Consider the following 57,671-nt stretch of genomic DNA (forward strand, 5'->3'; position numbering starts at 1 on the left):
ATTATCTCAGTTTGTTAAAGATAAGATTACGTTTGTTGCTATGGAGGTGTCATCACATGGATTAAATCAATATCGCGTGGATGCTTTATATTTTAAAGCAGCTATATTTACTAATTTAAGCCATGATCACTTAGATTATCATGGTAACGTTATGCAATACTCTATGTCTAAGTGGCGGTTATTTGATGAATTATGTGTAGAAAAATATATAATTAATGCTGATGATCCCGTTGGTTGTAGATGGTTATATTATTTGCCTCAAGCGATCGCAGTGACAATAACAAGGAATTTACCATTTTTTTGGAAAGGTAAATGGATATGTGCGCTTAAGGTCAATTATCATATTCATGGCACGGATATAACTTTTGATTCAAGTTGGGGGCATGGAGTAATTCATAGTCAATTATTAGGAGAATTCAACGTTAGTAATTTGTTATTAGCTTTAGGTACGTTATTAATATTAGGATATCCTCTATCATTATTGGTACACACATCATCTCAATTACAACCGGTAGCTGGTAGAATGGAAGTATTTCGTTCTCATGGATATCCGACGGTTATAGTAGATTATGCACATACCCCGGATGCGTTAGAAAAAGTTCTAATTTCAATTAGACAATTTTATTATTGGGGTCAACTATGGTGTGTTTTTGGTTGCGGAGGAGATAGAGATCCAAGTAAACGTGCTTTAATGGGTTGTATTGTAAGCCGGTATGCTGATTATATAATTATTACCAATGATAATCCACGCACGGAAGAACCACAATCGATTATAAATGATATTACTCGTGGTATAACACACCGAAAAAAAATCATCAAAATTATTCAAAATCGTTGCTGTGCGATACAGACTGCTATTTTAAAGGCATCTTTAGAAGATGTGATATTAATTTCTGGAAAAGGTCATGAAAAATACCAAATTATCGGAAATAATCGCATATATCATTCTGATAAAGACATAGTAGAAAATTTTTTAAAGAACGATGTTATTTTATGATTCCATTTAGTTTGCATGAAATAGCGCCAGTTTTAAACGCTAAATACATTGGTATGGATTTGATTATTCATGAGATTACTATTAATTCAAATATTATTCATAAACAATGTATGTTTATAGCATTAATAGGTAAACGTTTTGATGGTCATGATTTTACAAGTCAAGCAATTGCTGCTGGAGCTCAGGCATTGCTAGTAAATCATCATATATTATTAGATGTTCCTCAATTAATAGTTCCTGATACTCGTTGTGCTTTAATAATGTTGGCACGTTGGGTGCGCCAAAAAGTCTCATCAAAAGTTATTGCTATAACTGGATCAAGCGGTAAAACATCAGTAAAAGAAATGACCACGTCTATATTAAAAGAGTGTGGACATACAATAGCCACACAAGGTAACTTTAATAATATGATTGGAGTGCCGATTACTTTATTACGTTTAACGAAAAAAAACAATTTTGCAATTATCGAATTAGGAACAAGTTCTCCTGGAGAACTTGTTCAATTAAGTAAGATAGTTGCTGCTAATGTAGCTTTAGTAAATAATGTTTACCCTGCACATCTATCAGGTTTTAAATCGTTATCTAAAATAGGAAAAGAAAAAGGGAAAATTTTTTCTGAATTAGATTTAAATGGAACAGGTATTATAAATGCTGATAGTCATGCTTTGTCTTTATGGCGTAAACCATTGAAGGGAAAATCTATGTGGTTTTTTTCTTTACGTACTAACGTAGGCATAGATTTTTTTGCAAGTAATATTATTTCTGAAAAAAATAGAATACGGTTTATTTTACATACTCCATATGGAACTTCTCCAGTGGTTTTATCAATGTTAGGCACGCATAATGTGGCTAATGCTTTAGCTGCTAGCGCGCTTGCATTTTCTGTAGGAGCAAATTTATCAGAAGTAGTTTATGGATTAGAAAATATAAAAACGTTACCTGGTAGATTATTTCCAATTATTTTAGGTGAAGGTAAATTATTATTAGATGATACTTATAATTCAAACGTTGGTTCTATGATATCTGCTATTCATGTACTAACTACAATGCCAGGTTATCGTATATTGGTGGTCAGTGATATGTTAGAATTAGGAAAATATAAATCAATCAAATATCATTGTTATATTGGGAAATTAATCGCAACGACAAATATCAATAAAATTCTTACCATAGGTAGTGTTAGTTGTTGCATTTCTAAAATATGTGGAAAAGGAAAACATTTTCGAAATAAAAATAAATTAATTATTTATATCAAGCAGATGTTATCTATCCATAATTCAATTAGTGTATTAGTAAAAGGATCACGAGGCTTTAAAATGGAGCAAATAATAAATGCTATTCGAGATGAATCAAAATGTTATTTTGGCTAACAGAGAATGTATTAGCACTATATTCATCCAGATTTAATATTGTTTGTCATTTAACTTTCAGAGCTATTATTAGTTTTTTATCAGCATTGTTTATTTCTTTAGGGATAGGTCATTGTGTAATTACATGGTTTCATAATTTGTGTTTTTTTCAAATAGTGCGTTGTGATGGACCAAAATCACATACTCAAAAGCAAAGTACACCTACTATGGGTGGAATTGTGCTGATTCTTTCTATTGTCATATCAGTAATGGTGTGCGCTGATTTATCAAATATATATGTATGGTATGTATTTTTCATACTAATAACATACGGAATATTGGGTTTAACTGACGACATTTTAAAAATTAAAAAGAAAAGTTCTAAGGGTTTGAGTGTGTTACATAAATACTTTTGGCAATCCTTAATTGCTTTAACATTAGTCATTATTATCTTTATGTCAGATCGCAGTCTTACATCTACACAATTAATAGTGCCATTTTTTAAAAATTTTATGCCTCAATTGGGTATTTGGTATATTTTTTTAGCATATTTCGTTGTTGTTGGGACAAGTAATGCCGTGAATTTATCTGATGGTTTAGATGGGTTAGCGATTATGCCTATAATGTTCGTTGCAGCTGGATTGGCTGTAGTTGCATGGATAAGCAATGATATTCACTTTGCTAGTCATCTAAATATTCCTTATATTTGCTTTTCTGGAGAATTAATAATTATATGTTCTGCTATTATTGGAGCTGGTCTTGGGTTTTTATGGTTTAACACTTATCCTGCTCAGATATTTATGGGCGATGTAGGTTCTTTATCACTTGGAGGTACACTTGGGATAATTGCAGTGTTGTTACATCAAGAATGTTTATTATTAATTATGGGCGGTATGTTTGTAATAGAAACTTTATCTGTGATCTTACAAGTAATTTATTTTAGATTATTTGGGCAACGGATATTTAAAATGGCACCAATTCATCATCATTTTGAACTAAAAGGTTGTCCAGAACCCCGTATTATAGTGCGATTTTGGATCATATCTTTAATGTTAGTTTTTGTAGGATTAATTACTTTAAAGATACGGCAATAAAAATATGCGTAATTACCGAGGATCAAAAGTTGTAATTATCGGTTTGGGGATTACGGGTTTATCTTGTGTTAATTTTTTTTTAGATCGTGGCGTAATACCGAAAGTAATAGATACTCGTATATATCCTCCCGGAATAAAAAAAATACCTCATGTTGTACAGTGTTATTTGGGGGCATTTAATGATATATGGTTGTTGAGTGCTACGCTGATTGTAGTTAGCCCTGGAGTACGGTTAGATCATCCAGTTTTAATTGAAGCTTTAAAATTAGGAATAGAAATTATTGGTGATATTGAATTATTTACTCGTGAAGCAACTGCACCGATAATAGCTATTACTGGATCTAATGGAAAAAGTACAGTAACCCAATTGGTCTCCAGAATGGCTAGGATCGCTGGATGGCATGTTGGTGTAGCAGGAAATATAGGTGTACCTGTGCTTTCTTTATTAAATAAATCGTATCAACTCTATATACTGGAGATTTCAAGTTTTCAGTTAGATACAACCTATAGTTTACGTGCAATAGCAGCTGCAATTTTAAATGTTAGTGAAGATCATATGGATCATTATCCTGGAGGATTAAAGCAATATTGGTTTTCTAAGCAAAGGATTTATAAAAATGCTAAAATTTGCGTGATGAACGCTTTAGATTTTTTAACGATACCTATATATCATGAATATGATTATTGTATAAGTTTTGGTGAAAACGAAGATTCTGCAGATTATTATCTGAAATATTATAAAGGACACACCTGGATAGTTGCATACAATGAATATGTGCTTAATTGTTCTGAAATGAGAATTAATAATCGTATTAACTATATAAATGCATTATCTGCTTTAGCATTATCGGATATCATCAAGATTCCTCGTTCTGTTTCTTTAAAAGTATTGTGCCAATTTTCTGGTTTAGCGCATCGTTGTCAATTGATTTATAAAAATCATGGAGTGAGTTGGATTAATGATTCCAAAGCTACTAATGTCAGCGCTACCAAAGAAGCGATCAACAATTTAAAGTTATGCGGTACGTTACATTTAATATTAGGAGGTGATGGTAAATTAGCTGATTTTTCTTCTTTAAAACATTTGATTAAACAACATGAGATACATCTTTATTGTTTTGGAAAAGATGGATTATTATTGACGACATTAGGATTTAGTGATGTTATTTTAACAAATACAATGATTCAAGCAATGCGTATTATTAATCGTCGTATAAAAGCGAAGGATATCGTTTTATTATCTCCGGCTTGTTCTAGTTTAGATCAATTTAAATCATTTGAAATGCGTGGACTGATATTTACTTGTTTTGCGCGAGAATTTAGATAATGAGGCTCTTTAAAACAAAAATTATTAATCGTCCATTAAAATTGGGTAAAAAAAAATCATCAAACATTCATGTATTATATGATCGTATATTTTTTTGGTTGCTGTTGGGATTAATTGGAATTGGGTTTGTTATTATTAGTTCCGGATCAATCCCTACTGGTATGCGATTAGCGAATGATCCATGTTATTTCATAAAACGTGTCATTGTTTATTACAGCGTGACATTTTTATTATCTGTAATTATTTTAAAGATACCCATAATAGTTTGGCAGAATTATAGTGCTATAATGTTGCTGTGTAGCTGTATCATGTTGATAACCGCATTAATCTTAAATAATTCTACTAATGGAGCATCGCGTTGGATAATGTGGGGTACATTGTGTATTCAGCCTGCGGAATTATCAAAATTATCTTTTATTTGCTATCTTGCTAACTATTTAGAACGTAAATCAAAAGAAGTATGTACCAAATTTTGGAGTATATGTAAACCTATAGTAATAATGATTATATTAGCTGTATTATTGCTAGCGCAACCTGATTTTGGTAGCATTATTATTCTTTTTATTACTACTCTGTCTATATTATTTCTTTTTGGCGCTAAGTTATGTCAATTAATATTGGTTTTTGTATTCAATATATTTTTAATTATACCTTTAATTGTGATTAAACCTTATCGCATACAACGTATACTTACTTTTTGGGACCCATGGAAAGATCCATTTGGCAATGGTTATCAATTAACTCAATCATTAATAGCTTTTGGTCGTGGAAAATGTTTTGGAGAGGGGCTAGGAAATTCTGTGCTGAAATTAGAATATTTACCTGAAGCTCATACTGATTTTATTTTTTCTATTCTTGCGGAAGAATTAGGATATTTTGGAGCGATTTTAGTGTTATTTATGTTATTTATAATTGTGCTTCGCGCTATGATTATTGGTCATCGTGCTTTGAATATTAATCACAGATTTTCTGGTATTTTAGCCTGTTCTATTAGCATGTGGTTTGGATTGCAAATTTTTATTAATGTGGGCACTGTTAGCGGAATATTACCTACAAAAGGATTAACATTGCCATTTATTAGTTATGGAGGGTCTAGTTTTTTGATTACAGTAATGGCAAGCATGCAGTTGCTACGAATAGATTTCGAGACACGTTTATCTAAAAATCAAGCTTTTTTGAAGTGCACAAAAATATGAATCAAAAAAAGAAAATTATGATTGTAGCGGGTGGTAGTGGGGGGCATGTGTTTCCAGGGTTGTCGGTGGCTCATTATTTAATTAATCATGGGTATCAAGTTGTTTGGCTAGGTACTGCAGATCGCATTGAATCGAAGTTAGTTCCTCAATATGGAATCGATATTAAATTTATTCGTATTAACGGATGGAATGGTGAAAAATTACATATTAAGTGTATTATGCCATTGTTTATTTGTTTAGCAATATATCAAGCACGAAAAATTATAAAATATTGGAAACCTGATATAGTATTAGGTATGGGTGGATATGTTTCCGGACCCGGTGGATTAGCAGCATGGACATGCGGTGTTCCATTGATAATACACGAACAAAATAGAATTATCGGTTTAACTAATCGGTATTTATCAATTTTTTCTAAAAAAGTATTGCAAGGATTTCCTGGTACTTTTCCTAATGCTAAAATGGTAGGAAACCCAATACGACGAGCAATATTAGCTGTTCCAAATCCATCTAGACGATGGAAAGGTCGTGTTGGTCCTATTCGTGTTTTAGTGATTGGAGGCAGTCAAGGCGCGCATATATTAAATAAAACTATCCCAAATATGGCTGAGAAATTGTCTGATAAATTGATCATATGGCACCAAGTTGGAGAACAAGATTTCAAAAAAGTAATATGGGCTTATCAAAAAATAAAACAAAGCTATCATAGAATTGTAAAATTTATTGATGATATAGCCCAAGCATATGCTTGGGCAGATATATTGATATCCCGTGCTGGAGCATTAACAGTAAGCGAAGTATCTATTGTAGGGTTACCAGCAATATTTGTACCTTTTATACATCATAAAGATCGTCAGCAATATTGGAATGCCGTGCCATTAGTGCAAGCAGGAGCAGCAAAAATTATTGAACAAAAAAATTTTACAAGTGATGTTGTTAGCGCAATGTTAGAATCTTGGGATCGAAAAACATTATGTAGTATGGCTCAACGTGCTAGAAGCATAGCTGCGCCTAATGCAACTCAACAAGTTTCCCAAGTAATCATTGAATACTTAAAAAAATAAATATATTAATAATGTCATCTTTATAAATAGAAAAATATTGAAAGTATATTGAATAGATATGTCAGGCATACTATTATCTAACCCGGTCAATGCTATACCATTGATGAATCGTATTAGGAAAATACATTTTGTTGGTATAGGCGGAACCGGAATGTGTGGAATTGCAGAAATATTGGCACATGAAGGTTATTGTATTACTGGGTCTGATATTGTATATAGTAGCACGACACGGCACTTATTTGAATTAGGGGTGAAAATCTTTATTGGACATAAATATAGTAATATAAACAACGCCAATGTTATTGTTGTATCCAGCGCTATTCACCCAAATAATCCTGAAATTTTAGCTGCTAAACAAGCTCGTATTCCCGTTATTAAGCGTGCGGAAATGTTATCCGAACTAATGAGATTTAGACATGGAATAGCTATTTCTGGAACGCATGGGAAAACTACTACTACTACAATGATAGTTAATATCTATACTGCAGCAGGATTAGATCCAACGTTTATAAACGGAGGCATAGTCAAATCAGAAGGTGTGCATGCTCGGCTTGGATATAGTCGTTATTTAATCGTAGAAGCAGATGAAAGTGATAATTCATTTTTGCATTTGCATCCTATGGTGGAGGTGATTACCAATATTGATACTGACCATATACATGAGTATCAAGGAAATTTTGAATATCTTAAAAAAGCATTTATTGATTTTTTACACAACCTACCATTTTATGGGTATGCTATAGTGTGTATTGATGATCCAGTAATTTGTGAGATTTTACCTAAAATTAAAAGGAAGATAATCACTTATGGTTTTAATAAAAATGCTAATTTGCATATTTTTAATTATCGTCAACATATAGAAAAAAGTAGTTTTACCGTATCGCGTTTCAATCAAACAAAACTACAGGTTACTTTAAATGCCCCTGGTTGTCATAATGCGTTGAATGCTACAGCTGCTATTGCAGTAGCAACTGAAGAAGGAATCAGTGATAAAATTATTCTCAAAACTATGTTGGATTTTCAAGGAACACATCGCCGTTTTGAAAATTTAGGTTATTATTCTTTAAATAAAATAAATGACCAAACAGGAGAAATTCTGTTGATAGATGATTATGGACATCATCCGGCTGAGTTACATGCTACTATTGTAGCGATCCGGACCGGATGGCCTGATAGACGGTTGGTTATGGTATTTCAACCTCATCGATATACGCGTATAAAAGAATTGTATTATGATTTTATTGATGTACTTTCTAATGTAGATATTCTTTTGATATTACATGTTTATTCCGCTGGGGAACCACCTATTTTAGGAGCAGATAGTCAATCCTTATGTCATGCAATTCGTGAATTTGGTAAGATTAATCCAACATTTATATCAAATACGAAAATGTTATCAGGAGCGTTATTCAGACTCTTAAGAAATAACGATTTGCTCTTAATTCAAGGAGCTGGTACAATAGGGGAGGTTGTGCGTAGATTAATTGTTAAAAACGATTAATCATAAATATATGATAATTATGATTCTTAATGATACGAAATGACAGAATGTAAAAACGAAACACAATAATAAATTTTTATGAAAATAAGAATACGCAAAGAGTGGGTTTACTAATACACCTCAATTAGGATTGAGGTGCATAACCGAGTGATAATTAAATATGTTTTAAAAAAAAGGTATAGATTGCAGCATCAATTATTAGATTGGATACTAATATTTGTTGCTACAATTAGTATTGTTTGGAGTTCTTATAAAATAAGAGAATGGATTCATAATGTTTGTTGTAACCCTGTATCTTACATGATAGTAACTGGGAAACGGCATTATACTACTGACACTGATATCCATCAGCTTATAGTAAAACTAGGAGTATTAGGTACATTTATAACACAGGATGTTAACATTATCCAAAAACAAATTGAAAGTTTGCCATGGATTCAGCAAGTTAGTGTTAGGAAACAATGGCCGGACACATTAAAAATTCATATAATAGAATATATTCCTTTAACATATTGGAATGATTTTCACATAATTAGTACAACAGGAATTATATTTAAAGTACCTAAAGAATATCAAGATAACGACAAAAAAGTGATGCCATCTTTGTATGGACCAGAAGGCAGCGAGCGGGCAGTATTGGCTAATTATTATGCGTTTAATGAGATATTAAAATCTATCAAATTTCAAATAAAATCAGTACAAATGGATACACGCTACTCATGGCAACTGATTTTGCAGGATAATATCCATCTAAAATTAGGTAGAAATAATATAATCGAACGATTATATTATTTCATTAGAATTTATCCTATTCTTTTTCAGAAAATTAACAACAATAATACATGTATTGATTATATAGATTTACGTTATCGTTCAGGATTTGCTGTAAGATGGAGCTCAAATTCGGTCACTCCTGTAACTTCGTGGTAAATAGAAGAAAAAATAAATAAAGGCAATCACAAATATGATCAAAGCTTCAGATAAAAAATTATTAGTAGGATTGGAAATTGGAACAGCTAAAGTTGCTACGATGATAGGTGAAATTTTGCCTGATGGAATAGTAAATGTTATTGGGTTAGGGTATTGCCCGTCACGAGGCATGGACAAGGGAGGAGTGAACAATTTAGAATCAGTAATAAAATGTGTACAATATTCTATTAATCAAGCAGAGCTAATGGCAGGTTGTCAAATTTCATCTGTTTACCTTTCTTTGTCTGGCAAACATATTAGTTGTAAAAATGAAATAGGTATGGTACCTATTTCAGAAGAGGAAGTGACACAATCAGATGTGGATAATGTAGTACACATAGCTAAATCAGTTAGAGTACGTGATGAACATCGAATATTACATGTCATTCCGCAGGATTATGCTATCGATTATCAAGAGGGCATTAAGAATCCAGTTGGATTATCTGGAGTTAGAATGCAAGCCAAAGTCCATTTAATTACTTGCCATAATGATATGGCTAAAAATATCGTCAAAGCAGTAGAGCGATGTGGATTACAAGTAGATCAATTGATATTTTCTGGATTAGCTTCAAGCCATGCTGTGTTAACAGAAGATGAACGTGAATTGGGTGTTTGTGTGGTAGATCTTGGTGGTGGTACCATGGATATAGCAATATATACTGCTGGAGCTTTACGTCATACCAAAGTTATTCCATATGCTGGAAATGTAGTCACTAGTGATATTGCCTATGCTTTTGGAACACCATTATCGGATGCAGAAATAATTAAAGTTCGTTATGGTTGTGCTTTAGAATCATTAATTAGTAAAGGAGAAAATATTGAAGTTCCAAGCGTCGGAGGCAGGCCTCCTCGTATTTTGCAACGTCATATGTTGGCAGAAATCATTGAACCTCGATATATTGAATTGATGATGTTGGTTAATAAAGAAATATTACAGTTACAATCACAACTTCGTCAACTTAATATTAAACATCATCTTGCAGCAGGAATTGTGTTAACAGGAGGTGCATCTCTTATAGATGGATTATCAGCTTGTGCACAAAAAGTGTTTCATACACAAGTTCGTATCGCATCTTCTATAAATACAAACGGGGTAACAGATGATATAAAAAGGCCTCATTATTCTACTGTTATTGGATTATTACATTATGGGAAAGAATCTCATTTGAATAATGAGGTAGATATAGAAAAAGGAATAACAATTAAAGGTTGGATAAGAAAAGTAAACAATTGGTTAAAAAAAGAATTTTAGTTGCTATGAGTACAAAATATGCTGAATCCGTTAAAATTAATTTTTTAAAATAACTGAAGTAATATGGAGAAAACTATGTTTGAACCAATGGAATTAACTAGTGATGCAGTAATTAAAGTTGTTGGTATTGGCGGAGGCGGTAGTAATGCAGTTGAACATATGTTACGTGAGCGTATCGAAGGTGTAGATTTTTTTGCTGTTAATACTGATGCCCAAGCTTTAAGAAAAATGACAGTAGGTCAAACTATTCAAATTGGTAGTTCTATTACTAAAGGATTAGGAGCGGGTGCTAATCCAGAAATTGGTCGTAATTCTGCAGAAGAAGATCGTGATGTATTAAGGGCTACTATAGAAGGTGCAGATATGGTATTTATTGCTGCAGGTATGGGTGGAGGCACTGGAACCGGTGCTGCCCCGATAATAGCAGAGGTGGCCAAAGATTTAGGTATTTTGACTGTGGCTGTAGTTACTAAACCTTTTAATTTTGAAGGAAAAAAACGTATGACATTTGCTGAACAAGGAATTTCTGAATTATCTAAATATGTAGATTCATTAATAACAATTCCAAATGATAAGTTATTAAAAGTTTTAGGGCGCGGGGTGTCATTACTAGATGCTTTTAGCGCTGCTAATGACGTGTTAAAAGGTGCCGTGCAAGGTATTGCGGAATTAATTACTCGACCGGGCTTAATGAATGTAGATTTTGCGGACGTACGCACAGTAATGTCAGAAATGGGATATGCTATGATGGGAGCTGGAGTAGGATGTGGTGATGATAGAGCAGAGGAAGCATCAGAGTTAGCTATCGCGAGCCCTTTATTAGAAGATATTGATTTATCTGGAGCTCGTGGTGTTTTGGTGAATATCACTTCTGGTTTAGATTTACGGTTAGATGAATTTGAAACTGTAGGCAATACTATACGTTCTTTTGCTTCTGATAACGCTACAGTAGTAATCGGGACTGCTTTAGATCCAGATATAAATAATGAACTACGTGTTACTGTAGTAGCAACAGGAATTGGTATCGATAAACGTTCGGATGTTATGTTATCTAATACTAAAGAAGAAAAAAAGGTAGTACGAGATAATCATTATCATAATCATTCCCCCCAAAGAGCATCTACATTTTTTAAAGAATCAAGACATGCATCATCTAATACGGTAGATCATCAAAGTACAACTCTTGATAAAGATGTAGATTATTTAGATATCCCTGCTTTTCTAAGAAAACAAGCAGACTAACTAGAGATAATAGTGTAAATGAGTAATTTGTATAACAAATGCAATATACATATAGTGATTTACTAATAAAGTAAATATTACAATAATTGCATGAGATGATATAATGATAAAACAACGAACATTGAAACGCGTTGTGCAAACTACTGGTGTAGGTTTACACACCGGTAAAAAAGTTACGTTAACTTTACGTCCTACTTCAGCAAATACTGGAATTATTTATCGTCGTACTGACTTATATCCTCCTGTAGATCTTCAAGTTAATGTGAAATCAGTAGGAAACACCGTGTTATGTACATGTTTGATTAATGAATATGGTGTTCAGATTTTTACTGTTGAACATTTAAGTGCTGCTCAAGCAGGATTGGGTATTGACAATATTATTATAGAACTCAATGCTCCTGAGGTTCCAATAATGGATGGTAGCGCTAGTCCTTTTGTGTGTTTGTTATTGGATGCTGGTATAGAAGAACTTAATAGTGCAAAAAAATTTCTTCGATTAAAACAAACAGTACGTGTTGAAGATGGAGAAAAATGGGCTGAATTAAGGCCGTTTAATGGTTTTACGCTTGATTTTACTATTGATTTCAATCATCCAGCTATCAATGTGGATACACAACATTGTTTTTTTAATTTTTCTTCAGCATCTTTTGTTCATAATATTAGTAGAGCACGTACTTTTGGTTTTATGCGCGATATTAAAGATTTACAATCTCGTGGATTTGCTTTAGGAGGAAGTTTTAATTCTGCTATAATAATTGATGATTATCGTGTACTTAATGAAGATGGTTTACGTTTTGATGATGAATTTGTCCGTCATAAAATGCTTGATGCTATTGGGGATTTATTTATGTGTGGACATAATCTTATTGGTTCTTTTATTGCTTTTAAATCGGGACATACCTTAAATAATAAATTATTAAAAACTGTTTTGTCATGCCAAGAAGCATGGGAACTTGCTACTTTTTCTAACGCATCTGACTTACCTTTAGTATTTTAAGATTTAATCGTATCTTTGAATATAGAATATAATAATAATCATTCTAAATTTTAGCATACAAATTTACCTAGATTTATTTATAGATATTATGTATTTTGATCGAGGTTCTTTTTTATATAAATATATGCAACTGTATGTTTATTTACATATTTTATCTATAGTTTTTTAGATTAAAAATATTAAAGATTACTTAGGTAAATGTATAATAAATACTGTAATAAAGAATTTAGATTATAATTTATTTTCAATTTTACTGAGTTTATTAATCGTTTAATACATCATATATTGTTACGATTATAATAAGTGTTACATGTATATAACATGTATTATACAAATTAGAAAACTAATATTTTTGATATTGTAATTTCCTTTATTTGTATTTATAGAAATTTTTGGTATCGTCAGATTAAGATATTTTTTGATACTCATCATATATCTTTATATATCTGTACAATACAATGACAATTGTAATAATTAATTAGTAATTGCTTTAAAATTTTTTAAATTTGTATAATATATTTCAGTCTTAGAATAATAGAACTATTCTAATCAACTATTAATAATAGTATCATGTTTGTAATATGTTTAAGAAAAGATATGCACATGGATTTTAAATAAATAAAAATTTATATTTATCATGTATTTTATTACAATTTATTAACATTTATTTTGATAAATTGTAAATTAGTATTATTTTACAATTTTTATTAAAATTTTCCTTGTAGTCGTATGTATTATGAACGGAAAATATGTAATTGTTGCACATTATTTAAATAATGTGCTGCCATTGTAATGAGATATAAATTGTCATGTTAACACCATTTAAATTATTTACTAAAATTTTTAAAAATAGAAATGATCGCGTGTTACTTCGTATGAAGAAAGTGGTGGATATGATAAATTATATGGAAAAAGATATACAAAAGTTAAATGATAGTCAACTTGCTTCTAAAACGAATGAGTTTCGCAAATCTATTGAATCAGGTGTAAAAAACCTCGAGAATTTATTACCACAAGCATTTGCTGTAGTACGAGAATCTATTAAGAGAATATTTAATATACGTCTTTTTGATGTCCAATTGTTGGGAGGAATAGTTCTTAACAGTCGATGTATTGCGGAAATGAAAACTGGAGAAGGAAAAACTTTAACTGCTACTTTACCTGCTTATTTGAATGCATTAAGTGGTCAAGGAGTACATATTGTTACAGTTAATAATTATTTAGCACATAGAGATGCAATAAATAATAAACCGTTATTTGAATTTTTAGGATTGACTGTTGGAATTAATTTACCGGGACTATCAGCATCTATGAAACGTGCAGCGTATACAGCAGATATTACCTACGGCACAAACAATGAATACGGTTTCGATTATTTACGCGATAATATGGTTTTTGTCCCAGAAGAACGGGTACAACGAGGATTGCATTATGCGTTAATAGATGAAGTAGATTCTATTTTGATTGATGAAGCTCGTACTCCATTAGTTATTTCTGGACCATCAGATGATACTTCTTTATTATATTCAAAAATCAATGAATTAGTCTTTAGCATAATTCAAAAAAATAAAAGAAATATAGATAATTTACAAAAAGAAGAATATTTCACAGTTGATGAAAAATCCAGACAAGTTATTCTGACTGAGAATGGATTAGTATTAATAGAGCAATTATTAATTAAATCTGGAATCATGAACCAAGGGGAATCGTTGTATTCATCAGATAATATTATATTGATGCATCATGTTAATGCAGCATTTCGTGCTCACATTTTATTTACGTGTGAAGTGGATTATCTTGTTAAAAATGGCGAAATACTTATTATTGATGAACACACAGGACGAGTTATGCCTGGTCGTCGATGGTCAGATGGATTGCACCAAGCAATCGAAGCGAAAGAACATGTAACTATTCAAAATGAAAATCAAACATTAGCTTCAATTACATTTCAAAATTATTTTCGTTTATATGAAAAATTATCTGGTATGACCGGCACCGCTAATACTGAAGCATTTGAATTTCAATCTATCTATAAATTAGATACTATCGTTATACCGACTAATCGTCCTATGATTCGTAATGATTTTCCAGATATAATTTATATGACGGAACATGAAAAGATTGAGGCTATCATTAATGATATCAAAGATTGTGTTAAGAGAAACCAGCCAGTGTTGGTGGGAACTATATCCATTGAAAAATCTGAAATTATTTCTCATGCTTTAAGTCAGATCGGAATTATGCATAAAGTTTTAAATGCGAAATTTCATGCTGCAGAAGCAGATATTATAGCACAAGCAGGATATCCTGGTGCAGTAACTATTGCTACGAATATGGCTGGGCGCGGCACTGACATTATATTAGGAGGAAATTGGCGGGCAGAAATTACTGCGTTGCATAAAGCAAATACATGTAAAATTTTAAAAATTAAATCTGATTGGAAAAAACGTCATCACGCAGTATTAAAATCTGGAGGGTTACATGTCATTGGTACTGAACGGCATGAATCTCGCCGTATTGATAATCAATTGCGTGGACGATCTGGACGACAAGGAGATATAGGTTCGTCTAGATTTTATTTATCCATGGAAGATTCATTAATACGTATTTTTGCTTCTAATAGATTAGTGAACATGATGAAAAAATTAGGAATGAAATCAGGAGAATCTATTGAACATCCATGGATTACTAAAGCTATTGCTCATGCTCAAAAAAAAGTAGAAAATCGTAATTTTGATATTAGAAAACAATTATTAGAATATGATGATGTAGCTAATGATCAACGTCGTGTTATTTATGAACAACGTGATAAATTATTAAATATATCAGATATCAGTGATATTATTAGAAATATTCGTTGTGATGTTGTTGAAAAATTATTTAATATTTATATTCCTTTAGAAATTATAGAGAACAAAAGGGATGTAATGAAATTAGAAGAATGTTTGGAAAAAGATTTTTGTTTAGAGTTACCTCTTCTAAAATGGATAGAGGTAGAGCCCAGATTATATGAAGAAAAAGAAATATTACGTCAACGTATATTAGAAAATATGACACAGAAATATGAACATACTAGAAAAATAATTGGAATAGATATTATGTGTTCTTTTGAAAAAGAAATTATGTTGAGAACGTTTGATGTACTGTGGAAAGAGCATTTAGCGTCAATGGATTATTTGCGTCAAGGAATTCATTTGAGAGGGTATGCACAAAAAGATCCGAAACAGGAATACAAAAGAGAATCATTCTCTATGTTTACTAAAATGTTAGATCATTTAAAATATGAAGTAATAAGCGAAGTGAGCAAGTTAGTAATAGAATTATTCAATAAAAAAGAATCTATTTTAAATTCAACTAATAAATATAATGATTTTCAATCTATAAATACGCAAGTAATGAATACTAAATTGTTATCGATAGATCATTTTTTAAATCAACATACATTAACTAAGAATAAAACAGTGAGTCGCAACGATGCTTGTCCTTGCGGATCTAATAAGAAATTTAAAGAATGTCATGGTAAAATCGTAAATAAACGTCATTGATATATACAAAATATTTTGATTTTAACATTATTGTAATCAGTTACATAGTAAATATAAGTTGATATTATTTTTTAAATCATCACATTTAAATTGAATCTATAAGTAGTAAATTTTTGTAAAATATAAATGTATATATACGTATGATTATGATGTTATAATTATAATTTATGTAAACGTTGTTGTGTTATTTATAACAAACAATTTCGTATGCTGTTTTTTTTGCTACAATATAAATATGGTATAATTTTACGTGTTATTTCATTTACTAAAAATAGTTTTTTTAGTAGTTGTTTTTTCTGCCTTAAGATAATCTCGATGGAGATTATGAATATGTTGTGTCATTCCGTCAATACTTTTGTTATTTTCAATAACATTATCAGCATAGTTTAATCTATGCTGACGGGATACTTGTGATAATAAAATATTTTCAGCATATTGTTTGTGTATTTTATCTCTACTGATAATTCGATTTAACTGAATATCAACGTGTACATCTATCATTAGTATGTGATCTGCATATTTTTGTAAATTATTTTCTATTAACAATGGAACAACCCATAAAATATAAGATGATCGATTGGATAAGATATTTATTGTTTTTTGCGTTTCTTTTCTAATAAGCGGATGCAACAATTGTTCAAGCCATTCTTTATCTTTAGGATTGAAAAAAATAATTTTTTTTAACATGGATCTATTTAATGATCCATTAGAAAATAAAATGTGGGGTCCAAAATGTTTTGTTATCATACGTAAAGCAATGCTGCCAGGTTGCGTGATGTTTTTAGAAATCACATCAGCATCTATTACGGATACTTTCTTTGATAAATTAGAAAATTTTTTAGCAACAACACTTTTTCCAGAACAAATACCACCGGTAAGCGCAACAATATAAGACATAATGTGATGTGTGTTATTAAATAAAAAATGTTTTTATGAAATTTTTTTATAAAAATTATAAAATTAAATTAATATTAAGAATATTTAGAACGATATCTGACAAATTTATATAATGACATCTTATTTTTATAGTAAAAAATAGTTTTTTATAAATATCCAAATAATACTGTTTATTTTTTGCAATATTTTAAGCCTCAATAAAATTTATTGATGATCTTATTACGCAATTAAAAAATTTTCTATAATTAATGATAATTCTTTATTAAATTCATTTGAATAACGTAAAAGTTGGTTATAAACCTGTACATAATATATATCAATAAATTATTACACATAAATAATGATATAACCAATACGGGTTAATTTGTGATCCTACATATATTTCATAAATATTTGTGGTAATAAACATTTATGACATATATATCTATTATATTAGATTTAAATATAATATAATTATCACTTTTTAATAAAAATTAAAATTCATCATGTGTTTAAAAATATTGGAGAAATTACATAAAAATAATGAAATTTTAAAGAAAATATTGATATGAATTGCTTTTAATATATATACAGGAGCAAATATATGTCAACAAAATCACCGAGCAGTCGTAGACGTTCTTCTTTGAATGTATTAATAATTGCTGGAGTTACACCATATCAACGAAAACCTAATGAAGAATATATGAGTTCTGATCAACTTTTACATTTTAAACGTATCCTTAAAACATGGAAAAATCAACTCAAAAAAGATTTAGGATATTTTGCGTTATGTGCGCAAGATCAGGTATCTATCAATTTTCCAGATCCAGTAGATAGAGCGGTGCAAGAAGAAGAATTCAATATTAAATTACGTAATCGAGATAGAGAATATAAACTTGTTAAAAAAATTGAAAAAACCTTAAAAAAAATAGATACAAATGAATTTGGATTTTGTGCTTCATGCGATGTAGAAATCGGCATCAGAAGATTAGAGGCTCGTCCAACAGCTGATTTATGTATTGATTGTAAAACTTTAGAAGAAATTAAAGAAAAACAAATGACCGGATAAATTGTTAATAAAACTAAATTTATATGTGCGTTATATGATATAATTCTGGAAAATTAGTTTTTGAATACCGTAGATATAATTTTATTATGACTATTGATTTAGTTTCTATTTTTTCTGATGTAATGTACATTACAGACATTGTTTATCTAAATATTTATGTGATGTTTTAATTTTGATATTATTTAAAGTTTTTTCATGAAAATGAAGGGGTCGGTAATTTGATAATTTATTGGAATATATAATAAAATGGAACGAGTTTGGGTCAGCATTGGTAGTAATCTGTTAAATCCAAAACAACAAGCGGATCGTGCTATCTGGTCTCTTTCTAAGCTTCCAATGACTAGACTTATAGATTTTTCTTCCTATTATCGTAGTCTGCCATTAGGAGATAAAAATCAGCCCGATTTTCTAAATGCGATAATAATTCTAGATACTAATTTATCTCCAAAAGGATTATTAAGTCATATGCAATATATCGAACGAAAACAAGGACGTGCACGACGATCACGGGATTCTCTTATATGGCAGCCACGTACTTTAGATTTAGATATCTTACTATTTGGAAAATACTTTACATATAGTACTGAATTGACAATACCGCATCATGGTTTGCTTAATCGAGAGTTCGTACTTTATCCATTGATGGCATTAGATAATAATTTCATTTTTCCTAATGGGAGCGTTATAACAGATATCGTTAAAACTGTACCTAAAAATGATTTAGATTTTTGGCAGGAATAATAAAAATGAAAATATATATATTATATATAGACTGTTGTATGTGTTGTTTTTAAAAATAAATTAGACGATATATATTCAACTAAAGATCTAATGATATTGACAGTATTGGTACCTGTGTGTCGTTCGTTTAATGCGGCAGATATATTGATATGATTGTTAAAAATTTAATCAAATAACACATTTTTTATTATTTTTTTACTGTAATTTATAAAAATTCATGTAGCTTTAGAAAAATTTTGTTATTTTTGCTTAAAGTAATTAATAAAAATTTTTATAATTAATAATATATATATATAAAAATTTTTTGATATAATGTTTATTATGCCTAATTTGTTATGTTTTATGTAATAAGTACGCTTTATATTTATACATAAGTGTTATATGTAGAAAACGTATTAAAATATTTTATTTTTAATTAGAATATATTTAACAAAAATTTTACGATTACAAAAAATATTTAATGTTTAGTTGTCATGTACTTAAGTACATAAATATTGTGAATATTACGATACATGAATGTATTGATAATAAAAATGTATACTTACCGATGTCGTTTGGTATATAGATAATTTATGATTTTCAAAATTAGTTAATATTTAGTTTATTATCCTAATAAATGTGGTGTTTTCATTATTTCTTGATGAATGCGAATAGCTGTTGATATATAGTCTATCAATAGTTGCATTGAAATATATCGGGCATTCGCAAATAGCCAAAAAGGATGTTGATCCTTATAGATTTAATATTATTAATTGATTTAATATTATTAATTAAAAAATTAAAATTTATTCAATCGTATTAATTACATAATATTACTATTGAATTTGAAAGTTATTTTGATTATATTCGGTAGTTTAAATGTTTGCTATATTTTCAAATTTGATAATTTTTCTATTTTAGATGCTAATAGCGAAAAATTCAATTTTAAGTATTTATAAAAATTTATTTTAAATATATCATGAATCTAGCATGGTTATATGATGTTTAGTAGTCAAAGTATCACTATTTAATTTATATAAGTTTTTTCGTTGATAAGATCTTATTAAGTAAGAGCAAAAAATATCATCAATGTCTTTTGTGAGTTGTAATAAAAGACCCTTATATACTTATAAGGGATGTGAAGATAAGAATTATCGATTATAGTTCATACAAGCAGCACTTACAATATTTTCTCTTTAAAACTAAAGAGAAAATATTGTATCTTATAATTATGAGATCATATACTTTCTGCATCCCAAATGAATATATGTAAAATATATTAATTATATATGTATATTTCATCCGTAGAAATCTAAAATCGTATACGTTACTTTTTCTGTTAATATGGCAATATTGGTTACTGTTTATCAAAAAATAAAGTTTTATCAATTTAAACCCCATGTATATTTTCATGCTGTTTAATTAAATCATAACAATATTCTTTTAACTTCACACATCAACACTTGACGACATTCTTTAAATTATGAATACTTTTATTGTTTGTTAACTGTATTACGTATTAATAATAGTAAAAAATTTTATGATTATGTATATATTTTGTAGATAAATACTTGTATCCCGAGCGTATAAATATATAGTTATAAGTAATGTATTTATTTATTCATTATTCATTGTATGTATTCATCATACCAATGAACTTCGTTATATACCTTATAAATTACCTTATGAATTGCAATAGACTATACAACGATAAAGTATTATTTGTAAGTTAATTTATTTATTTAAAATTTTAAAGAATCATGTGAAATTTATTGTGTTTGTTTTTTTATATTAGGCAAATCAGTAATTGATCCATTATGAATAGATGCTGCTAATGCTATTGATTCATATAAGGTTGGATGGGCATGAATGGTTAGAGTAATATCTTCTACATCACATCCCATTTCAATGGCTAATGCAATTTCTCCTAATATTTCACTAGCATTCGCGCCTAATATTGATCCCCCAATAATTCTGTTCGTTTTTTTATTAAAAATTAATTTGGTTATGCCTTCTTTACAATCTTCAGTAATTGCTCGACCTGAAGCCATCCAAGGGAAAAGTGCAACTTCATAATCTATATTTTTTTCTTGAGCACTTTTTTCAGTATATCCAACCCACGCTATTTCTGGATCAGTATATATAATGGATGGAATTATTATTGGATCAAAACAACGTTTTTTACCGGAAATAACTTCTGCAGCTACATGTCCTTCATGAATACTTTTATGAGCTAGCATTGGATATCCAATAATATCTCCAATAGCAAAAATGTGTTGAACATTAGTACGCATCTGCTTATCTACAGGAATGAAACCATATTCATTTACATTTACTCCCGCACGCTCGATATTCAACATGTTACCATTTGGAGCGCGCCCAATTGCTACTAATAATGCATCATAACGTTGAGTATTTTTTAATAAAGTTTGTTTATTTTCCATAGTTACATAAATACCATCTTTCTTAGCTTCTACTATGTTAACTTTAGTATTTAAAATTAAATTAATATTTTTAGTAATTATTTTAGTAAAAATATTAGTAATATCTTCATCTAAAATTGGCATGATTCGATTACACATTTCTACTATATCTATTTCTGATCCAAAAGCACGATATATTGTGGCCATTTCTAATCCTATAGCTCCTGAGCCTATAATTAGTAAACGTTCGGGTATTGATTGTAAAGATAGAGCATCAGTTGAATTCCAAATTCGCTGATCATTAGGAATACATGGTAGTGATACAGTATGTGATCCTGCTGCTACAATAGCGTAATTGAATGCTATTTCTAAGGTCATTTCATTGTTTTCAACTTGAATAGTATGACTATCAATAAATTTACCAACCCCATCAATTACTTTAACGTTCCGTTTTTTTGCCATAGCACTCAAACTATTTGACAATTGATCAATAATTTTATCTTTCCAAGAGCGCGTCTTATTAAGATCGATATGTGTTTCTCCTGACAGGAGACCATATTTATTGAATTTTTTTTGTGTTTCAATTAATTTGGCAATATGTAATAATGTTTTAGACGGAATACAACCAACATTAAGACACACTCCACCTAAATCAGGATAACGTTCTACTATTGTAGTATCCATACCTAAATCAGCGCAGCGAAAAGCCGCGGAATAACCTCCTGGTCCCGCGCCTAAAACAAGAATTTGAGTTTTTATTTTTATATACATAATATGGTGCCCTTCATTTTATGATTAAAACTATTAATTATAGTATCTAGTTTGATAGAAATATGTATTTCTACAGTATAGAACTTATATATGGTACGGATATTATTATATCATAACTTAATTTAAGCGAGATTATCTTTAACCATAAAGGACGGAAAGACAATTTTTAAAAAAGTGAAATATTTAAATCTATTTTTATATGATTAGCAATTTACATAGATAATAGTCTTGTGTCAGCAATTATTTTATTAATGAGCGTCATAAATCGAGCACCATCAGCTCCGTCAATAACACGATGATCATATGATAATGACAAAGGTAGCATTAAACGCGGAGTAAATTTTTTTCCGGTCCACACTGGTTTTATAAAAGATTTAGAAATGCCTAAAATAGCTACTTCTGGAACATTAACAATTGGAGTAAAAGCTGTACCTCCTATACCCCCCAAATTGGATATAGTAAAACTTCCTCCTTGCATATTAGCAGGAGTCAATTGATTCCCAGTACGAGCTTTCTTTGAAAGCTCTTCTAACTCTTGTGATAATAAAATAATACCTTTCCTGTTTACATCATGGAGAACAGGCACTAATAAACCTTTAGGAGTATCCACTGCTATGCCAATATTAATATATTTTTTTAAAATTAGTGTTTCGCCGTCTTGAGATAAAGAACTATTGAATCGTGGCAACTCTTCTAATGCTTTTGCAACTGCTTTCATAACAAAAACTAAAAGTGTAATTTTGCAATTTATTTTTTTCTTTTCAATGTCAATGTTTTGTTGTTTTCTGAAACTTTCTAAATCGGTAATATCAGCTTCATCAAATTGCGTTACATGCGGCAGCATAATCCAATTTCTTTGTAAATTTGCACCAGAAGTTTTTTGTATTTTGCTTAGCATTACGGTTGTAATATCGCCAAATTTACTGAAGTCTATCTTTGGCCAAGATAATATGGGTAGTAATTGATCAGATTGCATGGATGACATACAGTTTGTATAATACATTGAGATATTTTTTATATAATTTTGAATATCTTCTTTTAAAATACGTCCCTTACGGCCACTACCTTTTATTTTTGACAAATCTATTCCAAATGTACGAGCCATATGACGTACTAACGGTGTAGCATGTATCGCAGCATCATGGTGTATATCGTTACATATCGCTCCTTTTCTTGTATCATTGTTTGTTACAATATAAGGAGAAGGAACAACATTTTTTTTATCGTTAATAGTAAAAGCATTAGTATGATTTCGCACATCAAGTAGTAAAATCAAAGATCCTGTATGTACTTTATCTCCAACATGGACATAAATTTTAGTAACAATACCAGAACAGGAAGATGGTATTTCCATAGATGATTTATCACCTTCAATTATAATAAGTGGCTGATTAGCATTGATATTATCTCCTATTTTTACCATTATTTCTGTAACTTCTAATTCATCCTCTCCAATATTTGGTATATTAATTTCAATTGTCATCGTATTACCTCTTATATTAGGCGTGGATTAATTTTTTCAGGGTCAATATCAAATATTTTGATAGCGTTTAGAACAACATCAGCGTGAATATGGCCTTTTTTTACTAATTGGGCTAGTGCGGCTGTAACCACATAACCTGTATTTACTTCAAAATGATGTCGTAAATTTTTTCGACTGTCGGATCGACCAAATCCATCCGTGCCTAATACAAAAAAATGATGACCTGGAATAAAACATCTAATTTGTTCTGCAAACAATTTCATATAATCAGTAGCAGCTATAGTGGGAAAATCATTCAATACGGTAGTAATGTACGGTATTTTGGGTATATCCATGGGATGTAACATGTTCCAGCGTTCGCAGTCTTGCCCATTCCTTGCTAATTCAGTAAAAGAGGTAACACTATATACATCAGAACTTACGTTATATTCTTGAGATAAGATTTTAGCCGCTTCACGAACAAGACGTAAAATAGCACCAGATCCCATCAATTGAATTTTTCCATTTTTTCCCGATAAAGATTCTAACTTATAAATTCCTTTTTTAATACCTTCTTCAACTCCTATCGGCATGGCTGGCATATGATATTTTTCATTTAATGTAGTTATGTAATAATATACATTTTCTGGATTACTTCCATACATACGCATGAGGCCATCTTGTATAATAACAGCAATTTCATATGCATATGCTGGATCATAAGAAATACAATTAGGAATTGTTAATGACTGAATGTGGCTGTGACCATCAGCATGTTGCAATCCTTCGCCATTTAAAGTAGTTCGACCAGATGTTCCTCCGATCAAAAATCCTCGAGCTTGTTGATCAGCAGCAGCCCAAAAAAAATCTCCGATTCTTTGAAAACCAAACATTGAATAATATACATAAAATGGTATCATGGGGAAGTCGTTAGTACTGTATGAGGTAGCGGCTGCTAACCACGACGCTGCTGCGCCCAATTCGCTGATACCTTCTTGTAAAATCTGACCTTGTTTATCTTCACGATAATATGCAAGTAAATCATGATCTTGAGGAGTGTATTGTTGCCCCATGGAGTTATAAATACCGATTTGACGAAATAGCCCTTCCATCCCGAAGGTTCGGCCCTCATCAGCAATTATGGGTACTAGTCTATTTTTAATTGGGGTGTATTTTAGTAATATATTTAGAACACGTATAAATGCGAGAGTAGTAGAAATATCTTTATTTTGTTGTATTAGCAAAGGATAAAAATGTTCTAATGTTGGTAGTTCTAGAGAATTAGTAGTATGTTCTAACCTATTTGGAATATATCCAAGTAATGTTTTACGTCGCTCATGTAAGTATATGTGTTCTTGAGAGCCTTCTTTAAATTTTAAATAAGGTAAAGATTCAATTTGGTCATCTTTGACGAGATTTAAATTAAATCTATCCCTAAAATAACGTATCTCTTTTATGTTAATTTTTTTTATTTGATGCGCAACGTTCATTCCTTCTGCGCTAGAACCCATACCATAACCTTTAACAGTATGCGCTAGTATTACAACAGGTTTTCCAGAACTATTTTTAGCTCTTTCTAAAGCAGCAAATACTTTTTTAGGATCATGTCCACCGCGATCTAATGCCCAAATTTCAGAGTCGCTCATATCGTCTACCAACGCGCTAGTTTCTGGATATTTACCAAAAAAGTGTTTACGTACATAAGCCCCATTTTTAGATTTAAACGTTTGATAGTCTCCATCAACAGTTTCATTCATAAGTTGAATTAGCTTGCCACTAGTATCCTTGTGTAGCAATGCATCCCATTTACTTCCCCAAATAACTTTAATCACTTCCCACCCTGATCCTTTAAATATGTTTTCTAAGTCATTAATAATTTTTCCATTTCCTATTACTGGGCCATCTAATCGTTGTAAATTACAATTAATAATAAAAATTAAATTATCCAATTTTTCTCTAGCAGCAATATTAAGCGCTCCTTTAGATTCAGGTTCATCCATCTCTCCGTCTCCTAAAAAAGTGTATACTGTTTGTAAAGTGGTATCTTTTAGATTTCTATTATTCAAGTATTTTAAAAATTTTGCTTGATAAATTGCACTAATTGAAGAAAGACCCATAGAAACTGTAGGAAATTGCCAAAAATCTGGCATTAATTTTGGATGAGGATATGAAGGAAGTCCTAAATTTTTTACTTCCTGGCGAAAATGATTTATTTGGTCCTCATGTAATCGTCCTTCAAGAAAAGCACGGGCATATATACCAGGTGAAATATGGCCTTGAAAATATACTAAGTCACCGCCATCGTGCTTATTACGCGCACGAAAAAAATGGTTAAAACACACTTCATATAACGTAGCGGAAGATTGGAATGAGGCAATATGACCTCCTAAATCCAAGTTTTTTTTTGATGCATGCAATACCATCATAATGGCATTCCAACGTACAACAGCACATATGCGCTCTTCTATTTCTAGATCTCCGGGATATTCTGGTTCATCCTCAACTGGAATAGTATTTATATAATCATTTGTTATTTCATTATTAGAAATAATAACGCCATTATTAGAGGCTTCATGTATGATTTGATTCATTAAAAATTGAGCTCGCTTAACACCTTCTCTTTGAATAACTGAAGAAATAGACTTTAACCAATCCTGTGTTTCTATGGGATCTACATCATCAGATGAACGTTCTAACATTGCAGCATTTCCTTAATGTATTTAAAAGTATGTTCATATTTATGTTGATTTTATAAATATTGTAATAAAATATTTACGTGCGTTTGTATATATAATGAATAAAATGATTTTAAAAAACATATTGGTGTCATTGTTTTTAACAAATTAAAATATTTGCTACGGAAAAACAATATTCAGCAATTCAATGAATGTATGATGGATCTATGACATTCTATGATCTTTTCTCTAAGAGAAATTAATAATGAAATGAAGAATTAAAAAATAATATTCAAAAAAATATTATTTATAAATTTTTGTACCAATCCTTTATAAGATATCATTGATTAAAGTGATCGCATTAAAATGTATAAGAAATTTATTTTTTATACCAATTTATATTATACAATTTAAATTAATAATGTTATTTCATCGTAAGATAGTTTCATATATATCATCATAAAATCGAATTATATTTCATATTTTTTATAATAATATATTAAAAATACATGTTAATTTTTTATTGTGTTTAATTGTGATGTGTATTTTATATACAGTATCAACATTTTGATTATATATTCAAATATGACAAACAAAAATAATACTTGAATAGTTGATAACGATAAGTGAGACGGTGTTAAGACACATGGTGTATATATTATTAACTAATCTTCAGATAGTATCACGAGTAATAATAGGATTACAATTATAATTGTATTGAATGATATCCATTATACATGCAATGAAATGCATTACATTAAGTGTCGTATTGCATCCAATTTTGTTAATTGTGTATATGGTGGATTTTTAATTTAAATTACAATCTAAATACTAGTATGAACGCCAAGTACATTTAAGAATTTATGTATAATAAAATATGATTACAGATATATTAAGTTGATTATATGATGTTAAATATTTCTGCATTCAGAGAAATATTATATTAATAATTCCTTCTGGAATTAATGATAATAGCATTACCATTACATTACAAGAATTTCTTCTTCACATCAGAAATAATCTGTAATAATAAGATCTATGTTATCTATATACAATATAGATATTTTTGTATCATATTCTTATTCAGTCATAATTATAAAAATTTAAAATTTCAGATATTGAAATTATTTGCTTATCAAACATCAATTTAAGAAATTTTATGTATGATCGAGTTATTTTAATTTTATTTGTATCTATTTTTTTTAGAATAAGAAAAATTCGAAAATTTTTTAAAAATACAACACCAAAACGATCTATACTATCAGTATATCCTTAACGATGTTTTATAAATTTTTAAAAAATATATTTATTTAAGTAGATTAAGTATCAAAGAATACTCACAATTCTAGATGTTAATAGCAATAGTCACATTAATATAAACTGGAATTTTTTTAACTGCATATTATGGATATTTTGGTATATATCAAATGTTCCTTATAATCTTCTCCATAAAGAACAGCCTCATATTATTAGAAAATTGTTTGATATTTTTAATTAAAATGCTATTAGCTATCAGAATTTTGTTAGATTATATTTATAATTAAAAATTGTAAAAAATTTTAATTGATATTAAATTTAAATAAGTGATGTAGTTTAATACTGTACTAGAGCTGATTTAATAAAAACTTAGTTATATTGCATAAAGAGAGATATCTACATTTATAGAAACATAAGTATGAATATTGTTGTATTTTAGCAAGTTATAATTATGATAATGCTGACATTGACATTGACATTGACATTGACATTGACATTGGCATTGATCAATATTTAAACATTTAAAACATTAATAATATATTATGGTGTTATTCCATTTTATTTATTCAATAATTAATTATTAGTTAATATAACTTGTTTGTAGGAAAATATATATATGTGGTCCACGTATTTATTTGTTTTTAATTAATTATTTAACACTAATCATAATGTTTTATTTAAACAGATAGAATTATTTATTTAAAATAAACATAAATTGTTGTAGATTTGTGTGATTCATTATGTGACCTACTATCACGTATAATCAAAGGAAAATAAATGATAACCGATTATCAATTTACCTGAGTATTGTAACGTATATCAATAATATAATTTTTATGAATCAATTATCATATAAGTGTCATTCTGTCATTGTGCAACGAGCTTTATTTTTTTTATACACTGTAATGTGCTTTTTTTTCTTTATTATCGCTTTAATTATAGCGTATGGAATATTTTTAGATAAGAAGGTTCAAAGTCGTATTGATGGAAAGGTTTGGAGATTACCTACGATTATTTATAGCCGTATGATTAATGTAGAACCTAATATGTCGTATCATAAAAATGATATAATTCATTTATTGGAAACTTTACAGTATCGTCAAGTCTCTAAAATTACTCATTCAGGAGAATTTGTTGTACATAATAATGACATTGAATTATTTCGTAGGCCTTTTAATTTTCCAAGTGGAGAAGAAGGAGAAATGCATGTATCCTTTTTTTTTAATCAAAAAAAATTACTCCGCATTTATAACCAAGACACAAAGAATAATTTTGGTTTATTTCGATTTGATCCCAAGATCATATCTATTTTATATGCTCCTAATAAGCAACAAAGATTATTTGTACCGAGATCAGGGTTTCCAGATATATTAATAGATATGTTGTTAGCTGTTGAAGATCGTTATTTTTATCAGCATGATGGTATTCAGATATCTTCTATTGGTCGTGCTTTTTTAGCAAATGTTTTTTCTGGTCGTACTGTACAAGGAGGAAGTACTTTAACGCAACAATTAGTAAAAAATTTATTTTTAAATAATACACGATCATTGTGGCGTAAATTTAATGAAGCCTATATGGCTTTAATTTTCGATCATCGATATAGTAAGGACCGCATTCTTGAATTATATTTGAATGAAATATATTTTGGTCAAAACGGAAATGATCAGATTCATGGATTTCCTTTAGCTAGTTTTTATTATTTTGGTCGCCCGATAAATGAATTAAGTATAGATCAACAAGCAATGTTAGTGGGGATGATAAAAGGCGCGTCTTTATATAATCCCTGGAAAAATCCACACATAACACTGGAACGTCGCAATTTAATACTCAAATTGTTAGAACATAGAGATATTATTGATAAAAAAATGTGTGCTATTCTTAGTGCACGCCCTTTAGGAACGCAGCCAAAGGATGAAATATTAATTTTACAACCTGCTTTTACACAAATGGTAAATAAAGAAATACAAAATATTGATCGAATTAATGATTTTTCTGGAATAAAAATATTTACTACGTTAGATCCTATTTCTCAAAAAGCAGCAGAACAGGCAATGGAATTAGGCATTCATAAATTAAGACATTATTATAACGTAAAAGATTTAGAAGGGGCCATAGTTGTAGTAGATCGATTTAGTGGAAAAATACGAGCTATGGTAGGAGGGTCTGATCCCCATTTTTCTGGATTTAATCGTGCTATGCATGCTCGTCGTTCTATAGGTTCATTAGCGAAGCCAGCAATTTATTTAGCAGCTTTAAGTCATCCTGATAAATATCACCTCAATACATGGATTGCTGATGAGCCTATTCATTTACAACAACCAAATGGAGTAATTTGGTCCCCTAAAAATTATGACCGAAAATTTCGAGGCAAAGTCACTCTTATTGATGCTTTTATTAAATCTCTCAATGTACCTACTGTTAATTTAGGTATGACAATAGGATTAGACGCTATTTCTGATGTTTTAAAAAAATTGGGCATTTCGCCTAATTTTATTTCTTCTTTTCCATCTATCCTTTTAGGATCCATTAGTTTGACACCTATAGAAGTTGCTCAGGAGTTTCAAACTATTGCTAGCGGCGGGCAATATTCTGCCTTATCATCTGTTTGTTATATTATGAACGAAGAAGATATAGTATTATATCAAAATTTTACCAAGACAGAGCGTGTTATTTTCCCTCAAGCAGCTTATTTAACGTTATATGCAATGCAACAAGTAGCAACACGAGGAACTTCTTGTATTTTATCTTTAAAATTTCCTTGTTCTCAATTAGCCGCAAAAACTGGAACTACTAATGATCTTCGTGATAGTTGGTTTGTTGGAATTGATGACACAGAAGTAACTGTGATTTGGATAGGACGTGACAATAACGGAAGAACTAAGTTAACAGGTACTAATGGCGCATTAACTCTATATAATTTGTATTTAGATAATAAAAATCCTACTCCTTTACATTTAGAACTACCTAGTGGTATTAAGTACATACCTATAGATAATTGTGGTAATTTTACACTACATGATAGCAAAAATAATGGTTGTCAGGTTTTGCCAGTGTGGGTGAATGATTGGCAATTATTATTTCAGTCACTTAAAGAATCAAAAATAATCTCATATAATCAGCAACCAATAAATACTGTAGCAGAACAAGGTATTACAATACAAATGAATAGATAAATAATTTTTACTATAAATGATTGTTAATTGTTTGGAAAAACAGCAGTACGATTTATATAATAACGTCCAATGATACTTTACGTCACTTTTATTTTATTCTAAGATCGTTAATTAATAACATTATATTTAAATATTTTCTAATAAAATAAAATTTATTTATATAATATATGTCTATAAATTGTAAATAATGTCGTTGTATATAATATATATTTGGTAATTATATAAATTTTTTAATGGATTAATTTTTTATAAAGTTAAATATGCTCCAATTATGAATTGATTAATTAATTATTACAACAGGAATTACAATGTTTTTATTTGATATAAAAGGTTAATAATTATGAATAATGATGCAAAATTTCCTATACAATTGACTGATTTTGCAGCCAGAAAAGTAAAGTTTTTCACTGAAAATGAAATAATTAACAGTAATTCACATTTAAAATTGCGTGTATATATTATAGGAGGAGGTTGCAGTGGGTTTCAATATAGGTTTATTTTAGATGATAAAATTTCTAGCGATGATTGTATTGTAGAAAACAATGGCGTATCTCTAGTAATAGACCCTATGAGCTTGCAATATTTATTTGGAGGTATCATAGATTATTATGAAGGATTAGAAGGGTCTCGATTTGTTGTAATCAATCCAAATGCCAAGAATACTTGTAGTTGTGGTTCTTCTTTCAGTGTATAAGTATTTGTTGTGTACAACAAATACTTATACCAAATAGTCAGACATGTTATATTTTACTGTAATTATGTTCATCAAATATTATTATATTAAAGTTTGTATCATATATACATCATGTTTTGTATAGTATACACTTTAAGTATTAAAAGTTGTTACTGTGATTACTCTATATAGTGAGTGAATATTGCGTTTTGTTGTAAAAGATTGTGTAATGTCATGATACTCAATAATGGTATTGTTATTTATTTTTTATAGCCAAGTTATGTAATTTTTAGATGTTTTATTTGCAATCGAATAGTTTATTTATTAATTATCAAATTTTTCAGAATATCTAGGAATAATAAGAATTATATTCTAACAATAAAGATACGCATATAATAATTACTTATTTAACTAATAATCCGCCATGATCATAGAGAAAAATTTTAAACCGTGAATAAATTAAATGTATAATTTAGGTTGATATGTGAGAGTGAATTATATTTTTGTAACTGGTGGAGTGGTATCATCTTTGGGTAAGGGCATTGCTACAGCATCTTTGGCTGCAGTTTTAGAAGCGCGCGGTCTCAGTGTAACTATAATAAAATTAGACCCATATATCAATATGGACCCTGGTACAATTAGCCCCGTACAACATGGAGAAGTGTTTATTACTGAAGATGGAGCAGAGACTGATTTAGACTTGGGGCATTATGAACGTTTTATCCGTACTAAAATGAGACATCATAATAACTTTACTGCTGGTAAAATTTATGCTGATGTTTTACGGAAAGAGCGTCGAGGAGATTATTTAGGCGCTACGATACAGATTATTCCTCATGTCACTGACACTATAAAGAAGTGGCTTATAGCAGGCGCTTTTGGTCACGATGTGTTATTAGTAGAAATAGGTGGCACAGTAGGTGATATTGAATCATTGCCCTTTTTAGAGGCTATTAGGCAAATGGTAATGGAAGTAAATAGAGAACAAACTTTATACATACATCTGACATTAGTGCCTTTTATTGCAGTATCTGGAGAACTAAAAACTAAGCCAACACAACATTCAGTAAAAGAATTACTTTCTATTGGTATTCAACCTGACATTTTAATTTGCAGATCTGATCGAGTAATCAGTAATAGTGAACGAAAAAAAATTTCTTTGTTTTGCAATGTACCTAAACAAGCGATAATTGCTCTGCAAGATGTAGATTCAATTTATAAAATACCTGCTTTACTTAAAGACCAAGGATTAGACAATTATATTTGTAAACGTTTTAATTTAAATTGTCCCGAGGCAAATCTATCAGATTGGGAGGAAGTAATTTATTATCAAGAACATCCGATAGGAGAAGTGACTGTTGGTATGGTAGGAAAATATATTGAATTGGTAGATGCTTACAAATCAGTGACAGAAGCATTAAAGCATGCTGGGATAAAAAATCGTTTTATTGTGAATATTCGTCTTATTAACTCCCAAGATGTGGAAAAATTAGGTATAGAAAAAACACTGAAGGGTTTAGATGCTATTTTAGTGCCTGGAGGATTTGGTTATCGCGGAGTGGAAGGAAAAATTTTATCCGCACAATATGCTCGAGAAAACAATATACCGTATTTTGGAATTTGCTTGGGTATGCAAGTAGCATTGATCGAATTTGCTCGTCATGTTGCTGGAATGCCAGAAGCCAATTCTACAGAATTTGTAACTAATTGTAAATGCCCAGTAATAGCTTTAATAACTGAGTGTAAAGATGAGAATGGTATTTTTATAACACACAATGATAATACTAATTTGGGCGGTACTATGCGCCTAGGTAATCAAGCGTGTTATTTAATTAAGGGGAGTTTAACACATCAAATATATGGCAAAAGTACTATATTAGAACGTCATCGACATCGTTATGAAGTAAACAACATGTTATTAAAACATATAACACATGCTGGATTAAGTTGTGTTGGTTTTTCTAAAAAAAATAATTTAGTAGAAGTAATTGAATATCCAAATCATCCATGGTTTATAGGGAGTCAGTTCCATCCTGAATTTAATTCTACACCTCGTGAAGGTCATCCTTTATTTATAGGTTTTATAAAAGCTGCAATAGAGTACCAACATCGTCATAATAAATTAATTTAGTACATACGAGTCAATGTTTATGATATTATTTTTTTGTTCGCATGAAAATCAAGATTAATTCACAAAGGAAATAAAAATGCCTAAGATTTTAAATATTGTTGGACGTGAGGTTATTGATTCTCGTGGTAATCCAACAGTAGAGACCGAAGTATATATCAAAGGTGGTTCTAGATTAGCATCTGTTCCGTCTGGAGCATCTGTTGGTTCTCAAGAAGCTTTAGAGTTAAGGGATAATAATAACAATCGGTTTTTTGGAAAAGGGGTCACAAAAGCGGTCAGTTTTGTAAATGGACCCATTCATAAAGCATTAATAGGAATGGATGTAACGCAACAACGTGTTATTGATACTATTATGATTGATTTGGATGGAACCAGTAATAAATCAAAATTTGGTGCTAATGCTATCTTGAGCGTTTCTTTAGCAGTTGCAAAAGCAGCCTCGGCATTTAAAAATGTTCCATTATATCAGCATATTTCTGATTTGTATGACGCGCCAAAAAATACACTTGTTATGCCACTCCCTATGATGAATATTATTAATGGCGGTAAGCATGCTGATAATAATTTAGATATTCAGGAATTTATGATTATCCCGATTGGAGCAAAAACCATCAAAGAAGCAATCCAGATGGGATCTGAAATATCATATAATTTAAGAGTAATATTAAGTAATAAAGGAATATCCACGCAATTAGGTGACGAAGGTGGATATGCTCCTAATCTTAATTCTCATGCCACTGCATTAGAATTAATAAAAGAATCTATAGAACAATCTGGTTATATTTTAAAAGAAGATATTGTCCTAGCAATAGATTGTGCTGCATCTGAATTGTTTGATACATCCACCAATAAGTATAATATAAAAAGTGAAAAAAAGTTTTTTACTTCTGAAGAATTTACTTATTATTTGTCATCATTAGCGCAAAAATACTCGATAGTTTCTATTGAAGATGGACAAAGTGAATACGATTGGGATGGATTTGCTTACCAAACCAAAGTTCTTGGTAATAAAATTCAATTAATAGGAGACGACTTGTTTGCGACTAACATAAATTTGTTACAAATGGGTATTAATCGAAATATTGCAAATTCTATTTTAATTAAATGCAATCAGATAGGATCTTTAACTGAAACACTAGAAACGATTAAAATGGCTAAAAATGCAGGTTACGGTACAATTATTTCACATCGTTCCGGAGAAACTGAAGATACAAGCATTGCTGACATAGCCGTGGGTACCTCTGCCGGTCAAATAAAAACTGGACCTGTGCGTTGTTCTGAACGAGTAGCTAAATATAATCAACTAATTCGTATAGAAGAAATGTTAGGAAAAAAAGGAGTGTTTTATAGATTTAAAAATAAACTTATGTCATAGTTGATGACTTAATTCAGCATATTAAATATATATATAAAATAGATAAAAGAATATTTTTATAGAAAAATTAAAAGATGAAGCAATTTGTATGCTTTATACGATAATAGAGCATTAGTTAAAAAGTAATTAATTTACGTATTTTTTTAATATGAAAATATATATGTAATTATTGCTGTGAGCTCAAAAACAGTTTATATAAATATATAGACGAGTAATATAGTTAATTCTTAATGTGTCTTTTTTGTATTGTGTTATAAACTGTTTCTTGTTAATTTCAAAAAAATTGAATAATTGATTATATCGCATATATTTTATATTGCTACTATAACAACATACCTATTGAAGTATGTGCGTTTTATGTTTTGTTACAGTTTATGTTGTTTTAAAATAACAAGAAATGATTCTCAAAAAATATTTTTTAATAAGATCTAAAAAATTTTCAAATTAAATTATTTATATACGTTAGTAATTCGTATTGCTTAATACCCAGATAAATTGGGTTACGTGGACATATCAATATTTTAAGAAGATGCACATCCTTACTAATTTGTAAGATTTGTTATTTATGCAACAGATTAAGTAGTTTAATTTAATGATAAAAAAAACAGCACATAGCGAAATAACACCGTTAACTTCAGAACAGTTAGATTATATTCGATCATTTTTAGTTACTTTGTCCAGTTCTCAACTGATTTGGATATCCGGATACTTATGGGGATTAGCAAGTGTTGCAGAAACTAATAAAATAACTGATATTTCTGAAAACACTAAAATAGAAGGTGTTTGTCTTAATAAAACAATTACTTTAATATCTGCTTCTCAAACTGGAAATGCACGTCAATTAGCTGAGAAGTTACGTGATGATATTCGTGCAATTAATATGGATGTCATGTTGTTTGATGCTAGAGATTACAAATTTAAGAAAATTTCTAAAGAAAGATTATTAATTATTATTACTTCCACTTATGGAGAGGGAGAACCTCCAGAAGAAGCAATTGCGTTATACAGGTATTTATTTTCCAATAAAGCAGTTAAAATGCCAAATACTCATTTTGCGGTATTCAGTTTTGGAGATCGGTCATATGAATATTTTGCTAAAGCTGGAAAAGATTTTGATCATCGATTAGAGGAGCTTGGAGCGCATCGATTATGCGATCGAGTCGACGTCGATATCGATTTTAAAGAAGAAGCTAATGTATGGAGAAAAAAGATAGTTCTTTTATTAAAAAATAAAATAATATCTACTTCTACATTTAAGCAAAATAATAACAGTTGTAGTCTTGAACAAGTAAATAACACTGTATATAACAAAGAATGTCCATTAATTGCTTGTTTATCAACCCGATACAAAATTACTAGTCGTGATTCACTGAAAGATGTGCATCATTTAGAGATAGATATTGCTGATTCTGATTTACACTATCAACCAGGAGATGCGTTAGGAGTGTGGTATGAAAATGATCCTAATCTTATTAATGAGTTACTAGAATTATTAAGATTGAAAGGAACTGAACAAGTACGAGTTAAAGAAGAGCCAATGTCTCTTAGTGAAGCATTACAGAAACATTATGAATTAACTCATAATACTTCCGTTGTTGTAAAAAATATAGCTACTATTACTCAAGATAAAATGTTGTTGGATTTACTCTGCAATTCAGAAAAATTAAATAAATTTATTTTAACTACGCCTATTATTGCAATGATGCATCGTGTATCAATTGCAATAACTCCGCAAGAGTTATTGCAAATATTACGTCCTATGAAACCCCGATTTTATTCCATTTCTTCCGCTCAATCAGAGGTAGGAGATGAAATACATATTACTGTAAGCGTAGTACGTTATAAGACAAATGAACGCTTTAGAACAGGTGGTGCTAGTGGTTATTTAGTAGATCGCATAAAAGAAAATGAAAAAATACGTATTTTTATTGAACCTAATAATAATTTTAGACTACCAAAAAATTCTAATGTTCCAGTAATTATGATTGGGGCCGGAACAGGTATTGCTCCGTTTCGTGCTTTTATGCAACAAAGATCTGCAGATAGTGCATCAGGAAAAAACTGGTTATTTTTTGGGAATTTAAGATTTATAGATGATTTTCTTTATCAAATTGAATGGCAACGTTATTTCAGAGATGGTTTATTAACCAAAATTGATACAGCTTGGTCCAGAGATCAAAATGATAAGATTTATGTACAAAACAAATTATTAAAGAATGGCGTAGAGCTTTGGTCATGGATTCAAGAAGGAGCTCATATTTATGTATGTGGCGATGCTAAACATATGGCTCAAGATGTAAATAAGGCTTTAGTTATGTTAGCATCTAAATACGGGAGTATGGGTTTAGATAAAGCGAATGAATTTTGGCATAACATGCGGATACAACATCGTTATCAGAGAGATATTTACTAATGAACAGAAAATATGATAATAACAATGATAAAAATATACCCTTATTATCCGATAATGAGCGAATCAAAAAAGAAAGCAACTTCCTAAGAGGTACTATTGCTCAAAATTTAGACAATAACTTAACCGGTGGATTTAATACAGAAGATGCTCAATTAATCAGATTTCATGGCATGTATCAACAGGATGATCGCGATGTACGTGTAGAACGAGCAAATCAAAAATTAGAACCACTAATTAATATGATGTTACGTTGTCGTTTACCGGGTGGCGTGATTATGCCACAACAATGGTTGGCTATCGATGATTTTTCAGAAAAATATACTTTATATGGCACAATACGTCTTACTACTCGACAAACCTTTCAACTGCATGGTTTATTAAAACCTAACTTGAAAAATGTGCATCGTTTATTGAATAAATTGGGATTAGATTCTATAGCTACTGCTGGAGATGTAAATCGTAATGTGATATGCACAGCTAATCCCATGGAATCAACATTACATTATCAAGTATGGGAATTGGCAAAAAGTATTTCTTCATATTTACTGCCAAAATCTAATGCATATGCAGAAATTTGGTTAGATTCAAAAAAAACAGAATCTACAGATTCTGAGCCAATTTTAAGCGCTACTTATTTACCTCGTAAATTTAAAATAGCAATTGCGATACCACCTATAAATGATGTAGATGTTCATGCTAACGATCTTAGTTTTATTGCTATCAAAAGCGAGAACACTGACCAAATAATTGGTTTCAATGTATTAGTAGGCGGAGGATTAGCAATGACTTACGGAGATATTACCACATATCCTCGTAAAGCTAGCGCATTCGGATATATTTCTACAAAAGATGTTTTAAAAATTGCAGAAACAGTAGTTACAGTACAAAGAGATTGGGGAAATAGATCTGACCGTAGACATGCTAAAACAAAGTATACTTTGACGCGCGTTGGAGTGACAACATTTAAATCAGAAGTTGAACGTCGTTCTGGAGTACAATTTCATCCAATTCGTCCTTATGTATTTACGGATAGAGGAGATCGATTTGGATGGGTGCAGGGTATTGATGATTATTGGCATCTTACTTTATTTATAGAAAACGGAAGAATATCAAATAATGATCCCCATAAGCTCTTAAAACGTGGGATTGCAGAAGTTGCGCAAATACATTCAGGTTCTTTTAGATTGACTGCAAATCAAAATTTAATTATTTCTGGAGTATCTAAGGACAATAAATTAATGATTGAAAGTACATTGAGAAAATATGGTGTAATCAATGATGATATTACCCCGCAACGAAAAGCATCTATGGCATGTGTAGCGTTTCCTACTTGTCCATTAGCGATGGCAGAAGCAGAACGATTTTTACCAAAATTTGTTACTAAAATAGAGCATATCATGTCTAAATATAGATTGGAAAAAGATGCTATTATTTTACGAGTAACAGGTTGCCCTAACAGTTGTGCTCGCGCGATGTTATCAGAAATTGGATTAACAGGAAGATCAATTGGGCGTTATAATCTTTATTTAGGAGGTAATAATATCGGTACGCGTATTCCTCGATTGTACAAAGAAAATATTACGGAAAATGATATTTTAAATATTCTTGATACGACTATTAGTCGTTGGGCACAAGAGAGAAATAGTCAAGAATCTTATGGAGATTATGTAGTAAGATCTGGGATAGTTAATGCTGTTATAAATTCTGAAAAAGATTTTTATGAATAAACTATTAAATGTTATTAATCATTGCTGGACTGTTACAGAATTCAATTCATTAGACATTAATGAACAAAAATTGGTTTTAGTTAAAATAAATCGATATTTGGAATCTTTAAATACGGTAGATAGGTTCAAATGGGCTATAGAATATTTACCTAAGCAAGCAATATTGTCTTCGAGTTTTGGTATTCAATCATCAGTCAGTTTACATTTAACCACTCATTATTATCCTAACATTCCGATTATTTTAATTGATACTGGTTATTTATTTCCAGAAACATATCGATTTATTGATCGATTGACAGAAAAAATGCAATTAAATTTACATATATTTTCTCCGAATCAATCTGCAGCATGGCAAGAAGCACGATATGGTAAATTATGGACACAGGGTATAAAAGGGATCCAAAAATACAATGCTATTAACAAAGTTGAACCCATGCATCGTGCTCTAAGAACGCTGAAAGTGGAAACATGGTTTGCAGGCTTAAGAAGAAATCAGTCAGATAGCCGTAAAAAATTGCCAATCATAACCATTCAAAATGGAATTTTTAAATTCTTACCTATCGTTGATTGGAATTCTCTTCAGATTCATAGGTACATTGAAAAACATTCTTTGGAATATCATCCATTGTGGCAACAAGGTTATGTATCAATAGGAGATGTGCATACTAGCAGAAAATGGGAACCTGGTATGAAAGAAGAAGACACACGTTTTTTTGGGTTACAACGTGAATGTGGTTTACATATTATTGAGTGAATTCATTATTTATATGAAATATTTATGTGATAATACTTTATTTGCATTAGTACAGTATCCTGTACTTCAGGACAGTATCCTGATTGATAGCATGTATTCTTAATTTTAGTCATTATTAAAATATCTTAAATGTATGTTTATAATTGTAGAGAATAAAATTTAAAAAATAAAAAATATGAACTATTATTCATTAATTATAATTTTGTGATTGTATAATCATATTTAATGTACATTAAAAACTTTTAATATTTTATTATTACTTAAGCATCAACGTAATACCGTGGAATATTTACCGATATTTATTGATCTCAAAAATAGGCCAGTGTTAGTAGTTGGGGGAGGTGCTGTTGCTGCACGAAAAATACACATGCTACAAAGGGCCACTATTACAATAGTGGCCCCCGCCCTTTGTACAGAATTAAAAAAAGTTTTAATTAAACAAAATATCAGTTGGATTAGTAAAAATTTTCAACCTATTATGTTAAATAAAGTAATTTTAGTGATTGTAGCAACCAATGATTCTAAATTAAATACTTTTATATACCAAAATGCTGAAAAACACAATATATTGATAAATACTGTGGATGACAAAAATAAATGTTCATTTATTTTCCCTGCTATTATTGATCGTAATCCTGTTTTAATAGGAATTTCTTCTTGCGGAAAAGCGCCTATTTTAGTACGTATTTTACGTGAAAAACTTGAATTGTTATTACCAAAGTCTCTGGGATTTGTAGCAAAATTGGCGGGAGCATGGCGTAATAAAGTAAAACAGCATATCGTAGATACAGTACTTAGGCGTCAGTTTTGGGAGAAAATATTTTATAATGGACACGTTGTTACCTTAATGGAAAAAGGTCGCCCTAAAGAAGCCAATAAAGTTTTAAACTATGCGCTTAACAATTCTGTAAAAAATAAGAATAATAAAACAGGTCATGTCACGTTAGTAGGAGCGGGGCCCGGAGATATAGGATTGTTAACTATCAGAGGATTGCAAGTAATACAACAAGCAGATATCATCCTATATGATTATTTAGTAAATTCAGATATTTTAGATTTAGCCCGGCGCGATGCTGATAAAATTTGTGTTGGAAAACATGTTGGGAATCATTCAATTTCTCAAAAAAAACTCAATCAATTTATAGTACAATTAGCGCAAAAAGGAAATAAAGTCGTTAGACTGAAAGGAGGAGATCCATTTATTTTTGGACGGGGCGGAGAGGAATTACAAGCAATATCGGAGGCAGGTATTGCTTTTCAAGTAGTTCCTGGTATTACAGCAGGAATCGGAGTTGCGGCTTATTCTGGTATTCCTTTAACTCATAGAAAATATGCTCATAGTGTTGTTTTTATTACAGGACATAATACAAATGGCGATAATCAATTTAATTGGAACAGTTTATCGAACAACCAACAGACATTAGTCATTTACATGGGTAAGATTAATGCTATAAGTATTAGGAATAATCTAATCATTCATGGAAGAAATATGCATACGCCCGTAGCCGTAATTAGTCGAGGGACATATCAAGATCAAAAAATTTTAATTGGGACCTTAATTGAATTAGAAAAATTGACACAAATGGCTGATCATCCCGCTTTGTTAGTTATTGGCGATGTCGTGTCATTGCATAGTAAAATTAATTGGTTTGGTCAAAAAGCATTGCATTATTATCTTATTAATTCAATTATTAATTTGATATAAGTTAAAAGGACAATGTATGATCCACAATAGAAAGCATATTACTTATTTTCATAGATTAGAGTCAGAAAGTATCTATATTATTCGTGAAGTAGTTGCTGAGTTTCAAAAACCAGTCATGCTATATTCTATAGGTAAGGATTCTTCAGTAATGTTACATTTAGCTCGAAAGGCATTTTATCCGAGCGCATTACCTTTCCCTTTATTACATATAGATACTGGTTGGAAATTTCATGAAATGTATGTATTTCGAGACAATACCGCTAAATCTTATGATTTAGAGTTATTAGTGCATAAAAATCCAGAAGGAATATCTATGGGAATCAACCCATTTATTCATGGTAGCGCTAAACATACAGATATTATGAAAACAGAAGGATTGAAACAAGCATTACATCAATATAGTTTTGATGCAGCTTTCGGAGGCGCTCGCCGTGATGAAGAAAAAGTTAGGTCTAAAGAACGGATTTATTCGTTTCGAGATAAATTTCATTGTTGGGATCCTAGAAAACAACGTCCGGAATTATGGCATAATTATAATAGCAAAATTAATAAAGGAGAAAGTATTCGTGTATTTCCTTTATCCAATTGGACAGAATTAGATATTTGGCAGTATATTTTTTTTGAAAAAATTGATATAGTATCATTATATTTAGCTAAAAATCGCCCTGTGATTCGTAGGAATGGTAATTTGATTATGGTGGATGACGATCGAATCAATCTTACATCTGAAGAAGTTGTAGAAACACGTATGGTACGATTTCGTACGTTGGGATGTTGGCCATTAACCGGAGCGATTGAATCTCGAGCAGAGACATTACCTGCAATAATTGAGGAAATGTTAATATCTAAGAAAAGTGAGCGCCAAGGTCGAATCATTGATTTTGATCAATCTGGATCTATGGAAAGTAAAAAACGTCAAGGTTATTTCTAAAGGATCATTATGATTAACACCATAGAGCAGGAAATTATCAATCATGGAGGAATTGAAAATTATCTATATGCGCAACAACATAAAACGTTGTTGCGCTTTCTTACATGTGGTAGCGTAGACGATGGTAAAAGTACCTTGATAGGACGGTTGTTGCATGATTCTTATCAAATTTATGATGATCAGTTATCTATTCTTTATACGGATAGCAAAAAAATTGGTACTCAAAAAAATAAATTAGACTTAGCTTTGCTGGTAGATGGATTACAATCGGAACGCGCACAAGGTATTACTATAGATGTTGCTTATCGCTATTTTTTTACTAAAAAACGTAAATTTATCATTGCTGATACTCCAGGGCATATAGAATATACAAAAAATATGGTTACTGGTGCTTCTACTAGCGAATTGGCTATTTTATTAGTTGATGCTCGTAAAGGAATACAGAGCCAAACTAAAAGACATTGGTTTATCACTGTACTTCTAGGTATTCAGTATATTATAGTGGCAATTAATAAAATGGATTTAATAAATTATAACCAAAAAATATTTCAAAAAATTAGTAAAGAATATTTAGAATTTACTAAGAAACATTTACCGACTGAGATACATACAACATTTATTCCAATATCCGCTGTAGACGGAGATAATGTTACGACATTATCAACAAATATGAAGTGGTACAAAGGACCTACATTGTTGGAAATGCTAGAAAATATCCAGATTAATGATTCCTTACACTTCGATCAACAAGAATTACGCTTTCCAGTACAGTATGTAATTCGTCATAATTTAGATTGCAGAGGTTATGTTGGCACTATTGCTTCAGGTAGTATGCATGTTGGACAACGTATTAATATTTTTCCTTCAAATACTACTTCTACTATTAAACGTATTATTAAATTTCATGAGGATCAAACACATGCTGGGGCTAGAGAGGCAATTGCTATAACTTTGGAAGATGATCTTGACGTTAGTCGTGGAGATATGATAATTGATTCTCATGCTACTATTACACCAGTTCAGAATGCGTTGGTAGATGTGGTATGGATGAAAAAAGAAGCATTAAAAAAAAATCAATATTTTAATGTCAAGATTGCTACTAAAGTTGTAAGAGCGCAGGTAAAAAATATAGAATACCAAATAGATATTAATACCTTGCAATTTCAAAAGACAAACACAATTTCACTCAATGGAATTGGACTAGCAAGGTTGTTATTCGATGAGCCACTGATACTAGATCAATATTCTCATTACCCCACAACTGGTAGTATGATATTTATTGATTTATTAACCAATGAAACTGTAGGAGCTGGAATGGTTCGTACTCCTATCGCGCCTCATAAGTTTAAGTATACTAAAAATTATAGTGAATTTGAATTGGCATTACATGAATTTATTCGTTTTCATTTTCCTCATTGGAAAATCCCAGACTTATCATGATGATAATTATATTATGATTCATAAAAATATCAATTGTATATCTAACAAAAATATTTTTTGGAACACTTGTTATATAACACAACAAGATCGTGAGCTTTTACATAAACATCGAGCTATATTATTATGGTTTACAGGACTATCAGGATCTGGTAAGTCAATTTTAGCTAATGTTTTAGAAACAAAATTACATCATAGAAATATCAGCACATATATGTTGGATGGAGATAATGTCCGCCATGGATTGTGTCAAGATTTAGGATTTAGTGATCATGATCGACATGAAAATATACGTCGAGTAGGGGAAGCAGCGCGATTGATGGTTGATGCTGGCGTAGTAGTATTAGCTACTTTTATTTCTCCTTATCATCGTGAGCGTCAAATGGTACGTAATATGTTTCCCGTCAATCATTTTATTGAAATATTTGTTGACACACCCTGTCATGTGTGTGAACAACGCGATTCAAAAGGTTTGTATAAAAGAGCTAGATTAGGTGAAATAGAAAATTTTACTGGTATAAGTTCTCCTTATGAACGACCAAAACAACCAGATATACATTTAGATGGTCAAAAATCGATCACAGAGTTAATCAATCAAATATTGCGATCATCGTGTATTGAGCATTTGTCTAAAATAGACTTATCTATCTAATATAGATGTAATATAAATTTATATACTTAATAATTTGTATGATTAATCATATTCTATGATGATTAGATGCTATCTTTAGTAAAAATTATTTTGTTTTAATAGAAACAAAATAATTTTTATATTTATAATTAAAATAAATCTTTTAAAAAAGAAATACTCTTTTATAATAAAATCATCATAAATTATGCTGATTTTTAAATCGGTTATTCTAACATGTATTATAAGTTTATATCAATAACTACAATTATATATTTAATGACCATAAGTTACCTATTTAATAGATATTTATTCATTATCAGTAACAGCGAGTTGGGTATATGGTGAATATAATCGATTAATTAATGTAAAATATAATGAATTAGCGTAAAAATGAATAAGTTAAATTGTATATTGGTGGCATTGTTGGCTTGGTTACAATATTCACTTTGGTTAGGAAAAAATGGTATTTGTGATTTAATAAATATCCATAATACAATTATATTATATAAAAATATTAATAATATTGATCAACTAAAGGTTCGTAATAATCAATTATTATATGAAATTTATGATTTACTTCATGGATATGAAGCAATTGAAGAACGATCAAGATATGACCTTGGTATGATTAAACACGGTGAAACTTTTTATCTAATAACATTGTAACAGCAATATTAATTAAATAAAAGTCAACGATGGTTTAATTATTTTGATATATGTGGGTGTTTATACTAAATATGTTGAAAAAAAAAATTCCATACATTACTGCTATCCTTCCAGCAGCAGGCACTGGGAAACGCATGAAAAGTTTATTGCCGAAACAATACTGCACCATAGGTGATAAAACTTTGATTGAACATTCCATGAACGCCTTGTTATGTCAATCCTGCATTCGTCATTGCATCGTAGTAATTAATGCGCGTGATCATTGGTTTCGTCAATTATCTATTTCTTACGATCCTCGAGTTAGTGTAGTTGTTGGAGGACACACTCGAGCTGATTCAGTTATGGCTGGATTGCAGCATGTAAAAAAATCAGTTTGGGTTATTGTGCATGACGCGGTGCGTCCTTGTTTACATCATGAAGATTTATTACGGCTTTTTGAGATCACAAAATTTTCTCAAGTAGGTGGAATTTTAGCAATACCAATTTGTAATACTATTAAACGAACTTACTGTGGGACTAATTTTATAAGATATACTGTAAATCGTGAAAATTTATGGCATGCTTTAACTCCACAGTTGTTTAATTATGATCTTTTAAAATATTGTCTTAAAAAAGCTTTAAAAAATAGAGTAACTGTTACTGATGAAGCATCAGCTCTAGAATATTGTGGGTATAAATCCATTGTGATACACGGTCGTTCTGATAATATAAAAGTTACTCATCAAAATGATTTAAAATTAGCTAACTTTTATTTATCTAAATTATATAAAAAAACTTAACAAGGATTGTAAGCATGTTACGTATTGGTTATGGGTTTGATGTGCACCAATTTGGAGGATGTCGACCGCTTACCATTGGGGGCGTGAGTATTCCCTGTATGAAAGGAATTAAAGCGCATTCTGATGGCGACGTGATGATGCATTCACTAATCGATGCTTTATTGGGAGCTGCCTGTTGTGGTGATATTGGGTCGATGTTTCCGGATACTGATGCTAAATATAATAATATAGATAGTCGAAAATTGTTACGAATTGCCTGGGAAAAAATTACCATGCAAGGATTCTTATTAGAAAATATAGATATTACTGTAATCCTACAAATCCCAAAGATAAACACATATATTTATCAGATGAAACATCATTTATCTCAAGATTTAAATTGTTCAGTAACTAGTATTAATATAAAAGCTACTACAACTGACACACTGGGATATATCGGCCGATCTGAGGGTATTGCGTGTATAGCAGTCGTGTTATTAACACGTTAAACATTTATTAAAATAATAAAATACGTATATTTCTATTTCATAGTTCACATATAAATCTATCAATACGATAGATTTATCTAAGAATTATTTTAATTATTATTACGGTTATAATGATGTGTAACTAATTCTAGATAAATTGATACACAAAATATATGCGATATTCTGATATTTATTATCTATTAGTAAATTACTACAACCAGTATTATCAGATTCTATATAAAGAAAGGATGTATATTATCGTGTGACATTTATATGTGATATGTATATTGAATATAAATATTATGATTTATAAAAAATATGAAATTATTCTTATTTTATAAGATACTTATTTATTTTTAATATATACTATATGCCAGTGATTTTTTTATAAAACAAAAATATTTAGATATTAAAAATATATAATAACGATTCTAAAAAAAATATTAAAAATAATTTTATTGTTGTATGCAACAAGTAAGTATTATATACTGATTATCAATACGTAGCATTGGGATGTATGTTAGATTTATGAATTGTTTATTTGATTATATTAAATATATTTAATATCAATGTCGAATGCATATGTATCATTCATATATTGTATGATTCTTAAACAAATAAATTATCAATAGAAAATAAGCAGGGAGCAGAGGAGTTTAGCACATCTATTATGCTAGTAGATAGTAGCAGATCGATAATTTATATAATAGTAGTTCTTGTATCTCTAGAGGGGTGTTCTAGAGATAATATCTATAGATACCATAATAAATGCGCGTCACAATCCCTGAATTCTGATGTTACTACTATTTATATGTCTCAAGATAAAAAGAAAAATATACGGTATCCACAGAAAATACCTGCTGTTGATAACATTCATAAGTACAATCATACAAATTACAGTTCTTATCACAAGTCTACATACACGGTAAAATCAGGTGATACTTTGTTTTATATTGCTTGGATTACGGGAAATAATTGTTTAAATTTAGCAAAAATCAATAATATTAAAAATGTAAATGTATTAAAAGTAGATCAAGTGCTAATAGTACGTCGTAATATAATGTGGTTATATTTTGAAAAATTCTTAAGAAAAATTTTTATTCCTTTTGATAGTGGTAATAATGCTTTTAAAAAAATATTATTTTTTGTTAAAAAACAATTTTTTTATTCTAGTACGTATAACAATATTTGTCCTAATATGGACATGTCTTATAATATGGTTTCTAGTTCAACAGCATCAGACTCAGTAACAATCAAGAACTGGTATTGGCCAACAAATGGTATAATTATTAATACTTTTTCTGATTCTGAAAGAGGTAATAAAGGAATTGATATATCTGGCGCTTTAGGGCAACCTATCTTAGCTACCGCTAATGGAAAAGTAGTATATATTGGAAATACATTGAAAGGATACGGTAACTTGATTATCATCAAACATGATAATAACTATCTTAGCGCTTATGCGCATAATGATATGATATTAGTTAATGAACAGCAAACAGTTAAGATGGGCGACAAGATTGCAACCATGGGTAACAGCGGAACTAATGAAGTAAAATTACATTTTGAAATCAGATATAAAGGAAAATCTGTAGATCCTTTATTTTATCTCCAAAATAGGTAATTTAAATTGATTACAAATTAATATTATATTTCGAATATACGAAAATATTTTATTTGTATAAATAAATGTTACTTTTTATGATTGAATTAATTTAATGATTATTTGAAATATTTTAGTTTAAATAATTTTGGTCAGTTATTAACGTAAAAATACATGCACATGATTTTATATTTTATTTTTCATGTATATACATTAGGTTTATATTTATTGATATACGTTAATCATACAAGAAAGATCATCTTTGTTTAATTTGATAAAATATAGTATCGAGTATACATAATAATATATTTATGCGATTACGATATTAATCAAAACAATAAAATGTATCGCAATTTCAGTGCGGCAACAAAGTTATGGTAACTGTGGAAAATTATATTATGTTTTATTCATTTTGTTGCAAAAAAATATGTTTAAAATGATAACGATATTTGAGGAATATTGTATTAACAGTGTTAATGCGCTTTGATACTTCTGATTTATTTCAAAATAACATTGGAATACATATCTATACATATACTAATGAAATGTTGTTAGAAACAATATTTAACAAATACAAACGTATATTATTAATCAAAAAATTACATCCATGTTTTTAAAATTATATATAGAAATAGTTTGATACTTTTGCTTAAATACTCATCTATTATTATAGATGAGTATAAGAAAAAAATTATTTATAAAAATTTTAAACTTTGTATTTTTTGAAATTTATTTGTAAAATAGTAAATTACTATATTATCAATAATAATTGGTGATATTTATGTAGGAAATGAATTTCTATATACTTTAAATATACATAATATTCTGTGATTTTGATTTCTATCTTTTCGAAAATTGTTTATAATACGGAGTAATACGAGCTATATATATGGAATTTTATTCCATGATGGAATCTACATGTACAAAAATATTGATGATATTCGTCAAGAATTTCTTAATTTTTTTAAAAAAAAAGGACATAAAATTATTTCAAGTAGTACTTTGATTCCTAATAGTGATCAAACATTATTATTTACTAACTCCGGTATGAATCAGTTTAAAAACATATTTTTAGGAATTGATAAGCCATTATTTAAGCGTGTTGCTACCGCGCAACGTTGTGTACGTGCCGGAGGTAAACATAATGATTTAAATAATGTTGGATATACTGAGCGACATTTAACATTTTTTGAGATGTTAGGTAATTTTAGTTTTGGAGATTATTTTAAAAATGAGGCTATTCAATTTGCTTGGGAGTTATTAACAGACGTTAATTGGTTCAATTTATCTAAAAATAAATTATGGGTAACAGTACATAATTGCGATGGTGAATCTTATGATATTTGGTCAAATCAAATAGATATCCCTAATGAACATATTGTTAAAATTGGTAGCAATACAAACGATTTTTGTGATTCTGATAATTTTTGGCAAATGGGAAATATCGGGCCTTGTGGACCTTGTTCAGAAATATTTTATGATCGCGGTGATCGATTTCAAGGAGGACCTCCTGGCAGTTTAGAAGAATTTGGGGAAAGATATGTTGAAATTTGGAATTTAGTATTTATACAATTTGATCGTCAAGAAAATGGTCGTCTTTTATCACTCCCTATGTTATCAGTAGATACTGGAATGGGGTTAGAACGTATTACTTCAATATTGCAAGGAGTAAATAGTAATTTTTCTATTGATGTATTTAAAAAATTAATATCTTCTATATCTCGAATCATGAAAATTAATGATATCTATATAAATAGATCTGTGTATGTGATCGCTGATCATATACGTGCATGTTCATTTTTAATCCAAGATGGAGTCCTCCCTGCCAATGAAGGACGTGGTTATGTATTACGTCGTATTATTCGTAGAGCTATTCTTCATGGAAAAAAATTAGGTGTAAATGATATTTTTTTTTACAAATTAGTTTCTCCTCTTATTAAATACATGCAGCATATAGCCGATATTTTACATGAAAAGAAAGATTTTATAGCAGAAATTTTACTTAGTGAAGAAAAATTATTTCAAGATACTTTAAAAAGAGGTTTAGAATTATTAGAAAAACAATTAATACGATTAAAAGGAAATTGCCTAAATGGTGAAATAGCATTTAACTTATATGATACTTATGGATTTCCATTTGAATTAACTCAAGATGTCTGTTTAAAACGTGGCATACACGTAGATCAAGAAGGATTTGATCAAGCTATGTTGACACAAAAAAAATATACAAAAGAACTAAATAAATTTGATATAAGTTATGAAAAGTTATCACTTTGTAATGTATCAAGCATATTTGTTGGATATGATAAACTGATTTGTAAATCTCGAGTAATGGCATTGTTCCAAAACAATAAATCAATAAATAAAATTTATACAAAAGAAGAAGGAATAGTGATTCTGAATAATACTCCTTTTTATGGAGAATCTGGAGGTCAAATTGGAGATTGTGGTCAATTAAATACTATATCCGGATTTTTTCAGGTTAGCAATACGAAAAAATATGGACAAACAATAGGTCATTTAGGGATAGTCAATAGCGGGACTATTAGCGTTGGGGAAGAAATAGTAGCTCAAGTAGATCAACATAAAAGGAAATGCATTTCTTTAAATCACTCCGCTACGCATTTGCTACGTGCTGCGTTATCTCAAGTTCTCGGATCTCACGTGACGCAAAAGGGATCCTTGGTGAACGATCGATACTTACGGTTTGATTTTTATCATCATGCAACGATGACGACAACCCAAATGAATACAGTAGAAAATATTGTAAATGAACAAATTTGGAAGAATGCTCCAATTACAGTTGATGTGATGCCAATAGAACTAGCTCGAAATAGTGGAGCTGTAATATTGATAAATAAACAATATGATAAAAAAGTTCGTGTTCTAAAAATAGGAAATTTTTCTACTGAATTATGCGGAGGAACCCATGCTGAGCATACTGGAGAAATTGGTGTATTTATGATTACTAAAGAATGCAGTATTGCTGCTGGTATTAGACGTGTTGAAGCAGTAACTAATAACGTAGCATTATCTGCAATACATCAATATAAAATGTTACTTAAAAATATTTTTCAGTCGACTCAAAGTGATGATAAAAATATATTAAGTAAAATACATGAATTTAAATGTCGTTATCAAAAATTGGAAAAAGAAATAGATACTTTAAGAAATCAACAAATTATACAACAAAGTTTATCATTTATTAAGGATGTCTATTATATTAAAGATGTACGAATCTTAGTTAAGCAGGTTGTCAATATGACGTCAAAGACATTATTTAATATGACAGATTGTATTAAACATCAGTTAAAATCAGGAGTGATTGTTCTTATTAATCTGAATACAAACAAAAAAATTAATTTAGTAGTAGCTGTAACTAAAGATTTAATAGAACGTAATCGTATAAACGCTTTATCTTTAGTTCATTATATCATTAAGATCCTTGGCGGAAAAGGTGGAGGTAGACCAGATTTTGCTCAAGCCGGTATTAACAATATGGCAACTACATCCAAAATATCTATTGAAGTAAATTCCTTATTACATAATATATTGTAAATAATTGCACAATTGTATTAAAAGTTGTTTTAAAATAAAAATTATTAATGTGTTCTTAAAGTGGTGCGCTAAAATTTTACAAAAAGTATAAATATCATATGCAGATGTTTATTTTGTATTGTTCAAAAATTTTAAAAACAGTAAAATTTAAGAAGTCCGGTTATTTGAATTTTTCAAGGAGTAAAGAATGCTTATTCTGACTCGACGAGTTGGTGAAACTCTCGTCATTGGAGATGAGGTTACAGTAACTGTATTAGGTATTAAAGGGAACCAAGTCCGTATTGGTGTAAATGCTCCCAAGGAGATATCTATACACCGAGAAGAAATTTATCAACGTATCAAATCTGAAAAATCACAACAGAATTTGTGCTAAATTTATTATATTATAAAATAAATTTCCAAACATAGTAATTTTATGATAAAAAATTTAGTTGTAAATTACATAAAAACAACGTAATGTAACAGGGAGTTTTTGATCATAAGAAAGAACAAAATAGCCAATAACTGGAATGGATAGAATATTCAGTGAGGTGGCCGAGTGGCTGAAGGCACTCCCCTGCTAAGGGAGTATATGGTTCTTAACACTGTGTCGAGGGTTCAAATCCCTCCCTCACTGTTAGTAGTGACGATGCACCCGTAGCTCAATTGGACAGAGCACTCGGCTACGAACCGAGCGATCGGAGGTTCGAATCCTCTCGGGTGTATTGTTTGCTATTTAAAATTATTGAATAGTAAAAATTTAATTAATTAGTTATAAAAACAATTTTTTTTCATTGCAATGAAAAACTAAAAATATTAAAGATTGTGTTTATTCTAACTTAGTATGAATAAATAATAAATTTGTTCGTGTGTTTGCTTTGATTTTGAGCCATAAAGATGTTTAAAAAATTATCCAATAAAATATCACAATCAATACGCAATATTGTTGGTTCTGGGCGTTTAACAGAAAACAATATTAAAGAAACTTTAAATATGGTTAAGATTGCCTTACTAGAAGGAGATGTAGCATTACCTGTAGTACACGGTTTTGTTAATACAGTTAAAGAAGGTATAATAGGAAGCGATATAAACAAACATTTAACTCCAGGTCAAGAATTTATTAAAATTATGCATGCCTCTTTAGTAAAAATTATGGGAGAAGGATCCAATGATTTAAATTTAAATACTCAAACACCATCAATAATATTAATAGTAGGTGCACAAGGTTCTGGAAAAACTACTACTACCGGAAAACTTGCGAAATTTTTGAAAATTAAAAAAAATAAAAAAATATTAGTAGCGTCAACTGACGTATATAGACCGGCAGGCGTGCAACAATTAAAATCGTTGATAAAATCTGAAGATATAATTTTTTTTGAAGATTGTAATGTTCGGAATAAGCCCATTGATATACTGAAAGCAGCATCCATTGTATCAAGATCATTATCTTATGATGTTTTGTTAATAGATACTGCTGGTTGTTTAGAAACAGATGATAGTTTGCTTTCAGAACTAGCTGAAATGCATAGCTGTGTTAATCCAATAGAAACTTTATTCATTGTAGATTCTATGATTGGACAAGTAGCTATTAATAGTATAAATGTGTTCAATAAAACTTTGCCATTAACCGGAATTATTTTAACTAAGTTAGATGGGGATTCACGTGGAGGAGTGGCTTTATCTATTAAATATCTTACCGGAAAACCTATAAAATTCATAGGAACAGGAGAAAAAATTGATGCATTAGAGCCTTTCAATTCATACAGAATAGCTGGACGCATACTTGGAATGGGCGATATACTTTCGTTAATCGAAGATATTGATAACCAATCAAAATGGGTTAAAGAAAAAAAATATATTAATAAAAACAGTGTAGACTTTAATTTATATGATTTTTTAGGTTATATAAAACAAATACGTAGTATGGGAGGAATTAATAAAATAATAGGTAAATTACCTCTTAATTTAGGAGTAAACTTAGATAATATTCAATCATATACACATGACAATACATTCATACGTATGGAAGCCATAATTAACTCTATGACTGTGAAAGAACGTATGAATCCAAAAATAATTACTGGATCTAGAAAAAAACGTATTGCTAATGGATCTGGAGTACATGTACAAGATGTCACAAAGTTACTAAACACGTTTAATCATATACGTATTACAATACAGAAAATAAATAAAAATGAAATATTTCAAATGATACGTACATTAAAAAACAAAATATCATCTAAATTTACAATTAATTAAAAAATATTTTATTTTGTTGAAATCGGTAGATATATTCATGCTCTTTATTACGCGAGTCTGTTGGTTTTTTGGTTATTAATTGAAGGTTATACACTTATGGTAAGAATTAGATTAGCGCGAGGAGGTCATAAAAAAACTCCTTTTTATCACATAGTTATTACTGACAGTAGAAGTGCACGTGATGGGCGTTTTATTGAACGTGTTGGGTTTTTTAGTCCAATTAAATTTAGTAATCGCACAGGATTAGGATTACGTGTAAATTTAGAACGTGTAAAATATTGGTTATACAAAGGAGCAAGTCCATCTGATCGTGTTTTAAAATTAATAAAGAATTTGTGAAACATGATGAATATTCAATAAATAAAGAAGATGTTATGATCCCGCCCCTTCATCCCGTAGTAATAGGAAGAATAATAGGAGCATATGGTATATTGGGGTGGGTACGGATATTATCATTTACTGAAAAAAATGATAATATATTTTATTATAGTCCGTATTTTATTATCGTCCAATCTACATGGAAAGAAATTTTTTTAGATAAATGGAAACTAATTGGGAAACGTTATATTGTTAAAATACGAGGAGTCTCAAATAGAAATTCTGCTCAGTCATTAAGTCGTTGCAATATTATTATTGATGAAACACAATTTCCATGTATAAACGATGATGAATATTATTGGAAAGATTTAATAGGATGTGTAGTAATCACCGTACAAGGGGTCCTTTTAGGAGATATTATCAGTATAATAGAAACTACAGCAAATGATGTTTTGGTAGTAAAAATGTGTCAAAATAATCTTTATAAAATCAAAAATTGCCTTATTCCTTTTCTTATCAAGAGAGTTATTAAAAATATCAATCTTGTCACACGTACTGTTACCGTAGATTGGGATCCTAATTTTTAGTTTTTTAAAATAAAGTATAAAAAAATATGTTGTTAGGTGTGATTACTTTATTCCCAGATATGTTTCAATCTATTGTTCGTTATGGAATAGTAGGTCGAGCAATTCGAAGGGGTATTCTTTCCATAAAATTGTGGAATCCACGTCTGTTTACATATGATCGACACCACAGCGTAGATGCCCGTCCCTATGGAGGAGGACCAGGCATGTTAATGATGATTGAACCCCTGAGAAATGCAATCAATCAAGCTAAAGATGAATTAGGAAATAATATTAAAGTGATTTATCTTTCTCCTCAAGGAAGAAAGCTAAAGCAGAAATATGTATATAAGTTAGCATATGATCATCAGAAATTAATTTTAGTTTGTGGTAGATATCAAGGCATTGATGAAAGATTAATTCAAACGGAAATTGACGAAGAGTGGTCTATAGGAGATTATATACTTAGCGGAGGAGAGTTAGCAGCAATGGTATTAATAGATACGATATCTAGAGTTCTGCCTGGCGTATTAGGAAATCAAGATTCAAAAGAATCAGATTCCTTTTCCAAAGAAAGATTAGATTGCCCACATTATACACGACCAGAAACTTTTGACGGCATGAAAGTACCGTCGGTATTATTATCAGGAAATCATGATGAAATTCATCGTTGGAAACAAAAACAAGCTTTGGGTCGTACTTGGATTAAAAGGCCGGATTTGCTTAATTATATACAATTAACTAATGAGGAAAAAAATTTACTTTCTGAATTTAAAAATGAATACTTGCTATCATTAAATAAAAAAACTAGGAAATAATATATATATGTACGAATTAATAAATAATTTCGAAAAAAAACAAATGAAAAAAAATATACCGCACTTACATCCAGGTGATACAGTGGAAGTGAAAACATGGGTCATTGAAGGTAGTAAAAAACGCCTACAAATTTTTGAAGGCGTAGTTATTTCTATTAAAAATCGCGGATTACATTCTGCGTTTACTGTAAGGAAAATTTCTAGCGGAGAAGGTGTAGAGCGAGTATTTCAATCACATTCTCCTGTGATTGAAGAGATTAAAATTAAACGATTTGGTATCGTTCGTCGTGCTAAGTTATATTATTTACGTAGTCTTAGCGGAAAATCAGCACGAATCAAAGTACGTATGAATCCATGATACATTTTTTCTTAAAAATATTTAACATAAGCTTAATACATATATTAAGCGTTAGAATTTTATAATCATTTTGTTGATTGCAAATTAATTTTACAATCATTCGGTATATTTGTTTTTTATAATATAATTAATTAATTCAAAATATTTTAATATTTAAATTTTTAAAAAGTCATGCACCGTTAAAATAATATAATATTATGTATTAAAATTTTAAAAACTACATTCCATACTATGTGTTATTCCATACTATGTGTTGTATGAGTAACAATATAACCACACAGATACGTGTGTTTATATTGTTAAAAGAATCTCATATAAGTTCAAAAATTAAATGTAACTCAGTTAATCAACTTATAATAATTTATTGACAATAATAATATAAAACTATATTTACATTAGTTTTATATGTGTATCATAATATGATATATATATTATCATTTTTTAATGATCATTAAAGTTTTATGAATTTATTATATAATACATAATTATATTAAGGATAATAATATGCAGAAAAATGAGCGTAACAGTATCTATGTCAATAACACATATTCAATAATTACTCCTGAGCAATTAAAAACTCAATTTCCTGTAACACATTTGGAACAGAAAACCATTTCGGATTCTCAAAATATAATTATGAATATTATTCATAGACGCGATCCGCGCCTACTGGTGATATGTGGTCCTTGTTCTATTCATGATGTTAACGCTGCTTTTGATTACGCTGGTAAGTTGAAAACTTTATCAACAGAATTGCAAGATCAATTATATATCGTTATGCGTGTATATTTAGAAAAACCTCGTACTAGTATTGGTTGGAAAGGATTAATTAACGATCCGCATATGAATGGTTCCAACGATATTGAATTGGGTTTAAAGACTGCTCGACATATGTTGGTGAAATTAATAAAAATTGGATTACCACTTGCTACTGAAGTATTAAATCCATATATTCCACAATATATTGGAGAGCTCTTCAGTTGGTCATCTATTGGAGCGCGTACTACGGAATCTCAAATACATAGAGAAATAGCTTCTGGATTGTATACGCCTGTAGGCTTTAAAAATAGCACCAGCGGGAATTTTTCTAATGCAGTTAACGCGATACATGCTGCAATGATGCCTCATCGTTACATTAGCATCAATCAATCTGGCCAGGTATGTTTACTGCATACTAAAGGTAATCTTAATGCTCATATAATTTTACGAGGAGGAGAAAATCCTAATTATTATCCGGAAGATATTATTGGTTGTGAAAAAAAAATAACAGAAGCAGGATTGCCTTTAGCATTAATGGTAGATTGCAGTCATGGTAATTCTAACAAAGACTATCGTCGCCAAATTGATGTAGCACGGTCCATTTCACATCAAATTAAATATGGAAACCGTTCTATTATTGGATTGATGATTGAAAGTTATATTTATCCTGGTAATCAATCTATAAATTTATCATCTTCTACAACGCAATACGGAGTATCAGTTACCGATGCATGTATAGATTGGAAAACAACCAAACATTTACTGTATGATTTGCATAAAGAATTAAAACCATTTCTTATCAATCGTA

At 29.9% G+C, this 57,671-nt stretch carries 42 protein-coding genes, 2 tRNA genes and 1 pseudogene (2 of these 45 only partly in view); 41 read left to right on the top strand and 4 right to left on the bottom strand.

Annotated features, from left to right (window positions below; genetic code table 11):
• From murE to secA, 12 genes are all read left to right on the top strand, one after another.
• On the top strand, window positions 1-997 hold the 3' portion of the coding sequence (gene murE, locus BPEN_RS00690; protein WP_011282688.1) for a UDP-N-acetylmuramoyl-L-alanyl-D-glutamate--2,6-diaminopimelate ligase. It extends 515 nt beyond the left edge of the window; only the last 997 of its 1,512 coding nucleotides appear in the window; the start codon falls outside the window, past its left edge; its stop codon occupies window positions 995-997.
• Window positions 994-2,367, top strand: a complete 1,374-nt coding sequence (gene murF, locus BPEN_RS00695) for a UDP-N-acetylmuramoyl-tripeptide--D-alanyl-D-alanine ligase (protein ID WP_011282689.1) — start codon at window positions 994-996, stop codon at window positions 2,365-2,367. Before murE ends, murF begins: the two co-directional genes overlap by 4 nt.
• The gene (gene mraY, locus BPEN_RS00700) at window positions 2,352-3,440 is read left to right on the top strand and encodes a phospho-N-acetylmuramoyl-pentapeptide-transferase (RefSeq protein ID WP_011282690.1); all 1,089 of its coding nucleotides are present in this window, start codon (window positions 2,352-2,354) and stop codon (window positions 3,438-3,440) included. The genes murF and mraY overlap by 16 nt, the downstream gene beginning before the upstream one ends.
• Before the next feature lie 4 nt (window positions 3,441-3,444).
• Window positions 3,445-4,767 (top strand): UDP-N-acetylmuramoyl-L-alanine--D-glutamate ligase, encoded by a 1,323-nt coding sequence (gene murD, locus BPEN_RS00705; RefSeq protein ID WP_011282691.1) that lies wholly within the window; start codon window positions 3,445-3,447, stop codon window positions 4,765-4,767.
• Window positions 4,767-5,963: a cell division protein FtsW gene (gene ftsW, locus BPEN_RS00710; protein ID WP_011282692.1), complete on the top strand. Its 1,197-nt coding sequence runs from the start codon at window positions 4,767-4,769 to the stop codon at window positions 5,961-5,963. Before murD ends, ftsW begins: the two co-directional genes overlap by 1 nt.
• Entirely contained in the window at window positions 5,960-7,027 is a 1,068-nt protein-coding gene (murG, locus tag BPEN_RS00715; RefSeq protein ID WP_011282693.1) for an undecaprenyldiphospho-muramoylpentapeptide beta-N-acetylglucosaminyltransferase, read from the top strand. Before ftsW ends, murG begins: the two co-directional genes overlap by 4 nt.
• Window positions 7,028-7,085: 58 nt before the next feature.
• Entirely contained in the window at window positions 7,086-8,528 is a 1,443-nt protein-coding gene (murC, locus tag BPEN_RS00720; protein WP_011282694.1) for a UDP-N-acetylmuramate--L-alanine ligase, read from the top strand.
• 147 nt (window positions 8,529-8,675) lie between these two features.
• Window positions 8,676-9,458 carry a cell division protein FtsQ/DivIB gene (locus BPEN_RS00725; RefSeq protein ID WP_041567533.1) on the top strand — a complete coding sequence of 261 codons (783 nt, stop codon included), beginning with the start codon at window positions 8,676-8,678 and terminating at the stop codon, window positions 9,456-9,458.
• 34 nt (window positions 9,459-9,492) lie between these two features.
• Window positions 9,493-10,749 carry a cell division protein FtsA gene (gene ftsA / locus BPEN_RS00730; protein WP_011282696.1) on the top strand — a complete coding sequence of 419 codons (1,257 nt, stop codon included), beginning with the start codon at window positions 9,493-9,495 and terminating at the stop codon, window positions 10,747-10,749.
• 75 nt (window positions 10,750-10,824) lie between these two features.
• Complete coding sequence (gene ftsZ, locus BPEN_RS00735) at window positions 10,825-11,991, top strand: cell division protein FtsZ (RefSeq protein WP_011282697.1); 1,167 nt, start codon at window positions 10,825-10,827, stop codon at window positions 11,989-11,991.
• 103 nt (window positions 11,992-12,094) lie between these two features.
• Entirely contained in the window at window positions 12,095-12,988 is an 894-nt protein-coding gene (gene lpxC / locus BPEN_RS00740) for a UDP-3-O-acyl-N-acetylglucosamine deacetylase (protein ID WP_011282698.1), read from the top strand.
• 809 nt (window positions 12,989-13,797) lie between these two features.
• Entirely contained in the window at window positions 13,798-16,533 is a 2,736-nt protein-coding gene (secA, locus tag BPEN_RS00745; protein ID WP_011282699.1) for a preprotein translocase subunit SecA, read from the top strand.
• A gap of 258 nt (window positions 16,534-16,791) precedes the next feature.
• Here secA and coaE read toward each other — a convergent pair whose 3' ends face one another.
• Window positions 16,792-17,430, bottom strand: a complete 639-nt coding sequence (coaE, locus tag BPEN_RS00750) for a dephospho-CoA kinase (RefSeq protein ID WP_011282700.1) — start codon at window positions 17,428-17,430, stop codon at window positions 16,792-16,794.
• Between the two features lie 583 nt (window positions 17,431-18,013).
• Between coaE and dksA the strand changes: the two genes are divergently transcribed.
• Together dksA and folK are read left to right on the top strand one after the other, a co-directional pair.
• On the top strand, window positions 18,014-18,478 hold the full coding sequence (dksA, locus tag BPEN_RS00755) for an RNA polymerase-binding protein DksA (RefSeq protein ID WP_011282701.1): 465 nt from the start codon (window positions 18,014-18,016) through the stop codon (window positions 18,476-18,478).
• Between the two features lie 246 nt (window positions 18,479-18,724).
• Window positions 18,725-19,219, top strand: a complete 495-nt coding sequence (gene folK / locus BPEN_RS00760; protein WP_011282702.1) for a 2-amino-4-hydroxy-6-hydroxymethyldihydropteridine diphosphokinase — start codon at window positions 18,725-18,727, stop codon at window positions 19,217-19,219.
• Window positions 19,220-20,967: 1,748 nt separating this feature from the next.
• Here folK and lpdA read toward each other — a convergent pair.
• The 3 genes from lpdA to aceE form a co-directional block, all read right to left on the bottom strand.
• Window positions 20,968-22,392 carry a dihydrolipoyl dehydrogenase gene (gene lpdA / locus BPEN_RS00765; protein WP_011282703.1) on the bottom strand — a complete coding sequence of 475 codons (1,425 nt, stop codon included), beginning with the start codon at window positions 22,390-22,392 and terminating at the stop codon, window positions 20,968-20,970.
• A gap of 211 nt (window positions 22,393-22,603) precedes the next feature.
• Entirely contained in the window at window positions 22,604-23,875 is a 1,272-nt protein-coding gene (aceF, locus tag BPEN_RS00770; RefSeq protein WP_011282704.1) for a dihydrolipoyllysine-residue acetyltransferase, read from the bottom strand.
• An 11-nt stretch (window positions 23,876-23,886) separates the two neighbouring features.
• Window positions 23,887-26,553 (bottom strand): pyruvate dehydrogenase (acetyl-transferring), homodimeric type, encoded by a 2,667-nt coding sequence (aceE, locus tag BPEN_RS00775; RefSeq protein ID WP_011282705.1) that lies wholly within the window; start codon window positions 26,551-26,553, stop codon window positions 23,887-23,889.
• A 2,069-nt stretch (window positions 26,554-28,622) separates the two neighbouring features.
• On the opposite strand from aceE, the gene mrcB reads away from it, so the two are divergent.
• The 27 genes and pseudogenes from mrcB to BPEN_RS00900 form a co-directional block, all read left to right on the top strand.
• On the top strand, window positions 28,623-30,959 hold the full coding sequence (gene mrcB, locus BPEN_RS00780) for a bifunctional glycosyl transferase/transpeptidase (RefSeq protein ID WP_011282706.1): 2,337 nt from the start codon (window positions 28,623-28,625) through the stop codon (window positions 30,957-30,959).
• Between the two features lie 340 nt (window positions 30,960-31,299).
• Window positions 31,300-31,653, top strand: coding sequence for an iron-sulfur cluster insertion protein ErpA (gene erpA / locus BPEN_RS00785; RefSeq protein ID WP_011282707.1), 354 nt, complete (start codon window positions 31,300-31,302; stop codon window positions 31,651-31,653).
• Window positions 31,654-32,116: 463 nt separating this feature from the next.
• Window positions 32,117-33,763 (top strand): CTP synthase, encoded by a 1,647-nt coding sequence (locus BPEN_RS00790; protein WP_011282708.1) that lies wholly within the window; start codon window positions 32,117-32,119, stop codon window positions 33,761-33,763.
• A gap of 76 nt (window positions 33,764-33,839) precedes the next feature.
• Window positions 33,840-35,138, top strand: a complete 1,299-nt coding sequence (eno, locus tag BPEN_RS00795) for a phosphopyruvate hydratase (RefSeq protein ID WP_011282709.1) — start codon at window positions 33,840-33,842, stop codon at window positions 35,136-35,138.
• 592 nt (window positions 35,139-35,730) lie between these two features.
• Window positions 35,731-37,551 (top strand): NADPH-dependent assimilatory sulfite reductase flavoprotein subunit, encoded by a 1,821-nt coding sequence (gene cysJ / locus BPEN_RS00800; protein ID WP_011282710.1) that lies wholly within the window; start codon window positions 35,731-35,733, stop codon window positions 37,549-37,551.
• Window positions 37,551-39,278 carry an assimilatory sulfite reductase (NADPH) hemoprotein subunit gene (cysI, locus tag BPEN_RS00805; protein WP_011282711.1) on the top strand — a complete coding sequence of 576 codons (1,728 nt, stop codon included), beginning with the start codon at window positions 37,551-37,553 and terminating at the stop codon, window positions 39,276-39,278. The genes cysJ and cysI overlap by 1 nt, the downstream gene beginning before the upstream one ends.
• Window positions 39,271-40,032 carry a phosphoadenylyl-sulfate reductase gene (locus tag BPEN_RS00810; protein WP_011282712.1) on the top strand — a complete coding sequence of 254 codons (762 nt, stop codon included), beginning with the start codon at window positions 39,271-39,273 and terminating at the stop codon, window positions 40,030-40,032. The genes cysI and BPEN_RS00810 overlap by 8 nt, the downstream gene beginning before the upstream one ends.
• Window positions 40,033-40,312: 280 nt before the next feature.
• Complete coding sequence (gene cysG, locus BPEN_RS00815) at window positions 40,313-41,737, top strand: siroheme synthase CysG (protein WP_011282713.1); 1,425 nt, start codon at window positions 40,313-40,315, stop codon at window positions 41,735-41,737.
• Between the two features lie 16 nt (window positions 41,738-41,753).
• Window positions 41,754-42,668 carry a sulfate adenylyltransferase subunit CysD gene (gene cysD, locus BPEN_RS00820; protein WP_011282714.1) on the top strand — a complete coding sequence of 305 codons (915 nt, stop codon included), beginning with the start codon at window positions 41,754-41,756 and terminating at the stop codon, window positions 42,666-42,668.
• A 9-nt stretch (window positions 42,669-42,677) separates the two neighbouring features.
• Window positions 42,678-44,108, top strand: coding sequence for a sulfate adenylyltransferase subunit CysN (gene cysN / locus BPEN_RS00825; RefSeq protein WP_011282715.1), 1,431 nt, complete (start codon window positions 42,678-42,680; stop codon window positions 44,106-44,108).
• 13 nt (window positions 44,109-44,121) lie between these two features.
• Entirely contained in the window at window positions 44,122-44,757 is a 636-nt protein-coding gene (cysC, locus tag BPEN_RS00830; RefSeq protein ID WP_011282716.1) for an adenylyl-sulfate kinase, read from the top strand.
• Between the two features lie 369 nt (window positions 44,758-45,126).
• Window positions 45,127-45,402 carry a cell division protein FtsB gene (gene ftsB, locus BPEN_RS00835; protein ID WP_011282717.1) on the top strand — a complete coding sequence of 92 codons (276 nt, stop codon included), beginning with the start codon at window positions 45,127-45,129 and terminating at the stop codon, window positions 45,400-45,402.
• A 71-nt stretch (window positions 45,403-45,473) separates the two neighbouring features.
• Window positions 45,474-46,181: a 2-C-methyl-D-erythritol 4-phosphate cytidylyltransferase gene (gene ispD, locus BPEN_RS00840; RefSeq protein ID WP_011282718.1), complete on the top strand. Its 708-nt coding sequence runs from the start codon at window positions 45,474-45,476 to the stop codon at window positions 46,179-46,181.
• Between the two features lie 14 nt (window positions 46,182-46,195).
• A complete protein-coding gene (ispF, locus tag BPEN_RS00845; RefSeq protein ID WP_011282719.1) occupies window positions 46,196-46,669 on the top strand; it encodes a 2-C-methyl-D-erythritol 2,4-cyclodiphosphate synthase in 474 nt (157 codons plus the stop codon).
• 880 nt (window positions 46,670-47,549) lie between these two features.
• Window positions 47,550-47,658: pseudogene (locus BPEN_RS03400) on the top strand (LysM peptidoglycan-binding domain-containing protein); the annotation flags it as partial.
• A gap of 206 nt (window positions 47,659-47,864) precedes the next feature.
• Window positions 47,865-48,272, top strand: coding sequence for a peptidoglycan DD-metalloendopeptidase family protein (locus tag BPEN_RS03405; protein WP_420021771.1), 408 nt, complete (start codon window positions 47,865-47,867; stop codon window positions 48,270-48,272).
• Between the two features lie 449 nt (window positions 48,273-48,721).
• The gene (locus BPEN_RS03360; RefSeq protein ID WP_238374067.1) at window positions 48,722-48,868 is read left to right on the top strand and encodes a hypothetical protein; all 147 of its coding nucleotides are present in this window, start codon (window positions 48,722-48,724) and stop codon (window positions 48,866-48,868) included.
• Between the two features lie 301 nt (window positions 48,869-49,169).
• Window positions 49,170-51,809 (top strand): alanine--tRNA ligase, encoded by a 2,640-nt coding sequence (alaS, locus tag BPEN_RS00855; RefSeq protein ID WP_011282721.1) that lies wholly within the window; start codon window positions 49,170-49,172, stop codon window positions 51,807-51,809.
• 187 nt (window positions 51,810-51,996) lie between these two features.
• Window positions 51,997-52,182 carry a carbon storage regulator CsrA gene (gene csrA, locus BPEN_RS00860; protein WP_011282722.1) on the top strand — a complete coding sequence of 62 codons (186 nt, stop codon included), beginning with the start codon at window positions 51,997-51,999 and terminating at the stop codon, window positions 52,180-52,182.
• A gap of 151 nt (window positions 52,183-52,333) precedes the next feature.
• Window positions 52,334-52,425, top strand: a tRNA-Ser gene (locus BPEN_RS00865).
• A 14-nt stretch (window positions 52,426-52,439) separates the two neighbouring features.
• A tRNA-Arg gene (locus BPEN_RS00870) sits at window positions 52,440-52,513 on the top strand.
• 172 nt (window positions 52,514-52,685) lie between these two features.
• Window positions 52,686-54,047 (top strand): signal recognition particle protein, encoded by a 1,362-nt coding sequence (ffh, locus tag BPEN_RS00875; RefSeq protein WP_011282723.1) that lies wholly within the window; start codon window positions 52,686-52,688, stop codon window positions 54,045-54,047.
• 96 nt (window positions 54,048-54,143) lie between these two features.
• Window positions 54,144-54,386: a 30S ribosomal protein S16 gene (gene rpsP, locus BPEN_RS00880; protein WP_011282724.1), complete on the top strand. Its 243-nt coding sequence runs from the start codon at window positions 54,144-54,146 to the stop codon at window positions 54,384-54,386.
• Entirely contained in the window at window positions 54,383-54,952 is a 570-nt protein-coding gene (gene rimM / locus BPEN_RS00885) for a ribosome maturation factor RimM (protein ID WP_011282725.1), read from the top strand. The genes rpsP and rimM overlap by 4 nt, the downstream gene beginning before the upstream one ends.
• 26 nt (window positions 54,953-54,978) lie before the next feature.
• Window positions 54,979-55,746 carry a tRNA (guanosine(37)-N1)-methyltransferase TrmD gene (trmD, locus tag BPEN_RS00890; protein ID WP_011282726.1) on the top strand — a complete coding sequence of 256 codons (768 nt, stop codon included), beginning with the start codon at window positions 54,979-54,981 and terminating at the stop codon, window positions 55,744-55,746.
• A 7-nt stretch (window positions 55,747-55,753) separates the two neighbouring features.
• A complete protein-coding gene (gene rplS, locus BPEN_RS00895; protein ID WP_011282727.1) occupies window positions 55,754-56,104 on the top strand; it encodes a 50S ribosomal protein L19 in 351 nt (116 codons plus the stop codon).
• A 504-nt stretch (window positions 56,105-56,608) separates the two neighbouring features.
• A protein-coding gene (locus tag BPEN_RS00900) for a 3-deoxy-7-phosphoheptulonate synthase (protein WP_011282728.1) crosses the window boundary here: on the top strand, window positions 56,609-57,671 show its 5' portion. 23 nt of this gene lie beyond the right edge of the window; the window shows 1,063 of its 1,086 coding nt (coding positions 1-1,063); it begins with the start codon at window positions 56,609-56,611; its stop codon lies beyond the right edge, outside the window.

This window comes from Candidatus Blochmanniella pennsylvanica str. BPEN (genome assembly GCF_000011745.1).
GTDB lineage: Bacteria > Pseudomonadota > Gammaproteobacteria > Enterobacterales > Enterobacteriaceae > Blochmanniella > Blochmanniella pennsylvanica.

Excerpts from the sequence above, each read along its gene's own strand:
- murF (WP_011282689.1), top strand. The coding sequence starts at position 994 with ATGATTCCATTTAGTTTGCATGAAATAGCGCCAGTTTTAAACGCTAAA.
- mraY (WP_011282690.1), top strand. The coding sequence starts at position 2,352 with ATGTTATTTTGGCTAACAGAGAATGTATTAGCACTATATTCATCCAGA.
- murD (WP_011282691.1), top strand. The coding sequence starts at position 3,445 with ATGCGTAATTACCGAGGATCAAAAGTTGTAATTATCGGTTTGGGGATT.
- ftsW (WP_011282692.1), top strand. The coding sequence starts at position 4,767 with ATGAGGCTCTTTAAAACAAAAATTATTAATCGTCCATTAAAATTGGGT.
- murG (WP_011282693.1), top strand. The coding sequence starts at position 5,960 with ATGAATCAAAAAAAGAAAATTATGATTGTAGCGGGTGGTAGTGGGGGG.
- murC (WP_011282694.1), top strand. The coding sequence starts at position 7,086 with ATGTCAGGCATACTATTATCTAACCCGGTCAATGCTATACCATTGATG.
- ftsA (WP_011282696.1), top strand. The coding sequence starts at position 9,493 with ATGATCAAAGCTTCAGATAAAAAATTATTAGTAGGATTGGAAATTGGA.
- ftsZ (WP_011282697.1), top strand. The coding sequence starts at position 10,825 with ATGTTTGAACCAATGGAATTAACTAGTGATGCAGTAATTAAAGTTGTT.
- lpxC (WP_011282698.1), top strand. The coding sequence starts at position 12,095 with ATGATAAAACAACGAACATTGAAACGCGTTGTGCAAACTACTGGTGTA.
- secA (WP_011282699.1), top strand. The coding sequence starts at position 13,798 with ATGTTAACACCATTTAAATTATTTACTAAAATTTTTAAAAATAGAAAT.
- coaE (WP_011282700.1), bottom strand. The coding sequence starts at position 17,430 with ATGTCTTATATTGTTGCGCTTACCGGTGGTATTTGTTCTGGAAAAAGT.
- dksA (WP_011282701.1), top strand. The coding sequence starts at position 18,014 with ATGTCAACAAAATCACCGAGCAGTCGTAGACGTTCTTCTTTGAATGTA.
- folK (WP_011282702.1), top strand. The coding sequence starts at position 18,725 with ATGGAACGAGTTTGGGTCAGCATTGGTAGTAATCTGTTAAATCCAAAA.
- lpdA (WP_011282703.1), bottom strand. The coding sequence starts at position 22,392 with ATGTATATAAAAATAAAAACTCAAATTCTTGTTTTAGGCGCGGGACCA.
- aceF (WP_011282704.1), bottom strand. The coding sequence starts at position 23,875 with ATGACAATTGAAATTAATATACCAAATATTGGAGAGGATGAATTAGAA.
- aceE (WP_011282705.1), bottom strand. The coding sequence starts at position 26,553 with ATGTTAGAACGTTCATCTGATGATGTAGATCCCATAGAAACACAGGAT.
- mrcB (WP_011282706.1), top strand. The coding sequence starts at position 28,623 with ATGAATCAATTATCATATAAGTGTCATTCTGTCATTGTGCAACGAGCT.
- erpA (WP_011282707.1), top strand. The coding sequence starts at position 31,300 with ATGAATAATGATGCAAAATTTCCTATACAATTGACTGATTTTGCAGCC.
- eno (WP_011282709.1), top strand. The coding sequence starts at position 33,840 with ATGCCTAAGATTTTAAATATTGTTGGACGTGAGGTTATTGATTCTCGT.
- cysJ (WP_011282710.1), top strand. The coding sequence starts at position 35,731 with ATGATAAAAAAAACAGCACATAGCGAAATAACACCGTTAACTTCAGAA.
- cysI (WP_011282711.1), top strand. The coding sequence starts at position 37,551 with ATGAACAGAAAATATGATAATAACAATGATAAAAATATACCCTTATTA.
- BPEN_RS00810 (WP_011282712.1), top strand. The coding sequence starts at position 39,271 with ATGAATAAACTATTAAATGTTATTAATCATTGCTGGACTGTTACAGAA.
- cysD (WP_011282714.1), top strand. The coding sequence starts at position 41,754 with ATGATCCACAATAGAAAGCATATTACTTATTTTCATAGATTAGAGTCA.
- cysN (WP_011282715.1), top strand. The coding sequence starts at position 42,678 with ATGATTAACACCATAGAGCAGGAAATTATCAATCATGGAGGAATTGAA.
- cysC (WP_011282716.1), top strand. The coding sequence starts at position 44,122 with ATGATTCATAAAAATATCAATTGTATATCTAACAAAAATATTTTTTGG.
- ftsB (WP_011282717.1), top strand. The coding sequence starts at position 45,127 with ATGAATAAGTTAAATTGTATATTGGTGGCATTGTTGGCTTGGTTACAA.
- ispD (WP_011282718.1), top strand. The coding sequence starts at position 45,474 with ATGTTGAAAAAAAAAATTCCATACATTACTGCTATCCTTCCAGCAGCA.
- ispF (WP_011282719.1), top strand. The coding sequence starts at position 46,196 with ATGTTACGTATTGGTTATGGGTTTGATGTGCACCAATTTGGAGGATGT.
- BPEN_RS03405 (WP_420021771.1), top strand. The coding sequence starts at position 47,865 with ATGGTTTCTAGTTCAACAGCATCAGACTCAGTAACAATCAAGAACTGG.
- alaS (WP_011282721.1), top strand. The coding sequence starts at position 49,170 with ATGTACAAAAATATTGATGATATTCGTCAAGAATTTCTTAATTTTTTT.
- csrA (WP_011282722.1), top strand. The coding sequence starts at position 51,997 with ATGCTTATTCTGACTCGACGAGTTGGTGAAACTCTCGTCATTGGAGAT.
- ffh (WP_011282723.1), top strand. The coding sequence starts at position 52,686 with ATGTTTAAAAAATTATCCAATAAAATATCACAATCAATACGCAATATT.
- rpsP (WP_011282724.1), top strand. The coding sequence starts at position 54,144 with ATGGTAAGAATTAGATTAGCGCGAGGAGGTCATAAAAAAACTCCTTTT.
- trmD (WP_011282726.1), top strand. The coding sequence starts at position 54,979 with ATGTTGTTAGGTGTGATTACTTTATTCCCAGATATGTTTCAATCTATT.
- rplS (WP_011282727.1), top strand. The coding sequence starts at position 55,754 with ATGTACGAATTAATAAATAATTTCGAAAAAAAACAAATGAAAAAAAAT.